This is a genomic window from Huijunlia imazamoxiresistens, assembly GCF_037132455.1.
Lineage (GTDB): Bacteria > Bacteroidota > Bacteroidia > Chitinophagales > Chitinophagaceae > Flavisolibacter > Flavisolibacter imazamoxiresistens.
Genome location: NZ_JBBBEI010000037.1, coordinates 1 through 45,673, shown reverse-complemented (window position 1 = coordinate 45,673; position 45,673 = coordinate 1). Strand labels below are relative to the sequence as shown.

37 protein-coding genes are annotated in these 45,673 nt (G+C 58.4%); 23 read left to right on the top strand and 14 right to left on the bottom strand.

Translation table 11 applies throughout. The features are described 5' to 3' along the window. From V9K67_RS24760 to V9K67_RS24715, 10 genes are all read left to right on the top strand, one after another. The coding region (locus V9K67_RS24760; protein WP_336727412.1) for a transaldolase family protein at positions 1–297 on the top strand (297 nt) is incomplete at its 5' end. A 107-nt stretch (positions 298–404) separates the two neighbouring features. Further along, on the top strand, positions 405–1,244 hold the full coding sequence (locus tag V9K67_RS24755) for a transketolase (protein ID WP_336727409.1): 840 nt from the start codon (positions 405–407) through the stop codon (positions 1,242–1,244). Between the two features lie 41 nt (positions 1,245–1,285). Beyond that, positions 1,286–2,257, top strand: coding sequence for a transketolase family protein (locus V9K67_RS24750; protein ID WP_336727408.1), 972 nt, complete (start codon positions 1,286–1,288; stop codon positions 2,255–2,257). A 181-nt stretch (positions 2,258–2,438) separates the two neighbouring features. Continuing rightward, the gene (locus V9K67_RS24745; protein ID WP_336727406.1) at positions 2,439–3,209 is read left to right on the top strand and encodes a threonine/serine exporter family protein; all 771 of its coding nucleotides are present in this window, start codon (positions 2,439–2,441) and stop codon (positions 3,207–3,209) included. 13 nt (positions 3,210–3,222) lie between these two features. Beyond that, the gene (locus V9K67_RS24740; protein ID WP_336727404.1) at positions 3,223–3,732 is read left to right on the top strand and encodes a threonine/serine exporter family protein; all 510 of its coding nucleotides are present in this window, start codon (positions 3,223–3,225) and stop codon (positions 3,730–3,732) included. A 76-nt stretch (positions 3,733–3,808) separates the two neighbouring features. Next, a complete protein-coding gene (locus tag V9K67_RS24735; RefSeq protein ID WP_336727402.1) occupies positions 3,809–4,396 on the top strand; it encodes a Crp/Fnr family transcriptional regulator in 588 nt (195 codons plus the stop codon). A 138-nt stretch (positions 4,397–4,534) separates the two neighbouring features. Then, entirely contained in the window at positions 4,535–6,409 is a 1,875-nt protein-coding gene (locus V9K67_RS24730; protein ID WP_336727400.1) for a chloride channel protein, read from the top strand. A gap of 76 nt (positions 6,410–6,485) precedes the next feature. Then, positions 6,486–7,163, top strand: coding sequence for a response regulator transcription factor (locus tag V9K67_RS24725; RefSeq protein ID WP_336727398.1), 678 nt, complete (start codon positions 6,486–6,488; stop codon positions 7,161–7,163). Next, positions 7,160–8,437, top strand: a complete 1,278-nt coding sequence (locus tag V9K67_RS24720; protein ID WP_336727396.1) for a sensor histidine kinase — start codon at positions 7,160–7,162, stop codon at positions 8,435–8,437. The genes V9K67_RS24725 and V9K67_RS24720 overlap by 4 nt, the downstream gene beginning before the upstream one ends. Positions 8,438–8,544: 107 nt before the next feature. Next, positions 8,545–9,468, top strand: a complete 924-nt coding sequence (locus V9K67_RS24715; protein WP_336727394.1) for an SdiA-regulated domain-containing protein — start codon at positions 8,545–8,547, stop codon at positions 9,466–9,468. A gap of 33 nt (positions 9,469–9,501) precedes the next feature. On the opposite strand, the gene V9K67_RS24710 is transcribed toward V9K67_RS24715, so the two are convergent. Beyond that, complete coding sequence (locus V9K67_RS24710) at positions 9,502–9,723, bottom strand: CDGSH iron-sulfur domain-containing protein (RefSeq protein ID WP_336727391.1); 222 nt, start codon at positions 9,721–9,723, stop codon at positions 9,502–9,504. Between the two features lie 250 nt (positions 9,724–9,973). Between V9K67_RS24710 and V9K67_RS24705 the strand changes: the two genes are divergently transcribed. After that, the gene (locus V9K67_RS24705; protein ID WP_336727389.1) at positions 9,974–11,164 is read left to right on the top strand and encodes a T9SS type A sorting domain-containing protein; all 1,191 of its coding nucleotides are present in this window, start codon (positions 9,974–9,976) and stop codon (positions 11,162–11,164) included. A 239-nt stretch (positions 11,165–11,403) separates the two neighbouring features. After that, the gene (locus V9K67_RS24700; RefSeq protein WP_336727413.1) at positions 11,404–13,110 is read left to right on the top strand and encodes an HYR domain-containing protein; all 1,707 of its coding nucleotides are present in this window, start codon (positions 11,404–11,406) and stop codon (positions 13,108–13,110) included. A 100-nt stretch (positions 13,111–13,210) separates the two neighbouring features. Here V9K67_RS24700 and V9K67_RS24695 read toward each other — a convergent pair whose 3' ends face one another. The 4 genes from V9K67_RS24695 to V9K67_RS24680 all read right to left on the bottom strand — a co-directional run bounded on the left by V9K67_RS24695 (position 13,211) and on the right by V9K67_RS24680 (position 15,860). Then, on the bottom strand, positions 13,211–13,684 hold the full coding sequence (locus V9K67_RS24695) for a hypothetical protein (RefSeq protein ID WP_336727384.1): 474 nt from the start codon (positions 13,682–13,684) through the stop codon (positions 13,211–13,213). Positions 13,685–13,992: 308 nt separating this feature from the next. Beyond that, positions 13,993–14,241, bottom strand: coding sequence for a hypothetical protein (locus V9K67_RS24690; protein ID WP_336727382.1), 249 nt, complete (start codon positions 14,239–14,241; stop codon positions 13,993–13,995). A 183-nt stretch (positions 14,242–14,424) separates the two neighbouring features. Continuing rightward, the gene (locus V9K67_RS24685) at positions 14,425–14,895 is read right to left on the bottom strand and encodes an HNH endonuclease (protein WP_336727379.1); all 471 of its coding nucleotides are present in this window, start codon (positions 14,893–14,895) and stop codon (positions 14,425–14,427) included. 95 nt (positions 14,896–14,990) lie between these two features. Continuing rightward, positions 14,991–15,860, bottom strand: coding sequence for a cyanophycinase (locus V9K67_RS24680; RefSeq protein ID WP_336727377.1), 870 nt, complete (start codon positions 15,858–15,860; stop codon positions 14,991–14,993). A gap of 205 nt (positions 15,861–16,065) precedes the next feature. Here V9K67_RS24680 and cphA point away from each other — a divergent pair, with 205 nt between their 5' ends. From cphA to V9K67_RS24665, 3 genes are all read left to right on the top strand, one after another. Continuing rightward, positions 16,066–18,705, top strand: coding sequence for a cyanophycin synthetase (cphA, locus tag V9K67_RS24675; protein ID WP_336727375.1), 2,640 nt, complete (start codon positions 16,066–16,068; stop codon positions 18,703–18,705). 237 nt (positions 18,706–18,942) lie between these two features. Then, positions 18,943–19,926 (top strand): hypothetical protein, encoded by a 984-nt coding sequence (locus V9K67_RS24670; RefSeq protein WP_336727373.1) that lies wholly within the window; start codon positions 18,943–18,945, stop codon positions 19,924–19,926. Between the two features lie 62 nt (positions 19,927–19,988). Next, on the top strand, positions 19,989–20,861 hold the full coding sequence (locus V9K67_RS24665) for an aldose 1-epimerase family protein (RefSeq protein ID WP_336727368.1): 873 nt from the start codon (positions 19,989–19,991) through the stop codon (positions 20,859–20,861). A 76-nt stretch (positions 20,862–20,937) separates the two neighbouring features. On the opposite strand, the gene V9K67_RS24660 is transcribed toward V9K67_RS24665, so the two are convergent. Next, positions 20,938–21,867, bottom strand: a complete 930-nt coding sequence (locus V9K67_RS24660; protein WP_336727365.1) for an L-lactate dehydrogenase — start codon at positions 21,865–21,867, stop codon at positions 20,938–20,940. A gap of 176 nt (positions 21,868–22,043) precedes the next feature. On the opposite strand from V9K67_RS24660, the gene V9K67_RS24655 reads away from it, so the two are divergent. Both V9K67_RS24655 and V9K67_RS24650 read left to right on the top strand, forming a co-directional pair. Continuing rightward, the gene (locus V9K67_RS24655) at positions 22,044–22,730 is read left to right on the top strand and encodes a sensor histidine kinase (protein ID WP_336727362.1); all 687 of its coding nucleotides are present in this window, start codon (positions 22,044–22,046) and stop codon (positions 22,728–22,730) included. A gap of 7 nt (positions 22,731–22,737) precedes the next feature. Continuing rightward, positions 22,738–23,406, top strand: coding sequence for a response regulator (locus V9K67_RS24650; RefSeq protein ID WP_336727359.1), 669 nt, complete (start codon positions 22,738–22,740; stop codon positions 23,404–23,406). Positions 23,407–23,516: 110 nt separating this feature from the next. On the opposite strand, the gene V9K67_RS24645 is transcribed toward V9K67_RS24650, so the two are convergent. After that, complete coding sequence (locus V9K67_RS24645) at positions 23,517–24,110, bottom strand: RNA polymerase sigma factor (RefSeq protein WP_336727355.1); 594 nt, start codon at positions 24,108–24,110, stop codon at positions 23,517–23,519. 347 nt (positions 24,111–24,457) lie between these two features. Here V9K67_RS24645 and V9K67_RS24640 point away from each other — a divergent pair, with 347 nt between their 5' ends. Then, the gene (locus V9K67_RS24640; protein WP_336727353.1) at positions 24,458–25,057 is read left to right on the top strand and encodes an FcoT family thioesterase; all 600 of its coding nucleotides are present in this window, start codon (positions 24,458–24,460) and stop codon (positions 25,055–25,057) included. Positions 25,058–25,191: 134 nt separating this feature from the next. Here the strand turns inward: V9K67_RS24640 and V9K67_RS24635 are convergent, their stop codons facing one another. The 7 genes from V9K67_RS24635 to V9K67_RS24605 form a co-directional block, all read right to left on the bottom strand. Further along, positions 25,192–26,535, bottom strand: a complete 1,344-nt coding sequence (locus V9K67_RS24635; protein WP_336727351.1) for an APC family permease — start codon at positions 26,533–26,535, stop codon at positions 25,192–25,194. A gap of 36 nt (positions 26,536–26,571) precedes the next feature. Beyond that, positions 26,572–26,916 carry a hypothetical protein gene (locus V9K67_RS24630; protein WP_336727348.1) on the bottom strand — a complete coding sequence of 115 codons (345 nt, stop codon included), beginning with the start codon at positions 26,914–26,916 and terminating at the stop codon, positions 26,572–26,574. A 15-nt stretch (positions 26,917–26,931) separates the two neighbouring features. After that, a complete protein-coding gene (locus V9K67_RS24625; RefSeq protein WP_336727345.1) occupies positions 26,932–28,182 on the bottom strand; it encodes an acyl-CoA dehydrogenase family protein in 1,251 nt (416 codons plus the stop codon). Positions 28,183–28,202: 20 nt separating this feature from the next. Further along, the gene (locus V9K67_RS24620) at positions 28,203–31,028 is read right to left on the bottom strand and encodes an aminotransferase class III-fold pyridoxal phosphate-dependent enzyme (protein WP_336727343.1); all 2,826 of its coding nucleotides are present in this window, start codon (positions 31,026–31,028) and stop codon (positions 28,203–28,205) included. Positions 31,029–31,263: 235 nt separating this feature from the next. After that, positions 31,264–34,323 carry an efflux RND transporter permease subunit gene (locus V9K67_RS24615; protein ID WP_336727340.1) on the bottom strand — a complete coding sequence of 1,020 codons (3,060 nt, stop codon included), beginning with the start codon at positions 34,321–34,323 and terminating at the stop codon, positions 31,264–31,266. Positions 34,324–34,346: 23 nt separating this feature from the next. Next, on the bottom strand, positions 34,347–35,399 hold the full coding sequence (locus tag V9K67_RS24610) for an efflux RND transporter periplasmic adaptor subunit (protein WP_336727337.1): 1,053 nt from the start codon (positions 35,397–35,399) through the stop codon (positions 34,347–34,349). Between the two features lie 8 nt (positions 35,400–35,407). Further along, positions 35,408–36,757 (bottom strand): TolC family protein, encoded by a 1,350-nt coding sequence (locus V9K67_RS24605; RefSeq protein ID WP_336727335.1) that lies wholly within the window; start codon positions 36,755–36,757, stop codon positions 35,408–35,410. A 369-nt stretch (positions 36,758–37,126) separates the two neighbouring features. Between V9K67_RS24605 and V9K67_RS24600 the strand changes: the two genes are divergently transcribed. The 5 genes from V9K67_RS24600 (at position 37,127) to V9K67_RS24580 (ending at position 45,551) form a co-directional block, all read left to right on the top strand. Next, on the top strand, positions 37,127–40,345 hold the full coding sequence (locus V9K67_RS24600) for a non-ribosomal peptide synthetase (protein WP_336727332.1): 3,219 nt from the start codon (positions 37,127–37,129) through the stop codon (positions 40,343–40,345). A gap of 28 nt (positions 40,346–40,373) precedes the next feature. Next, positions 40,374–43,244, top strand: coding sequence for a type I polyketide synthase (locus tag V9K67_RS24595; RefSeq protein WP_336727330.1), 2,871 nt, complete (start codon positions 40,374–40,376; stop codon positions 43,242–43,244). A 32-nt stretch (positions 43,245–43,276) separates the two neighbouring features. After that, entirely contained in the window at positions 43,277–44,068 is a 792-nt protein-coding gene (locus tag V9K67_RS24590) for an SDR family NAD(P)-dependent oxidoreductase (RefSeq protein WP_336727328.1), read from the top strand. A gap of 116 nt (positions 44,069–44,184) precedes the next feature. Beyond that, a complete protein-coding gene (locus tag V9K67_RS24585; protein WP_336727326.1) occupies positions 44,185–44,907 on the top strand; it encodes an MBL fold metallo-hydrolase in 723 nt (240 codons plus the stop codon). 41 nt (positions 44,908–44,948) lie between these two features. Next, on the top strand, positions 44,949–45,551 hold the full coding sequence (locus V9K67_RS24580) for a 4'-phosphopantetheinyl transferase family protein (RefSeq protein ID WP_336727324.1): 603 nt from the start codon (positions 44,949–44,951) through the stop codon (positions 45,549–45,551). Positions 45,552–45,673: the final 122 nt, after the last annotated feature.

The following is a 45,673-nucleotide window of genomic DNA, read 5'->3' as shown; positions in this document are numbered from 1 at the left end:
GCTTATGTTTCTCCCTTCATCGGCCGTATCGATGATTCGGGCTGGGACGGCATGATCCTGATCCAGCAGATCGCCGAAATCTTCAACATCCAGGGCTTCAAAACCGAGATCCTGGCCGCCTCCATCCGCAACCCCAACCACATTGTACGGGCTGCCGAACTGGGCGCGCACGTGTGCACCTGTCCCCTGGATTCTATCCTGGGCCTGCTGAAGCACCCCCTGACCGACATCGGCCTGGCCAAATTCCTCGAAGACGCCAAGAAAATGGAAAGCGTTGTCGAAGATGTGGTAGCTTAAGATAACAAGTTCGCGAGTTTACAAGTTTACGGGTATACGGGAACGGTGAAGCATCGACGCTTCATCGTTCCCCGTTCCCGATTCACGTTTAAAATTTTCAGGTACATATGGATATTCAATATTTAGAGAATATTGCCAAGCAGGTGCGCCGCGACATCGTTCGCATGGTACACCAGTGTCAGAGCGGCCACCCGGGCGGTTCGCTGGGTTGCACCGATTTTTTGGTTTCCCTGTATTTCCGGATCATGAAGCACGATACCAAGTTCAACATGGACGGTACCGGTGAGGACCTGTTCTTCCTGTCGAACGGCCACATTTCCCCCGTATTTTACAGCGTGCTGGCCCGCTCGGGTTATTTCCCCGTAGAAGAGCTGGCTACCTTCCGCAAGCTCAATTCGCGCCTGCAGGGCCACCCCACCACCCACGAAGGACTGCCGGGCGTTCGCATCGCTTCCGGTTCGCTGGGCCAGGGCCTGTCGGTAGCCATCGGCGCCGCCAATGCCAAGAAACTCAACAACGACAAAACCCTGGTGTTCACCCTGCATGGCGACGGCGAACTGCAGGAAGGACAGATCTGGGAAGCGGTTATGTACGCTGCCCACAACAAGGTGGACAACCTGATCGCTACCGTGGACTACAACGGCCAGCAGATCGACGGTCCCACCGAGAAAGTGCTGTCGCTGGGCAACCTGAAAGCCAAGTGGGAAGCCTTTGGCTGGGAAGTGCTGGAAACGAACGGCAACGATATGGAGGACATCGTGCGCACCCTGGAGCTGGCCAAGGCCAAGACCTTCAAGGGCAAACCCATCGTGATCCTGATGCAAACCAACATGGGCCATGGCGTGGACTTCATGATGGGCTCGCACAAGTGGCACGGCATCGCTCCCAACGACGAGCAGCTCCAGACCGCGCTCTACCAGCTGGAAAGCACCCTGCTGGACTATTAAGCGAAACCGTACTCATCGTTAAATCCTTTAATTAAGAGTTCATGAAGAAATACACATTCACCGAAAAGAAAGATACCCGTTCCGGCTTTGGTGCCGGTCTTCTGGAAGCGGGCAGAAGAAATCCCAACGTAGTAGCCCTCTGCGCCGACCTGGTGGGCTCGCTGAAAATGGAAGCCTTCATTAAGGAATTCCCCGAGCGCTTTTTCCAGATCGGTATTGCCGAAGCCAACATGATGGGCATTGCCGCCGGTATGACCATCGGCGGTAAGGTTCCCTTCACCGGAACCTTCGCCAACTTCTCCACCGGCCGCGTATACGACCAGATCCGCCAGTCCATCGCCTACAGCGACAAGAACGTGAAGATCTGCGCTTCCCACGCCGGCCTGACCCTGGGTGAAGACGGTGCGACCCACCAGATCCTGGAAGACATCGGCATGATGAAAATGCTGCCGGGCATGACCGTGATCAACCCCTGCGACTACAACCAGACCAAAGCCGCCACCATCGCCATTGCCGAACACCACGGCCCGGTGTACCTGCGCTTTGGCCGCCCCGTAGTGCCCATCTTCACCGACGCCGACCAGAAGTTCGAGATCGGCAAGGCCTGGATGGTGAACGAAGGCGCCGACGTGAGCATCTTCGCCACCGGCCACCTGGTATGGGAAGCCATCCAGGCGGGTGAGCAGCTGGCGGAGCTGGGCATTGATGCCGAGATCATCAACATCCACACCATCAAGCCCCTGGATACCGAAGCCATCCAGAAGTCGGTAGCCAAGACCCGTTGCGTGGTAAGCGCTGAAGAGCACAACCGCCTCGGCGGCCTGGGCGACAGCATTGCCCAGGTGCTGGCACAGCACGACCCGGTTCCGATGGAATACGTGGCCGTGAACGACTCCTTTGGCGAAAGCGGAAAACCCGCCGAGCTGATGAAGAAGTACGGCCTGGATGCCGAGCACATCGTGAAAGCCGTGCAAAAGGTAATGCAGCGCAAGGGCGTCCTGCAAAACGCATAGGCAATCAGCAATTGTTGCCGGAAAAATATAAAAAGGTTCCTGCCCTTTACGGCGGGAACCTTTTTATATTTAGCGCTCATGTTGCCCGGAACGGATGGAAATCAGGGTGTGGGGATGATCCAGGTCGGGAAAAAGCGGGAAACCCCGGTTTAGTTTTGCGGCGGCAAAAAAATCAACGCACGTGAAGGAATTGCAACGCGATACCGACATCAATGAATTAGGGGCTACCCTGCTGGAGATCGGGGCCTTGCTGATGAGCGCCGGCGCCAATACCGGCCGCATCCGCACCACCATCCACCGCATCTCCGGGGCCTTTGGCTACCAGAGCGAGCTGCTGATCCAGCACCGGGCCCTGGTGCTGAGCATCAGCGACGATAAGACCGAATCCATATTCAACCGCCTGAAACGCACCTCGCCGCACGGCGTGAATTTCCGCCTGGTGTCGGGCATCAGCCGCATGAGCTGGCAGGTGGTCGAAGAGGGCTGGAGCCTGGAGCAGATCAATGGCGAACTCCAACGCCTGCGCGCCCTGCCGCACTACCCCCGCCTGCTGGTGCTGGCGCTGGTGGGCCTGGCCGGCGCCTCCTTCTGCCGGCTGGCCGGCGGGTCGTTCGTCGATATGCCGGTGGTCTTTTTGGCTTCGGCCACCGGCCTGTTCGTACGGCAGGAAGCCGCCAAAAAAGAGTTCAATCCCTACCTGTGCATCTACTTCGCCGCCCTGACCGCCTCCCTCATTGCGGGGCTGCCGGTGAAGTTCGGGGGCTCGACCCACGAGCAGGCCTTCGCCACCTCGGTGCTGTTCCTGATCCCCGGCGTACCGCTGATCAACTCGTTTTCCGACCTCATCGACGGCAACCTGCAAAACGGGGTCATCCGGGGGTTCCAGGGATTCATTATTTCCTTCACCATTGCCCTGGGCCTGATGACCACGGTCTCCATCTACCACTTTTAAATCGCCGCTTCCTATGGATTATTTTTTCTTGGAAAAAGGTATCTGGTTTGGTGGGGCCGCCGTTGGCTTTGCCGTATTGTTCAATGTGCCGGTCCGGGCGCTGGCCCCTGTGTTCCTCATCGGCGCGGCCGCCGGCCTGACGAAAGCCTGGAGCATGCACCTGGGCGCCAGTGTGGTGTCGGCCACGCTGCTCGGCGCCATCCTGGCGGGCCTGCTCAGCATTCCTTCGGCCCACAACCGCCATGCGCCGCCGCTGGTATTCGCCATTCCCGCCGTGATCCCCATGGTGCCGGGTACCTTTGCCTACCGCATGATGCTGGGGCTGATCAAACTTTCGGGCAACCTGCAGGGCGAGGAGTTTACCCGGGTGCTGAGCGATACCGTCAGCTATGGACTAAAAGTGATGTTCATCCTCATGAGCCTGGCCGGGGGCGTGGCCATCCCCATGTTGCTCACCCGGCAGGAATCGGCCAAGCATATCCGCTTCCGCAAAGTACGCCAGCCGGCAAAGACGGAAGACTAAGCATCGGAAGGGCAAGGCGGTAATGGCTTTCTCCCTAATTTTACCGCCCCCGGTAGAAAAGGGGCCCTTTACCATAATGCCAGCCGACAGAACGTCCTTCCTCCAGTTTATCCAAACCATCCTTCCCATTTCCGCCCGGGAGGCGGAAGAAGTGGCCCGCCACTTTACCGGAACGATCCTCCAGAAAAACGACATCCTGCTGGAGGAAGGAACGGTTTGCAACGATTACTATTTCCTGACCAGCGGCTTTGTTCGGGCCTATACCTACGATAAGAACGGCAACGACATCACCACCAACTTTTATTCGGGCAACCAGGTGGTCTGCGAGCTGTCGTCCTTTTTCAAGCGCCAGCCCACGGGCGAAACCTTCCAGGCGCTGACGGACTGCCATGCCTGGTGCATTTCCTACGACCAGCTGCAAGTGGCCTTCCACTCGCTGCCCGAGTTCCGCGAATTCAACCGCCTGGTGCTCGTCGGCGCCTACGCCGAACTGAAACAACGCATGCTGAATATGCTCCACCTCACCGCCGAAGAACGCTACAACCTCCTGGTCGCCTCCCAACCCGAGATCTTCCGCCATGCCCCCCTCAAGCACGTGGCCACGTACCTGGGAATTACTTCTACTTCGCTGAGTCGCATACGGAAGGAAGTTTCGAGGAGGTAGGACAGTTTTGAGTAGTTTACGGGTTTACAAGTTTACGAGTTGCTGGCGCCCGTCAGGAACTCGTAAACCCGTAAACCTGTAAACTCGTAAACTTTTTCTTGCCAAATGGCAAGGCCCTTCGGTGGGAACTTTGCGGCCATGAACGCACCGAATAAGATACAGGGGGCCATCCCGGTTTCGCCGACGCTGGCCGCACAAGAGCCGGAAAATTTTCCAACTACCAATGCCAACCATAAGAAGCGGCTGGTAACCATATCGTTGCTGGCCATCGGTATTGCCGCCGTCATCAGCTTTATCGCCCGCTTCCTGGTGGGCCTGATCAATGGCGTGACCAACCTGTCCTTCCACGGCACCCTTTCCTTTAGCGAAGCCTCGCCCCTGGGCCATCACCTCGGCCTGTGGGTAATTGGGCTGCCGGTGGTGGGCGGCCTTATCGTGGGACTGATGGCGTATTACGGTTCCAAGGCCATCCGGGGCCATGGCATCCCCGAAGCCATGGAGCAGGTGCTGACCAACCACAGCCGCATTAAGCCCGCCATCACCTGGCTCAAGCCCGTTTCGTCGGCCATTGCCATTGGTACCGGCGGCCCGTTCGGGGCCGAAGGTCCCATCATCGCTACCGGCGGCGCCTTTGGCTCCACTATGGGACAAATGCTGCATATCACCCACAACGAGCGCAAGATCCTGCTGGCTGCCGGCGCCACGGCGGGCATGTCGGCCATTTTCGGCACCCCGCTGGCCGCCATTTTTCTGGCCATCGAGCTGTTGCTGTTCGAGTTTTCGCCCCGGGCTATCCTGCCCGTGGCGCTGGCCTGCATTACCGGTGCTGCCGGTCACCACTTCCTGTTCGAGGAAGGGCCGGTTTTCCCGCTTTCGGGCCGGATCGAGGCGCCTTCCAATACCGCCCTGTTTGCCTACAGCCTGATGGGACTGGTCATTGGCCTGCTGTCGGTAGGGGTGACCAAGATCGTTTACCTGATCGAAGACGCTTTTGAGAAGCTGCCCCTGCACTGGATGTGGTGGCCGGCTATCGGTGGCCTGGCCGTGGGCGTGGTGGGATATTTCTACCCCCGTACGCTGAGTGTGGGCTACAACAATATTACGGACCTGCTGAACGGCAGCCTGACCCTGCAGGTAGTGATCGCGCTTTGCGTGTTCAAGTTCGTGTCGTGGGCCATTTCGCTGGGCAGCGGCACTTCGGGCGGTACCCTGGCCCCGCTGCTGACCATTGGCGGGGCAACCGGCTCCCTGCTGGGATCGCTGGTGCTGCTGTGGTTTCCCCATTCAGGCGTCAGCCTGCCGCTGGCCGCATTAGTGGGCATGTCGTGCATGTTTGCGGGTGCTTCCCGTGCGCTGCTGACCTCTATCGTTTTTGCGCTGGAAACCACTGGCCAGGGACAGGCGCTGCTGCCCCTGCTGGCGGCCTGCACGGGCGCCTATATCGTGTCCTTCCTGCTGATGGAAAACACCATCATGACCGAGAAGATCGGCCGCCGCGGCGTAAAGACCCCCGTAGCGTACCAGCCCGACCTGCTGGAAAAGCTGACCGTGATGGAAGTGATGAAGACCGAGGTGCTGGTGCTGAGCGAAAACAATACGGTAGGAGAGGTGGTGGACTGGATGGGCCAGGAAGAGGGCCGCTATGCCGGACAATACGTAGTGGCCGGAGCGGAGAACCAGTTCCGCGGCATCATTCCCCTGGCCGACCTGCTCGGCAACCGTCACCAGCCCGGCCTGCCCATTGCCCGCCTGACAAAATGGGAGGTGCCCTCCCTGTCGCCGCACCGGCCGCTGCGGGCTGCCGTGGAGCTGATGGCCCGGCAGGAATGGGACGTGTTGCCCGTGGTCACGGGCGACAATACCCTGGTAGGCGTGCTGTCCTACAAGGATACGCTGGCGGCCCTGAACCGCAGTGCCGAGGAAAGCGAAAAAAAGACCACCGTCATTTCCCTGAAACATCGCGGCCTGAAGCTGCTGGTCCGCGGCCAGCGCATCATGCGCAAAGCCCAATAGATATCCGACCTCCGAAATTCCCGGATTTGGCCCGGATTTATCCCGATCTTCACGGTTCACCCAACCGACGTCGGATATGAAAATCCTGGTTATTGAAGACGAGCCGGCACTGCTGGAAACCATCATGCAATCCCTGGAAAAGGAATCCTTTTTGGTGGAGTCGGCCTCCGATTACGACACGGCCCTGGAAAAAACGGGCATTTACGAATACGACTGCATCCTGCTGGACATTTCCTTGCCCGGCGGCAGCGGGCTCGACATCCTGCGCAACCTCAAAAGGCAACGGAAGGCCGACGGGGTAGTGATCATCTCGGCCCGCAACTCCCTGGACGACCGGGTGGCCGGCCTCGACCTGGGCGCCGACGACTACCTGCCCAAACCCTTCCACCTGGCCGAAATGCATGCCCGCATCCGCTCGGTCCTGCGCCGCAAGAATTTTGGCGGCAGCTCGGCCTTTACCCTCAACAACCTGCTGGTGGATGCCGACCTCCGGGCCATCAAAGTGGACGGGGAAGACCTGGGCCTCACCCGCAAGGAATTCGACATCCTGCTGTACCTGATCACCAACAAAAACCGGCTCGTCACCAAAACCGCCCTGGCCGAACACGTCTGGGGTGACCACATCGACGAGGCCGACAGCTTTGAGTTCGTGTACTCGCAGATCCGCAACGTCCGCAAAAAATTAAAGGACAGCGGCGCCGAAGTGGAGATCCAGGCCGTTTACGGCATCGGTTATAAACTGGTGACGGAATGAAGCTGCTCAATATCACCACCACCTGGTTCGCCGGGCTGCTGGTACTGATCATCTCGCTCTGGGCCACGGCCTTTTACTTTTCCATGCTCGAAGAAATTTACGACAGCATGGACGACGGCCTTGACAACCAGAAGCAGCTGATCATCCAGAAGGCGGCCCACGATTCCTCCGTCCTCCGCCGCACCAGCTTCGAGGAGGGCTCCTACCGGGTGCGGGAGCTGCCGCCCGGTGCGGCCTTCCCGGTTAAGGACGTGTTTGTCGACACCTTCATGTACATGCAGAACGAGGACGAGTTCGAGCCGGTGCGCCTGCTGCGCACCAGCTTCCGGCAAAACAACCGGCAGTACGAGCTGCGGGTGATCACCTCCATGGTGGAGGCCGACGACCTGGTGCAGCAGCTGCTGGTGTCGCTGTTGTGGCTGTACCTGGGGCTGGTCTCCTCCATCCTGCTGCTAAACAACCTGCTGCTGAAAAAGATCTGGGGACCCTTTTACCGGCTGCTGCACCGCCTGGCCAACTTCCGGCTCGACAAGCCTGTGCCGCTGGAAGCCGAAAAGACGGAGGTCACCGAGTTCCAGCTGCTGCATGCCGTGGTGCAGAACCTGCTGCAAAGCAATATCGACACCTATGACAGCCAGAAGCAGTTTATCGAGAACGCGGCCCACGAACTGCAGACGCCCCTGGCCATCAGCCTCAACAAGCTGGAAATGCTGGCCGAGACCAACACCCTTTCCGAAGAACAGGGGCGGCTGGTGGCCGATGTGCTGGAAAACCTCGAACGCCTGGGCCGCCTGAATAAATCCCTGCTGCTGCTCTCCCGGATCGAGAACCGGCAGTTCGAATCCGGTGAAGTGGTAAACTTTAATGAGCTGATCAAAAGGACCGTACAGGACTTCGACGCCCTGATCGAGTACAAAAAAATTTCCGTTTCCATCAGCGAGGAGGGCGCCTGCCGCCATACCCTCAACCCCGGCCTGGCTTCGGTATTGATGAGTAACCTGGTCAAGAACGCCCTGGTCCATAACCTTCCTTCCGGCTACGTGCACATCCGCATCCGGGAAAACCTGCTCCAGTTTGAAAATTCGGGCAAGGCGGCTCCCCTGGACAAGGTCCACCTGTTCGACCGGTTTTACAAGGAGGAGCAATCCATGAGCTCCACCGGCCTGGGCCTGGCGATTGTGAAAGCGATCGGGGAGCTGTACGGCTACCACATCGATTATCACTTCGAGGGCAAACATATCCTCAGCCTGCAATTTCCTTCCGCTACACTATAAGTTTTTCCCATATGTTTCCAGATTTGATTGGGAGTTTTGTAAAAGGGGCGCGCTAATTGGGCTGTTGTCCCTGCCCGTTTTTTTCGTAAACCCTTAAATACATCCACATGAGCAAGATTGATAAAATGGCGCTGCTGGTGGTGGTCGTGGTGGTACTGCCGCTGGTTTTCTGGGGCCGGATCCAACCCTGGATCGGGCCGGAAGCCACCGTTGCCACGGCAGCAGGAGCGGAAAATAAGGTGAACCGGGAAAAGGAAGGATTCAGCGAACCTGGGGCCGGCGGATCCCAGCTTAATGTAGCCGCCCGGTGGGAACTGCCGCCCGAGTTGATGGAGGTATCCGGGATCGCTTACCTGGACCGGGACCGCTTTGTCTGCATCCAGGACGAAAAAGGTGCCCTGTTTGTCTACAACGTGCAAACCGGTAAGATCGAGCAGGAGATCCCTTTTGCCGGTCCCGGCGATTACGAAGGGGTGACCCTGGCGGGAACCGATGCCTTCGTAGTGCGCAGTGACGGGCGCCTGTACGAGATCGCGGACTTCCGGGGAAAGAACCCCCGGGTAAAAGAACACCGCACGCCCCTGACGGCGAAGCAGGACGTGGAAGGCCTTTGCTATGATGCCCGGGAAAAGCGGCTGCTGCTGGCGCCCAAAGGCGAGGACCCTACCAGCAAGGAGTACAAAGGAATTTATGCCGTTGACCCCGGCACGGGCCATATGCAGACCGCCCCCGTGCTAAAGATTCCTGTAGGGGAAGGGGCCGCCAACGGCAAAAAAGAAAAGAAAAAGAACAAGGGGGTGCAGCCTTCGGAGATCAACGTGCACCCGAAGACCGGGCAGATCTATGTGCTCGACGGTCCGAACCGCCGGCTACTGATATTGGAGCGCAGCGGTCAGTTGCTCCGCCAGGTCCAGCTGAAGGGCGGTGATTTTCCCCAGGCCGAAGGCCTCACGTTCAGCCCGGAAGGTGTCCTTTATATTTCCAATGAAGGAAAGGGAGGGAAGGGAACAATAGTGAAGGTAGAAGAATAAAAAAGGAGCAGGTACGAAGTACCTGCTTTTATTTTACTTTTTCGGGGGCAGGGCAAAGGCCACTGCCTCGTGCTCGAAGTGTCCCTTGTGTGAAGCATCGCAGAAGGGTTTGTTCTTCGACAGCCCGCACCGGCAAATGGAAACGGCCGTTCTTCCGCCAAGGTCATACACATTGCCGTTTTTATCCACGATCTCGAAATCGCCTTCCACTTTCAGGGAGCCGTTGTTGTTTACCGTAATTTTCGTTGCTGCCATAAACTGTTTTTTAAGGCGCTAAAAGTAAGGAAAAGAGAAAGGCGCCCGTCAGGACGCACCGGAACCGGCCCCTATTTCCGGACAATCAATGCTTCCCGCTACCGGTGGCGCTACTTAGTCCTATATGGATAAGCCCGTTAAGCGAATTTAAGTAGCTGATATCCAATAAAATGACTAGTGCTGCAAAATTAGCCCTGCCGGAAATGGTCCTTGGCACGGGGGCCGCTACTTTTGCTGTGATCCCGATCCCATGAAAGGAAAATTTAATCCGTTTTTGCCTGCCCGGGGCAAAAATATCCTATTGCTCGGCCTGTTTCTGGCTGTCTGCTTCAGCAACCTCCAGGCACAGGTTTTTACCAACAGTTACCACAACACGGACCTGAATGGTCTTTACCCGGTGGATGGCGACCCCATGCCGGCCGTGATTTACCCTTCTTCCCTGACCGTTTCCCTGCCCGTGGGGCATGTGGTTACGGGGGTGAGCGTCACCTTGCAGGGCTTTACGCATAACTTTCCTTCCGGCCTGGACCTGTTGCTGGTGGCCCCCGACGGCACCAATGCCATTATCATGTCCGACGCCGGGGCGGCCATCGACGTCAAGACGCCCATCGACCTGACGCTGGACGACGCGGCAACGGCCCTCCTGCCCGACGATACCCTGAAGGCAGGGACGTATAAGCCCACCAACCTGGCGATCGGCGATGTGGATACCTGGGCGGACCCTGCCCCGGTGGCTTCCGGCCTGTCGGTGCTTTCCACCTTCAAAGGCATTCAGCCAAACGGTACCTGGCGCCTGTATATCATCAACGAGGATGATGGTTATGGCTCGCTTGCCGGCTGGACCCTGACCCTGAAAACCCGGGATCCCGCCCTGGAGACGGGGCTCCCGGTCACCTTTCTTCATTTTTCCGCCGCCTACAGCGAGGTGCAACGTTCCGTTCTGCTCCGGTGGGCCACCGCCGAGGAAACCAACAGCCGGCTGTTCCAGGTGGAAACCTCCGTGGACGGCCATCATTGGCAGCCGCTGGGAACGGTCACTGCCGCGGGAACCACCCGGGTGGCGCAGGCTTACCAGTTTCCCGACCGCCGTCCCTTTCCCGGGCGAAACTATTACCGGCTGAAACAGGTGGACCTGGACGGCACCTACCAGTATTCCCACATCGCTACCGCCAATGCGGCCGCTGCCCGGGATATGATCTTCAGGGCGTACTCCGTACCGGGAAGTTCCTTCACGACGGTTTCCCTCAATACCGTGCCCCGGGAAAAGTTTTCCTTTTTCCTGCTGGATATGAACGGAAGGGTCCTGTTGCGAAAACCCGACATTGTTCCGGAGTCCACCACCTGCCGGCTGGACCTTCAGCATTTGACCCCGGGGATCTATATCCTGAAAGTAGTAGCCGGAGGCCGGCAAAACACGCAAAAGCTGTTCATCGGCGGTTAAGGTGCCGGCCGAGGGCCGCCGCTTTTCATTTTGTTGAAGGCCGTTCGAATGCGGCTAAGCCTTGTCAAAATAGTGATTATCAAAAACTAAGCAGAACCATTTAATTGTTGCATTTGCAGAAAGCGGATCCCCCTACTATGGAGGTTCCCCCAATACTTTTGAAAAATAAATCTACCCTTATGATGCTATCTGTACCCAGGTTTACTCCCAGGAGTAAATTCAGGCAGCTTGTGTGCCTGATGCTCCTGCTTTCCGCCGCCCCGGCGGACGCCCAGCTTTCCTTCACCAACCCGGCGCCGATTCCCCTTCCCGACGGCACCCTGACGCCCATACCGGCCAGCCTGTATCCTTCCCGCCTGGAAGTCTCGGGCCTGCAGGGAGTAGTGACGGGGCTGACCCTTACCTTGCACGGTTTTGAGCACAATAATCCCGATGCGCTGGACCTGTTGCTGGTGGCCCCGGACGGCACCAATGCCATTGTGCTGTCCGACATCGGCGGTGCCGATGATGTGCTGGGCATCGACCTTTCGCTCGACGACGCGGCGCCGGCCGCCCTCCCGGACTTCCTTCCTTTCGGTTCCGGAACCTACAAGCCTTCCAATTACGGAACGCCTGCGGACGTATGGCCTGCACCCGCTGCAGGCCCTTTCCGGAAAGGATCCCTGGCTTCCTTTTACGGCATTCTGCCCAATGGTACCTGGAGCCTGTATGCCGTAAACGATACCAAGGGCAATTTCGGCACCATCGCCAGGGGCTGGAGCCTCAAGGTTCACACCACCCTGGGGGCGGAGACCGTGAAGATCAGCAACTTCAAAGGCGCCTACCAAAAGGAAACGGGGCGCGCCACCCTCAGCTGGACAACCGAGCTGGAAAACTACATCAAGGCCATTTCCGTGCAGAAATCGCTCAACGACGCGGCCTGGACCACGATGACCACGTTACCTTCCGACAGTTCCACTGCCCGGGGGCGCACCATCGAGGTGGTGGACACGGCCGTATCGTTCGGCACGGCGCAATACCGTTTATTCATCGAAGGAAAAGACCAGTCGACAAGGTACTCCGATACCATAACGGTTACCCTTGCCGACCAGGAGCCGCCGGTACTGACCGTACCCGCCGCCATCACTACCTCCACCGATGCCGGCGCCGCTACGGCCTCGGTGGACCCCGGGACGCCCAGCGCCACCGACAACTCCAATGGAGCTGTAACGGTTATGGCTACCCGCAGTGATGCAGTAGCCCTGGACGCGCCTTATCCTATGGGCCGGACCACCATCACCTGGACCGCCACCGATGCCTCCGGGAATTCGGTTTCGGGCCTGCAGACCATTGATGTGGTGGATTCCGAGGCCCCGGTGATCAGCAACCTCGTTCCTTCCTCCGCCACCCTGTGGCCTCCCAACCATAAAATGCACGACATCCGCCTGAACTACACCGCTTCCGATAACGTGGCGGTTACCGCCACGAAGGTGACGGTTACCAGCAACGAAGCGTTGAATGGCTGGGGCGACGGCAATACCAGCGCCGACTGGCAGGTGATCAGCCCCACGCTGGTGCGTTTGCGGGCGGAACGGTCCGGGCTGGAAAGCGGAAGGGTGTATACCATCACCGTTACCTCGGTGGATGCCAGCGGGAACACCACCAGCAGGTCCGCCGCAGTTTCCGTAGATCATGACCAGTCCTCCGGCGCCGGCAACCCGGGGTCCCTGTACGCAAATGTCGTTACCCGTCCCCAGTCCAACAGCTTTACGCTGACGGTAAAGGGCAACGGCAGTACGGAACAGGTGCAACTGCAGGTGGTGGATGCATTGAGTGGAAGGGTTATAGAATCAAGGTCCTGCCCGGCAGCGGGCGAGCTCCAGTTCGGCAGCAGCTACGGCCGCGGCGTTTATTATGTGCAGGTGAGCCAGGGCAACGACAAGGTGGTATTGAAATGTGCCAAATAAGCGGCTGGCTTTCACGGGCAAGCGAAAAAAGGGCGGTACGCAGGTGCCGCCCTTTTTCATGGTGGGCCGGAACAGGGGTCGCCTGCCGGCTTCAAGCAGCTTAAAAAGCGCTGTCTTCCTTGCCGGGTTGTACCAGGCGGATGCTGGCCGATCCGTTGCCGTCCCATTGCTCGCGGCCTTCGAAATAGATTTTTATGTACTCGTATTTGACCCGGATGCCCCAGTCTTCTTTCTCCAGGGCTTTCAGGCAGTCGCGGGCCAGGAGGCGCACTTTGTCCCAGCCCGGGTGGCGGGGGGCTTTGTCCCAAAAGGATTTATGTGCCTTGCCCATGCGTTTCTGCACGTACTCTTCCAGTTTATCCATCTGTCCCACCTGCTCTTCGTTCAGCAGGGAATGACGGAGGTAATGCCTTTTTTGCAGCGTATAGTAAGTATCCAATTCCACGCCAAGGGCGTAGCCGGAAGGGCCATGACGGAAAAGCTCTGTTTGGTCATCTTTATCCAGGGAAAGTACAATAAGGTGTTTTACCAGTTCATCAAACAAATATTGAACGTGATTAATCGTATACTCCATATCGCTGTGTTCAATTAAAATGTAAAAGTAAGGACACTAACTTACTTCCGGAGAAACTGGTGCCTTCCGGACGCCTTGCAGTATAGCAAAAAGGAAGCCGCAAGTGGGGGGCGCCCCTGCGGGGAACGGTGGTGCCCATCGAAGGGCCGCGAAAACGAATGAGGAACAACGTGATGAATAAGGAGTAATGTGTGATGAGTAAGGGTTATGTGAGCCGGGCCTTGTTGCGGGTGCCGGGAACGCCCGTTTGCAGGCGGCCCGAAAAAAAAGAAGCGCGCCGGCCTGCTAAGAGGAGCGAAGGCCCCTTCCTATAATTTCGCCAGGAAATCATCCACATCGAAGTCGTCGTCGTAATGTGTTTTGATCTGGGCGAGGATCGCGTTTTTGGTATCGGCATACATCTCGTTGTATTCTTCGCGGATTTCCTCTTCACCTCTGCCTGATTTTTCAATGTACTCGGTGATCACAAAGTTCCGCAATACCTGTACTTCCGTCTGGATATGGATCAGCATTTCCAGCAATAGGCTGTAATATTTGGCTTGAGGGATGGAGATCATAAATGCTCTTTGTTTCAAAATAGAAAAATTTATGGGGTAAACATAGGGGCCTACCTTTTCTGCAAGAGCCGAAGGTTTCAAAAGAACTGCAGCCGGCGGCCGCCCGGGCTGCCCGGGAAAATAAAATGCAAAGAGCCTGCCTGAATTCATCCATTGGCTGCCGGGCGGGGCGGCAGCAGGGGTTTAAGAGGCCTCGGCAGGCGTTACCAGCGTCAGGAGGGGCTCTTTTTCCCGGGCGGCAGCGGCCGTCGTTGCTGCCTGCTGCCGGTGTTTCCATTTTTCAAAATAAAACAGGCCGTCAAACGGCTGGATGGTAGCCATGCCGAAATCGACCGCCACCTTTAAAATGTAAATGTCCTGCAGCCGTTCGTGCAGGGTTTTCATCAGTTTGCGGAACTGGCCGGGGCTGGCCGCCCGTTTGTAGTGGTTGCACCGGCGGCAGGTGGGCATCAGGTTCTCCTCGGCATGCACGTCGATTTTAAAGCGGCGGGCATAAAACTTTTCCTTGCATTGGGGATAATAATGGTCCACCTGCATTTCCTTGTACGCGATCTCGCGGCCACAATAAGCACAGCGGCCGTCAAATTTCTGATGCACCCGTTCTCGTACCCGTTTACTCAGCGCCATGCGCGCAAAGTAAAGAATAGTTTCCAAGTTCCTGAGTTTCTAAGTTTTTGAGTGGTCGTATCGCTTGAAGGTCAAGACCAGGCGGATCGTAACTGGGACCAACGAACTCAGGAACTTAGAAACTATTTCGTTGTTTTCGTCTTTGGGCCTAAAAACTGAAAGTTGGTCAGGTCGAACTCGTCGCCGCAGGCCATGACATGAACCTTCATGTTGGCCACCGATATGGGTTTGCCGGCGGCAATGTCGGCGATGTTGTTGTATTCGATATAGCTGCCGTCCACGATCACTACGCTGCTGGAGCCGATCACCTTCATCTTGTTGCCCTTTTCAATGACCACGCCGGTATCCTCGTCCAGGCCGATGCCGAGTTCGCCGGGCTGGGCGGCGATGGCCTGCGACAGCCGTCCGAACCGGCCGCGGGCCTCGAAATGGGTGTCGATGATGACGTTTTGCAAAAAGCCGAAGCCGCTGCCGATCTGGACTTCACCCTTCATGTAGGCCCGGTCGGCATTGCCCCCGCAGATCATGGTGCTGCTCATGGCGGCCGCACCGGCGCTGGTGCCCGCAATCACCAGGTATTCGTTGTTATAGCGTTCCTTCAGCAGGTCGAGGGCCGTGGTGCCGCCCAGGATGGAGCAGAGCCGCAGCTGGTCGCCGCCCGAGAAAAACACGCAGGTGCATTTTTGCAGGCGCTCCAGCGTTTTGGGGCTGTCGGCCTCGTCGCGGCTGGTGATCTTCAGGTGGCTTACTTCGGTACATCCCAGCTTTTTGAACGCTTTTTTGTAGACCGCCCATTGCTCGTCGGGAAAGGAGGAAGCCGTGGTCACCAGCTCGATCCGGATCTCCCCCTTACGAACGGCCATGTCCGCCACCTTTTTCAGGATGCTGGCCTCGAATAGATTGATCGTGGAGGGTGAGGTCTTCCGCTCTTCCTCCATCAGCTTGTCTTCCGCCCCGCCGATAGCGACCAGGTAGCCTTTGGGTTGATTCATATTGGCGTAACCCTTTTAAAAAGCATGCCAACGAAAACTTCACGGTTTTACGCGTGCACCAGTTCACGAGTTGGGGGGAGAGCGTTGCCGGGAATTAAGTTATTACTAATTCAGCCGTTTCGGGGAGAGGGCAGAATTTCTGGTACAAGATTTCTTCTATTTTCCCGGAACCTTAAACCATTTATTTAGACTTAAAACAAACGGAATGAAAGTGCTTGCCCTAAAAGTGTTGCGTGGACCGAATTATTGGTCCATCAAACGACACAACCTTATCCAGATGACCCTGGATCTGGAAGAACTGGAGCAGTATCCTACCCACCGGATACCGGGCTTTTACGAAGGTTTGAAAGAACTGATCCCGACCCTGTACGGACACGAATGCAGCGAAGGGGTGCCCGGCGGCTTTTTCAGCCGGGTAAAGGAGGGCACCTGGATGGGCCATGTGATCGAGCACATCGCCCTGGAAATTCAAACCCTGGCCGGCATAGAGGTAGGTTTTGGCCGTACCCGTGGTGCGGGGAAAGAAGGCGTTTACCAGGTAGTGATCGCATATGAAGAAGAAGAATCCGGAAAATTTGCAGCCCTTGCCGCCGTACGCATCGCTGAATCGCTGATAAAAGGCGAACGTCCTCCTATTGAAGAAGAAATTAATGCGATCCGCCGGCTCTGGCTGCAGCACAAGATGGGCCCCAGCACGGCCTCCATTGTACAGGCGGCGGCCCGCAAAGGCATCCCTGCCGTGCCCCTCGAAGGGGATTCGCTGGTGCAGTTGGGATACGGCAAAAAGCAGCAGCGCATCCAGGCTACCCTGGCCGGCACCACCAGTTCCATCGGCGTGGACCTGGCCGGCAACAAGGGCGAAACGAAAAAGTTGCTGACATCCGCCCATATCCCCGTGGCCCGGGGTGAAGTAACGGAAGAAGTGGAAAAGCTCGAAGGGATCATCGAAGCCCTTGGATTTCCGCTGGTGGTCAAACCCCTGGATGGAAATCATGGAAAAGGCGCAACAATAAATATCACAACTGTTGAGGATGCCCGTGCCGCTTTTGACCGGGCCAAACAGATCAGCGAAAAAATTCTTATCGAAAAATTCATTCCCGGAAGCGACTTCCGGGTACTGCTGGTCAACTACCAGCTGGTGGCGGCCGCCCGCCGCACGCCGGCTTCGGTTACCGGCGACGGTCGCCATACCGTGCGGCAGCTGGTGGAAGCGGTGAACAGCGATCCCCGCCGGGGCGACGACCACGAAAACGTGCTGACCCGCATCAAGCTCGACGAGGTGGCGCTCGGCCTACTGCGCAAAAAGAACTATACCCCCGACACGGTACTGCCCCAGGGCGAATGGCTGTGCCTGCAGCCCACCGCTAACCTGAGCACCGGGGGCACCGCCACCGACGTCACCGACGGGGTGCACCCCCGCAACCGCCTGCTGTTCGAGCGGGCGGCCCGCACCATCGGCCTCGACATCTGCGGCATCGACATCATCGCCCCGGACCTGGAAACGCCCCTGGATGAAAACGGCGGCGTGGTGCTGGAAGTGAACGCCGCTCCCGGTTTCCGCATGCACCTGTATCCTTCGGAAGGAAAGCCCCGCGACGTGGCCGGACCGGTAGTGGACATGCTGTTTCCCCATAAGGATAACGGCCGTATTCCGCTCATCGCCATCACCGGCACTAACGGCAAGACCACCACAACCCGGCTGACCGCCTGGATGGCCCGCAAGGCAGGCTTCTCTACCGGCTACTGTACCACCGACGGCATTTACATTAACGACGACCTGCTGCTGGCGGGTGACTGCGCCGGTCCCCAGTCGGCCCGCTCCATCCTGACCGACCGGTCGGTAGAGTTCGCGGTGCTGGAAACGGCCCGCGGCGGCATCCTGCGCTCGGGCCTTGCCTTCGACCAGTGCGACGGCGCCATCGTCACCAACGTGGCCGAAGACCACCTGGGGCTGGAAGGCATCGATTCGCTGGAACAGCTGGCCCGCGTGAAAGCGGTGGTGGCCGAAACGGTCAGGGAAACCGGTTATGCCGTGCTCAATGCCGACGACGACCTCGTCTACGCCATGAAGGACAACCTGCGCTGCCAGGTGGCCCTGTTCTCGCTTTATGCCCACAACATCCGCATCGAACGCCACTGCAGCGCCGGCGGCCTGGCCGCCATGGTCGAAGGCGGGCTGATCCTGCTGCGCCAGGGCAACCAGCTGATCCCGATCGAGGAGGTAGCCAACATTCCCCTGACCTTTAACGGCCAGGCGCCCTTCAACATCCTGAACGTGCTGGCCGCCTGCCTGGCGGCTTATACCAACGGCATCCACCTGGGCGCCATCCGTTCGGCCCTGCGCACCTTCGTGCCTTCGACCGAAATGACTCCCGGCCGCATGAACATCTTCGAGTTTTCCTCCTTCAAGGTGATCCTCGATTACGCCCACAACCCCCATGGCGTACGGGCGCTGGGACAGTTCGTACGATCCTTTGCCGCTTCGCTGAAAGTAGGCGTCATCACGGGGGTAGGCGACCGCCGCGACGAGGACCTGATCGCCCTGGGCGAGGAGGCGGCAAGGGTCTTCGACAAGATCATCATCCGCCACGACGATGACCTGAGGGGCCGGCAGCCCGAAGAGCTGGACCGCCTGTTGCGTTCCGGCATCTACCGGGCCGATCCGCACAAGCCCATCACCTATGTGTACAGCGAGCAGGAAGCCGTTGAGCACGCGCTGGCACAGGCACAGCCCGATTCCATCATCGTGGTGCTGATCGACCATATTGCCCAAATTGCCGCCTGCCTCCGCAGACACCAGGAAATGGACCGGCTGCGGGCCGCCAGCCTTCAAAACGCCGTGTAGCCTAGCAGTCCCCAAAATAAAAAAGCACCCGGTCCCGGCCGGGTGCTTTTTTATTATATGCCGCATTCTAGGTAAATGCAATTAACACCCATAAGGGTAGGGGCCTGTAAAATTTATACAGGCATACCCGTATTCTTTTGAAAATCAAATTTTTGTACGCATGCGGGCTTAGCAATATCAATACTTTCGCGGCGCGATCCAAACCTTTTTGTAAAACCGTATTCCGTACCATCCTCTATGAGAAAAACTTTACTCCGCCTGGCAGGTGTTGTCCTGCTGGTACTCTCCCTTTTGTCCGTTCCGCAGGTTTCCTGCTCCCAGTCCCTGATGACCGGCAATGGCAAGTTTGAATTTGGCGTGGGCATTGGCCCCCTGATCTTTTTGGGCGACCTCGCCGGTCAGAAAGGAAAGGGAAAACCCTTTATCAAGGACGTCAACCTTCCCCTTACCCGCCTCGTTAAAGGGGCCTATGCAAACATCTATCCTGCTGAATGGCTGGGCATCCGGTTAGCCGTCAACATCGGCACCCTGGAAAGTTATGACAGCCTCATTGCCGACCAGGGCAGCAGCGAGGTTTTTCGAAAAAACCGCAACCTGCAGTTTATATCCCCGCTAACGGAGGCCTTTTTGGCCCTGGAATTTTACCCCACCGTGTTCCTGGAAAAGCGGGAAGGGCTGCGGGGTAAACTGCGTCCCTACGGGCTGATAGGAGTGGGCCTGTTTCATTTCAATCCCAAAGGGCAGTATATCGAGACCGATGGCAGCCGGCGCTGGGTGGCGCTGCAACCGCTGCGCCTCGAAGGGCAGGGTATGGCCGAATACCCCGACCGCCAGCCTTACAAGCTCACCTCCATGGAAATGCCCCTGGGTATGGGCATCAAGTATTACTTCCGCGAAAACAAATACATCGGCCTGGAAGTGCTGCACCGGTTCACCGCTACCGACTACATGGACGATGTCAGCCGAACGTATATCAACGCCCAGCTGTTTCAAAAATACCTTCCGCCGCAACAGGCAGCCATGGCCCGCCAGCTGTATTACCGCGGCAACCTGGTGGACCACCCCACCCGCACCGCCCCGCGGCTCAACGAGCAACGCGGCAACCCGGAAAACAACGATTCTTATTTCTCGGCCCTGCTCCGGCTGGGCTGGCGTTTGAATAATCCCCTGTCGGCCCACCACCGGGCCCTGATGCAGTTGCGCTGCCCCCGGTTCTTCTAACGGGGAAGCATAAGCTGTATCGCCGCTGCCCCTGCTGGTATATTTCGCTTTACCTTAGCGTTATGTATACCATAGAAACCGAACAGCTTAAAGCAACCATAAACCCCAAGGGAGCCGAGCTGGTAAGCCTCGTGCACAAAGGGACCGGCCTGGATTATATGTGGCCAGCCAACCCGCAATTCTGGGCAAAGCATTCACCGGTTTTGTTTCCCATCGTCGGCAGCCTGAAGGCGGATACCTATTATTTCAAAAATACCGCTTACCGGCTGCCGCGGCACGGCTTTGCCCGCGACCGCGAGTTTACGGTCAGCGATTCCACTGCCGATAGCATTACCTTTTCCTTGCAAAGCGATGAGGAGACGGCGAAGGTGTATCCTTTCCGTTTTGTGTTTAGCCTCGTGTACCGGCTGAAGGGAGGGGAGCTATCGGTGACCTACAGGGTAGAAAATAAAGAAGAAGAGGAAGCCCTGCTTTTCTCGGTCGGGGGCCATCCCGCTTTCCGGCTGCCCCTGGCGGAAGGTACCGCCTACGAGGATTACCGCCTCGTGTTTAACAAGCAGGAGCAGGCCGGCCGCTGGCCGATCAGCAAGGAAGGCCTGATTGAAAAAGAACCCCAGCCGCTGCTGGACCATACCCGCTCCCTGCCCCTGAGCAAGGACCTGTTCCGCAAGGACGCCCTGGTGCTCAAGCACCTGCATTCGGACTGCGTTACCCTGGAGTCGTCCAAAACGCCCCGTGGCCTTCAGTTTCATTTCGAAGGCTTTCCCTTCCTGGGTCTATGGGCGGCCCCCGGCGCCGACTTCCTCTGCATCGAGCCCTGGTGCGGCATCGCCGACAGCGTCGACTCCGACCAGCAACTCCGCAACAAGGAAGGCATCATCGCCCTGCCCGAAGGAAGGACGTTTGAAAGGGTTTGGAGGGTGCGGCCGTTTTAAAAAGTTTACGAGTTTACAAGTTTACGGGTTCCTGACGGGCGCCAGCAACCCGTAAACTTGTAAACCCGTAAACTTCTTACTGAAGCGCAATCGACTCAATCACCGACTTCAGCTTATGCGCGGACTTGTGGAGGAGTTCGTTTTCCTTGTCGGTGAGGTCCAGCGGCAGCACCTCGCGGACGCCGTTGCGGTCGATGATGCAGGGCACACCCAGGTAAACGTCGGAGATGCCGTGGTAGTTGCGCAGCAGGGTGGACACGTTCAGCACCGCCGATTCGTTGCGCAGGATGGCCGTGCAGATGCGGTCCAGCGCCAGGGCGATGGCATAAAAGGTTGCGCCCTTGGCGTCGATGATCTGGTAGGCCGCATCACGGGTGTTGGTAAAAATTTCTTCCTGTTCCGCTTCCGACAGCGACAGCCGCGTGCCGGCGATATTGGCCAGGCTCCAGAGCGGCAGTTCCGAGTCGCCGTGCTCGCCGACGATGTGGGCGTGTACGCTGCGGGCATCCACTTTCAGCTTTTCGCCGATCAGGTAACGGAAACGGGCACTGTCCAGCAGGGTACCCGAACCGATCACGCGGTGGGCGGGCCAGCCCGATTTGCGGTAGGTAAAATAGCTCATGACGTCCACGGGGTTGGAGGCGATCAGCAGGATGCCGTGGTTGTTGTAGGCCAGCACTTCCTTGGTAATGCTTTCAAAGATGCCCACGTTGCGCCGCAGCAGGTCGATGCGCGACTCGCCCTGCTTCTGGGCGGCGCCGGCGGTGATGATGATGATGTCGGCCTCGCGGCAGTCCTCGTAGGTGCCGGCCCATACCTTTACCTTTCCCAGGAAGGGCAGGCCGTGGCTCATATCGAGGGCGTCGCCCATGGCTTTTTCCTTATTGGCATCGATCAGCACCAGTTCATCCATGCGGCCCCGGAGCAATAAGGTGTAGGCCGTCGTGCTTCCTACCGCACCCACCCCGATAATAACAATCCTTGTTTTCTTTGTTGATGATGACATATTGATAGGGATAATTTTGTTCAGCTCTTTAGAAACGGTTTTCCGGCCGGATGAAAATACGGCAGTTGGACCAATCTTTCACTACGAAAGCACCGGCAGTTTGGTGCCGGGAAAACGTGCCGCGGGCAAATAGGGTGTTTTCACGGTTACCCGTTTTTACAGAGTTTGTACATTGCGTGATGGTAAATGCTGACCAGTATAAGAAACTGTTATACGAACACGAGGTGTTGTGGGCCCGGTTGGAGATTCGCGACCATTATTTGAACAAGGTGGTCCAGGAGGTGTATGAAAACATCGGCCAGGTGCTGAGCCTGGTGAAAGTGCAGCTGGCGCTGTTGTCCCAAACGGGCGGGGCCGGTGTGACTGCGACCGAGCCGTGCGTGCTGGTGAGCCAGGTCATCAAGGATTTCCGGGCGATGTGCCGGAACTTTTACCCCGAAAAAGAACTGATAAGCCGGCAGGGCCTGCTCCAGGCCCTGGAAAACGAGCTGAACCTGGCGGATCCCGGGCCGGGGCAGGCGCCCAACGTTTTCGGCGTTACCGGCAACGGGCGCCCGCTTCCGGCAGGAACCGAGCTGATCGTTTTCAGGATGCTCCAGGAAATTTTGTTCCGGGTGCGGAAGGAGCACCGGTTATTGCCGCTGGACCTCCAGGTTCGTTACGAAGCGGAAGCGGTTACCTTCGTGCTGGCGTACGCTGGCAGCCCTGTGGAATGGACGGGCGGCGGCCAGCCGGCCGGTACCGGCTGTTCGAGCCCGCGGCTGAACCTGTGGGAGCGGGCCGCGGTAGTGGGGGCGCAGCTGGAAGCCGGCGAATGCGCCGGAGGAACCATGAGCATTAAATTGACAGTGCCTTATAATTAACCGAATTATGAATACCATTAAAGTAGCCCTGGTGGACGACCACGTTCTTTTGCGCAAAGGACTGGCCAGCCTGATCATGAGCCAGGGATTCCAGATCGAGTTTGAATGCGACAACGGCCGCCACCTGATGGAAACGATTGGCAAGCTGGGAAAGGCCGCCCTGCCCGATGTGGTGTTGATGGACGTGAACATGCCGGAAGTGGACGGCTATGAAGCCACTGCCTGGATGAAGGCCAACTATCCCCTGGTGCGGGTGCTGGCGCTGAGCATGTACGACGATGAAGCCGCCATTATCCGGATGCTGAAAAGCGGGGCCAAAGGCTATATCCTGAAAGACGCCGAGCCGTCGGAACTGCGTACGGCCATCAATGCGGTGGTGGCGAAGGGGTTTTATTATTCCGAGACCGTAACCGGCAAGCTGGTGCATACCATCCAGGGAGAGGACGAGGAGAGCTCGAATGACCGCCGGCAGCTGCTGAAGCTGAACGAGAAGGAAGTGGAGTTTTTAAAGTTGGCCTGTTCGGAACTGACCTATAAGGAGATCGCCGAGCGCATGTTTTTAAGCCCCCGCACCATTGACGGCTACCGCGACCAGCTGTTCGAAAAGTTCGGTATCAAGAGCAGGGTAGGACTGGTGTTGTTCGCCATCAAAAACGGGCTGGTACGCTTTCAGTAGCGGGCCCCTTAACTTTTTTACATCATTGGCTTTTGGCAATTTACCGGGGCGGCGCAGCCGTGCGGGGCCTTTAGCCAATGATTTTTTATTTTATAGGGGTACCGGGGCCTTTAGCAGGCCCGGTTCAGCTGGCGGAGCGTCTGGATGCAGCGCAGGCGGCTGGCTTTCACCACATCGCGGGTTTTAAAATTCATGACTACGGCAATTTCGCGGTCGGTATACCCTTCGGCCGACAGTTGCAGCAGGCGCTGGCTTTTGCCGGGCAGCTTTTTGATTTTTTGCTTAAACGTTTCTTCGTCGGCTTTTTTGATCATGCGGTCCAGGGCGCATTGGCCGTTGTCGGGAATGCAGTAGGGCAGGCAGGAAATGTCAATGGTATGGTGGACGCTGTTCTTGTGGGTTTTCACTTTGCGCAGCAGGTCGATGCACTTGTTGTGAAAGATGCGGAAGAGGTAGGTTTTCAGGGAGGCTCTTTCCTCGAAGGTGCCGCTGGCGATGGCGGCCAGGGCCACTAAAATGGTATCCGAATAAGCATCGAACAATTGGTCTTCGGTCAGGGGATATTTGGTCATTCCTACCCGGAGGAAATACAGGTGCTCCTGGTACAGCAGGGATTCTCCTTTTCTCCGCTCATTGCCGGTTGCTCTGAGTTTGTTCAGAATCTCTTGTCCGCTGATAGGCTCCTGGTTGAATACACATTTCATTGCAGTAATTTTTAAAGGGTTACTGTTTTCGGGGGTAGGGAGTGAAGCGGGAGCATTGGTGGCGGGGGTAGTAGCGCCTGCATCATTAACTTCACGATCCAAAGATTTGAAAATCAGGGGGGCTGTTCAACGGGCATATCACCGTATTTCTACACCGTGAAAACACGGTACCAAATCCGTTGAGATTCAAGGGCTATTTTCGGAGCGGAAACAGGAGGGGAAAATCACCGGGGAAAAAAAGGGAAACAAGTGTTTTCCCCGTAGCAATAAGTTCGACTATATAGGTGTACGCTTACCCTGCCTGCCTCCGTCCACTTCACCCAAACCCATCCAAAAATTTCCAGTACATGAAACCCGTAGCAACCCTTATCTCCCGGCGGCGCCCCGTAGGGGCCCTGGTAGTAGAAGTCCCCAATGTTCCCGACTATTTCTTGGAAAAAGTGCTCCAGTTGTACAAACCGCAGGTACGCTACCTGCAGTCGGCCCAGGTAAAGGAAGGCGCCGGCCCCGAGGGCGGTGAGCCGGGCCGCCTGGTGGCGATCACCGGGCGCTTTTCGATACACGAAAACGGATTTTCCGAGGAAGTGCGGCATTTTAATGCGGTAGAGTTTCATCTCTGCTACCACCAGCTGGCCTATGTATTGATGGGGCAGTGCATTTTCCGGGGGATCTTCAACCGCCTGCATCCCGGCTGGTACGGCTGGGCCAATCTTTCCTTTGCCAAATATTTCCGGAAACAGTTATTTACCCTCGATATCGTGCACATCGAAGGTTCGTTCCTGCAGCCGCTGAACTGCTATAATTTCTTCGCCGACCTGGCGATTGAAAAGATTACGGTGCAGGAAGAAACGGCCCTGCTGGATACCTCCATTTCCTTCTCCGACGCTTTTGGCATCAAGTCGCACGGCCATATCAAGCTGGCCTTCCGGTTGCGAAATGGGTTGTAATTGGAGAAAGGAACGATCAGGGGTAACCGAAAATGCGTCGTTCTGAAAGCCTTGCGTAAAACAAACATCCACAGCGCTTACCGCACTGTGGATGTTTGTTTTAGAAAGGAAAATTAGTAAAGCGGCAAGCCGCATCAGTTCAACAGGTTGCCGCTGGCTTGTGGCATCGGGCGGCGCGGCGCCTTCTCCCCGTTGAACAAGGCGGCCAGCGCCAGGGCCAGGAGCACCGACAGGCCGAACAGCAGCGTGGTCGGTACAATGCCCTGTGGCAGGGAAAACAGGGTCAGGAAGCCAATGACGCATAAGAATACAATCAGGCCTACTTTGAACTTCCAGGGAAATTTCGGCTGGTAACTGGCCGGCTTCTGCCCGGGCCTTTGTCCGATTACACGGCCCGAATACACCAGTGCCGCATAAATAAAGCAGATGATGGCGGAGCCTGCGGCAGCGGATTCCAGCACCAGTTCATAAGCGCTGACATACAAGGCGGCCGCATAGACCGATACACCCAGCAGCAGAATAGCCACGTAGGGAATGCCGGAGCCGGATATCCTCGTCAGTATTTTGGGTAGGCTGCCTTCACGGCCCAGGGCATACACCAGCCGGGAGCCACCCATAATGCCGGAATTGAAGGTGGAAATAATGGCGAAGGCCGAGATGATCATGGCCAGCCACCGGCCCGCCTGGCCGAACAGGGCCACCACGTAGGGTACATGGGGAGAGACGCCGGCGGCAATGGTTTTTTGCGGCAGTATCAGGCTCAGGCCCAGGATAAAAAGGACGTATACCACCAGGTTCAGGGTAATGCCCAGCGGCATCGACAGGGGGATCAGCTTTTTATAGGCCTCCCTGGACCATCCCAGGGGCGTTACCCACTCGAAGCCCACGAACAGGAACAGCGCCATGCCCAGCGTTACCGGGGCGCCCTTCCACTGGCCGGCCCCGGACAGGCCCGCCAGCAGTTGCGGCAACCGCTGCCACCCCAGGTACACGCCTGCCAGGCCCACCGCCAGCATCACCGCCAGTACGGCCGAAGTGGAAACGATCTGCAGGTTCCGCGGCAGCTCCATCCCCGCCAGGTTGAACAGGAGCACGGAGAACAGCAGCAGCGTGATGACCGCGAAGGCATGGGCGCCGGGAAACAGTTCGCGGAACACCAGGGAGAACATGTTGCATTCCACGGCGCCGATGATGACGATGAACAGGAAATAAAAATAGGTGAAGAAGAGCGAGGTTTTTCCGGTGAAGGCATTTTTGAAAAACGTGCGGATGCCCGGGGCAGAGGGATAGCGCGACGCCAGTTCCGATACCGAGTCGGAAATGGCGATGCAGAAGAGGCCCGCCAGCAGGGTGCAGAGGAGCACCCAGGCGCCGCCGATGACCTCGAACATCCCGGCCATGACGGCAAAGGAGGAGGTCGACAGGGCCGTGCCGGCGCAGACCGTCACGTAAAAAAACAATTCTTTTCCTTTCTTCATGGTAGCGATGGTTTGGTTGGTGGTAATAAATCAAGCTTACATGCCCCAGATCACCAGGCAGAGGGCGTCAAGCTTTAATTGGTCCTTGTCGTTGCCGTAGACGGCGATCTGGCCGTCCAGCACGGCTTCCGCCGGGTTGAGGGAGCCGGAGAACACCTGGTCCAGGATGTCTTCGTCGCCTTCCACCACGATCTGGTGCTTTTGTTCCTGCTTGCCTTCGAGCACGCCGGCTACCGCCTTGTCGCGGATGAGCAGGCTGTAGGATTCCGCCGTATCGGAGGTTTCGATGATGATGTTGGGTTCCCAGCCGGCGAGCAGTTTTTTTACCTGGTGGTTGCCGTTCACAGTTTCGCGGAAGGAGCTTAAACGTTCGATTAACATGGTTGGTTGGTTTTATTATTTCCAGGGAAGCTTCAGTCCCAAAAGATTTTTTCCGATCAGTACTTTCAAAATATCATCGCTGGGGCCCATCAGCGATCCGGCCCGGGCGTCGCGGTAGGCGCGCTCCACCACGTGGCCGCGTTTGTAGCCCATGCCGCCGCAGACCTGCACGGCTTTGTTGCTCACCTCGATGGCCATCTCGCAGGCCGCTACCTTCAGTTGGGCCAACTCCATAAAGAAGCTGTCGTCCTGGGCTTTTTCCAGCAGCTCGTCCAGCATGTCGGCGGCATGCAGCTCGTCGAACACCTTGGTGAGGTGGGCCGTCAGGCCGGCGGTGCGGTCGAGGCTGTGTTTCACTTTTTCGATGGCGATCTTCATTTCGGCCATGTAGCGCTGGATGGTTTCCACCTGCACCAGCGAATTCTGGGTGTCGGTAAAGTTGCGGCCGCACACATGGCGGCGGGCACCTTCGAACGCGGCACGGGCAATGCCCAGGTACACCGCGGCCAGTCCCAGGATATAGGGCGGGAAGGTGTAGGCCATGAGGAAGTTGAAGCCGATATTGGCGGGACCCAGGCGGTTTTCCTTCGGCACCTTCACGTGGTTGAAATGTACCGGCGTGCTGCAGTTGCCCCGCAGGCCCATGCCGTTCCATTTGCCGATGATGTTGATGTCGGGATCCTTGCCGTTCACGAAAAAGAGACTGAGCTCATTCGGCGCGGAGGTTTCGGAGGAGCGTACCGGCAGCAGGTAGAAGTCGGAATGGCCGGAGGAGGTGGCGAAGGACTTGAACGAGTCGATGTCGAAATGGTCGCCTTTGTCCACGGCGCAGCTGTCCATATGCCACAGGCGGGTGCCCGAGCCGCGTTCGCTCATCGAGTAGCTCCCCAGCCCGTTGCCTTCGATGATCGGCAGCAGGATGTTTTCGTACTGGTCCTCGCTCACCAGCCGCCCGATCAGCGGCATGGTGCTGGAGTGCATCAGGAACACCATGGCCGAGGAGGCGCAGCCCTGGGCCAGTTCTTCCACGATGGCGCACATGGTTTTCACATCGCCGCCCTGGCCGCCTTTTTCTTTGGGGATGCCGATGCTCAGGAGGCGGGCTTCCGCCAGGGCCTGCAGGCTTTCTATGGGGAAGCGGCCCTGCTCGTCCACTTCCTCTGCATAACGGGCAAGGACATTTGTAGAAATTTCTTTGGCTTTTTTCTTCCAGAAGCCGTCCTCGAAGGAAACGGAAATCTGCTTCAGTTGGTTGGTGGAGGTCATTTGGAGTAAATCGGTATGGGTTAGAGAATGGATTTGGTTTTTTCGCGGAAGAAGTGAAACTTATGTTTCTGGGCGATGGCGCCGATCACCTCCACCTGTTCGGGGGTGATGGCGGAGAAGGAAAAGGCCCCTTTATACTGCTCCAGTCCCAGCAAGAGTGTCTCGGCGATGCAGGCGTAGACCGAGCCGGCCGGCAGGGGAAAACCCCTCAGGGGCAGCCCTTCGCCGTGCGGCAGCGTCACCACGCCGCCTACGAGCACCTTGATGTTTTTATCGTTGTGAAACAGCTCGGGCGTCACGTTCAGCGGAACGGAGATGTCGTACACGATGGTGCCGGCGCTGAAATGGTCTTCGGTCAGGAAGGGCGAGGGCGCATTGGTGGCTACGATCACCAGGTTGCACTGCCGCAGCACTTCCAGGTCGGAGAAGATGGCGATGGGGTTTTCGTCTCCCAGTTCTTCCTGGAGTAAGGCATACAGGTTGGGGGCGTCGGCCTTGAGGGTACCTCCCACGATATCGCTATACAGCCGGGTGGCCCGGATCTTTTCTTCCAGCAGGCCGGAGGCTTCGTGCTGTTGCTGCTGCAGTCGGGTCACCACGTATTTCAGGAGCTCGCGGGCCGTGCGGGCAATGCGCTCCGTGCCCTGCGACCGGTCGCTGCCTTTGAGGAACATTTTGGATACATAGGGGGTGATGCACTTGGCATAGACCGAGCTGATATTGCCCGCCGCACCAATAATGCCGGCCACGATCTCTTCGCCCCGGGGGATCACCAGTCCCTTGCGCACCTCGTGCAGCACGCTTTGCAGCCCGATATAGGTGGTAAAGCTGTTGCCGGTGGTCACCACCACGTCGCTATGGGGAATGGTGGTGCCGTTGCTGGTGATGATGGAGGTGTACTGGCCCAGGCCGACGATATCGGTAAAATACTCTTTGGAAAGGGTGGCGATGGCCTTGTGGCAGATCTTGCGGTAGGGCGCCAGCTCGTTCTTCACCAGGGCTTCGCGCACCATGCCCGAGGTAAAGGGCAGGCCTGCAAACACAATCTCCACTTCCTTGCCGTTGCCGTCGCGGATGACTTTGGTACCGGTGATGATGCAGTTGCCGAACTCCAGGATATCGTGCAGCAGCCCTTCGATCACGTCCACCGGCACTACCGCCAGGGAGGGATCGCTTTCCACCACGTGCGCTTCGTTGATGAAGTGCGTCAGGAAGCCCACCCGCTTCAGGGCGCCGTAGGTGCTTACCTGCACTTCGCCGTTGGAGAATTGTTGCAGCGGCCGCAGGCCCTGGTACTCGGCGGGAAGCATCGATTCAATGAACTTGTAAAAGTCTTCGGCCCGCAGCACTTCGCAAACGCTTTTCAGGCCTTCGATCAGCCGGTCCATATCCGGTTCGCTCACATTGGCCGGCGGCTGGATGCGGATGGTGAAGGAAGAAGACAAGGTAGGGGCTACCCGCACCTGGAAGTGGTGCAGCAGGTAGGAGGTAATAAAGTAGTTGAAGTAATTGGAGCGGGAGGCGAACTGGAAGGGGTAGCAGGCGCTGTTGTGAAAGGATTTGAACAGCACGCCCAGCATCAGTCCGTCGCCGAGCACCCCCTTGATGATGTCGGGGTATGCTTCTTTGAGGGCCTGCAGCTTTTCGTGCAGGGCCTTGCCGGTGGCTTCGGCCTGCGGGGCGCCGGCCTTCAGCAGTTCCAGGGCTTTCAGCGAAAGGGCCGAGGAGTACTCGTCGCCGCTGAAGGTGGAGGTATGCAGCATGCCGAACTCGGGTTCGTAGGCGTCCTTGTCGATCACCAGGGCCCCGATCTTCACCAGGCCACCGCCCAGCGATTTGCCCAGCAGGTAGTAGTCCGCGCTGATGCCTTTCTGCTGCGCATACAGCAGGGTGCCGGTGCGGTACGAGCCGGTCTGGATCTCGTCGAGGATGAGGGGGATTTTATAGGAAAGGGTGAGGCTTCTGAGCTTTTTCAGAAAATTGGCCGGTACCGTCAGCACGCCGCCTTCGCCCAGGATGGGTTCGATGATGATGGCGCAGCAGGTGTAAAATTCCACTTCGCGGGTCCATACGGTGCCGCCGGCGCCGGCTTCGGGCACGTAGAGGGTGACTCGGCTGGCGGCCAGGGATTTTTCCAAAAATTCTTCGTCCCAGGGAAAGAAGACGGTTTCCTTTTTCTCCGACGGCAGCAGGAAGTGTTCCTTGAATTTTTCGGAGGCGGTAGCCTTCAGGGCGGACAGGGTTTTGCCGTGGTAGGATTTTTCAGAGGCCAGCAGCTTAAACGAAAGGGCGTTGATGGTTTCCTGGTTGGCGGCCAGCACCTCCTCGCGGAATTCCGAAAAGCTGCCGTAGGTATTGCCCTGGAACAGCAGGGAAGAGACCATTCCTTTTACCACCTGGTTGCTGATGGCGTTCAGGTTCTTGTGCACCCCGTCTACCAGGGCATTCAGTTCCTTCATCTTTTTGAAGCGGGCGTGCTTGATGGCGGCTTCCACGGTTTCGGCTCCCGAGTTGGTAAAGGTGGTGACATAGCTTTTGCCGGTGGTGCTGCCGATCTCGTCGCTGAGAAATTTCGCCAGCCGGCCGCTGTGGTGCTTGATGGACATCTGGTCGTGCACCGGCACGCCCTGCTCCAGGAGGCTTTTGGCATACGCCACCAACTCGGGGTGGTGGTGGCCCAGGGCCAGGCTGCCGTAGCCGCCCAGGAAATCTTTTATTTCCACTTCCTGCCCCTGCGCATCGCGGTAATACAGGCGGTTGCCCTGGGCACGGTGATAGGTCTTATCCAGCTTTAATTTATTCAGGTAATCACCCAGTTGGGGGTTGACGAATTCCTTGTAGTACATGGTTGTGGTTTTGGGGGTTTGGGGAGTTAAGGGTGAAGCGATGCAGCGGGATCGGAAAGCAGCAGTTGAATAAGGGGTTTGATAGATTGGACGGAAAGCAGGGCCGTAAGGGAACACAACAGTGGAAGTTTTTTTAAAAAATCTTTTAGGTTGTCGGTAGTAGTTATACTTAATAAAAACGCCCTGCCGGGGAGGCAGGGCGCATATGCAGTGGTTTTGATTGCGACGTTTTTGGTTAGGCTTCTTCGGAAAGCCGTTCTACCCTGGGCGGCAGCAGCTTGTACACAACGGGCGTCACGATCCGCGAAAGGAGGGTGGAGGAGATCAGGCCGCCGATGATCACCAGCGCCAGGGGCGACACCAGGGGACTGCTGCTGACGGCAATGGGAATAAAGCCGCCGATGGCCGTCAGGCTCGTAAGCACGATGGGCAGGAAGCGCAGCTCGCCGGCCTCCCGGATGGCCTCTTCGAGGCTTTTGCCCTCGGCCCGGAGCTGGTTGGTGAAATCCACCAGCAGGATGGAGTTCTTCACCTCCACGCCCGCCAGCCCGATAAAGCCGATGATGGCCACGAAGGAAAGGGGGTAACCCGCCAGGGCCAGCGCCGCCACCCCGCCGATCACGCCCAGCGGGATCACCGACAGCACGATCAGGGTGCTTTTAAAGGTCTTGAACTCCAGGATCAGCACCATCACGAACAGGAAGACCGTCGCCAGTACCACGGTGATGAAGCCGCTGCCAAAGGCGTTCTGCTCGCCCTCGGCTTCCCCGGCAATCTGGTACTCGTAGCCGGTCGGGAAATGCAGTTCACCCACCCTCTTTTCAAAGGCCTTGTTGATGTCGGCGGCAAACACGCCTTTTTGCGTAAAGGCGGTCACCACCACGAAGCGCTTTTTATCGAGGTGCTTGATGATCGAAGGCGAGGATTCGAATTCCAGGTCGGCCACCTGCTTCAGCGGCACGGGTTGCCCCAGGCCGTTGTTGACAAAAACGCGGTCGAGGGTGCCCACGGTGGCAAACTGTTCCTTGGGGGCGCTCATGATGATGTTGAGGTCGTCGCCCTGTTCGGGGGCATATTTACCTACCGGCACACCGGCTACGGACAACCGCACGGTTTTTTTGATGTCCGCGGGCTGCACCGCCAGGGTGCGGGCTTTTTCGGTATGGATATTCAGCTTCAGATCCGACTTTTGCAGGTCGCTTTCGTTCTTCACGTAGAGGGTGCCGGGGATGGTGAGCAGCATGTGCTCCACCTGGCGGGCCAGGATGCGCAGGCTGTCGAAATGGTCGCCGGCCAGGCGGATGACCACGGGGGCTTCCACCACCGGTCCCTGCTCAAAATCCTTTACTTCGATGCGGGTGCCGGCATAGCCGCGAAAGGTTTCCCGCAGGCTGTCAATGAGGGCTTTCTTCTCCTTCATGCCTACGGAAGGTTGCAGCTGCACGTACAGCTGGGCGTATTCGTTCTTCTGGTTTTCCGGGAATTCATTGTAATAGATGCGGGGGTTGCCCTTGCCCACGTTGGTGGTAAAGAACCGCACCTGGTCGTGGCGGCCCAGTTCCTGTTCTACTTCGCGGGCCATGCGGTTGGTAGCTTCCAGGGTGCTTTGCAGGGGCATGTGGATGTTGACCAAAAACTGCGGCTTTTCCGAAGAAGGGAACAGGCGGAAGCCGATCTGGCCAAACAGGGCCAGGGAGGCCACGAACAGCACCACGGTCAGCACCAGCGTCCGGCGGGGGTGCTTCAGGGCCACGTCCAGCACTTTGGAATAGGTGCCGCTGATGGCCCGCTTCAGCACGCGGTGGAACACGTTGTCTTCGGGATGGTCTTCGGCTTTGAGGAAGCGGCTGGCCATGAAGGGAACAATCGTAAGGCAGACGATCATGGAAGCGAACACGGAGGTGATCACCGCCAGGGGCAGGCCCCGGATAAATTCGCCCGATACGTCGGGCAGGAACACCAGCGGCAGGAAGGCGATGGTCAGCGCCGCCGTGCAGCCCAGCACCGCCGTGGTGATCTGTTTGGTGGCCTCCACGGCCGCCAGCCCGCGGGGACGGCCCTCCCGCATCCAGCGTACGATATTTTCCACCACCACGATGCTGTCATCCACCGACAGGCCCAGCGCCACCACCAGTCCCACGATGCTCAGCTGGTTGAGCGAGTAGCCCAGGAAGCTGAGGGCCACGATGCCCAGGCCGAGGGAGAGGGGGATGGCCACCATCACGATCAGGGAGGCCCGGCGTCCCAGGGGCAGCAGGGTGATCAGCACCAGGGCGATGGCCACCAAAAAGTCGATGCCCAGGCCGCGCAGGCGTTTTTCCACGTTCAGGGCCTGGTCGAAATTCTTCACCAGGCTGATGCCGGCCGGCAGCCCTTTTTCAAAGGAGGCCACCACGGGCCGGTAGGCTTCACGGGTTTTGGCGATGTTCTCGCCCTCTTTCTGGGCGGCGGTCACCAGCACGCAGCGGTGGCCGTTGATGCGGGTGATGTGCTTTTCCTCGTCGTAGCCAAAGGCCACGTCGGCCACGTCTTTCAGGTAGACTACCTTGCCCTGGGCGCTGTATACGATGGTGTTGCGCACCTGGTCGAGGCTGCGGTATTTGCCGGTGGTTTTGATGTTGTACATGCGGGTGCCGGCCTGCACGCTGCCGCCCGGCAGCTCGGCCGCTTCGCTCTGGATGCTCTGGATCACGTAGGGCAGGGGGATGCCGGCCCGGGCGATCTTATCGAGCTTCAGCTGCACGCGGATCACCTGGTCGGGCAGGCCCCACCAGGCCACCTTTTTGAGGCTTTTTACTTTTTCCAGCTCGGTCTTCAGTCCTTCCGCCTGGTGGCGCAGGGCTTCGTTGGAAGCGCTGCCCGATACCAGCGCCATCTGCAGCACGTTCACGTCGGTCGGCGTTACCTTGCGCACCTCCAGCTTGTAAATGTCGGGGGGAAGGTCGGGGCGCAGGCTGTTGATCTCGCGCATCAGCTCCTGGTGCTTCGTGTCCACGTCGCATTCGTAGCGGAAGTCCACGGTGATCACCGCCACGCCGTCGTGGATCTCGGTGGCGATCTTTTTGAGGTCCTGCAGCTCGCTGACCTTTTTCTCAATGGGCTTGACCACCAGCTCCTCCATGTCCTTGGGGCTGGTGCCGGGATAAATGACGACGATGGGAAATTGCGGCGGATGGATGTCGGGGTCCTCCGCCCGGGGCATGTTCAGCAGCGTGCTGACGCTGACCACGATGATCATAAGGAACACCACCAGCGTGAACTGGTAGTTCCTTACGAAGAAATTAGTTATCTGCATAAAAACGGTTTAGGGAGAAAAGGTTAGGGGAGGGCATTCACCAGGCCATTGTCTTTGAGGTAGGAGGCGCCGGACACCACCAGGTAGCGATAGTTTTCCAGGCCGTCGGATACATACACCCGGTCGTCGCCGATGCGGCGGATATGCACCTGCACCTTTTTCACCTGTTTGCGGTTGTTGCTCACGAACACGTAGCCTTCCTTACCGTTGGCTTCCAGCAGGGCGTTGTAGGGGATGGAGTAGTCGGCCAGCTTTTCGCCGGCGCGGATGCGGACGTTGCCGAACATGCCGGCGGCCGGCTGCACGCCGGTGAGGTTTGCTTTCACTTCCACGGTGAACGAGCCCGTGATGGGGTCGGCCACCAGCGATTTTTTATGGACCACACCGGTGAAGGGGCGGTCAGGGAAGGCATCCAGCTGGATGGTGGCGGGGTTGCCCAGCTGGAGGGCGGCCCATTGGCGGTCCGATACGCTCAGGCGCATCACCCATTTGCCCGAGGGCGCATAAGCACCCACCTGCAGCACGGGCAGGCCGGCGCCGGTGATCTCGCCTTCGTTCAGCAGCTTGCGGATGACGAAGCCGTCGGCGGGGGCGTAGATGCGGGCATGGCGGCGGTTGTACTGGGCCTGCTGCACCTGCTGGTAGGCCAGGTCGGCGCCGGTGCGGGAGTTTTCCAGCTGTTCGCGGGTGGCCACGCTGTCCTTGAACAGGTTATCCGCCCGTTTGTAATCGCGGGTGGCTTTTTCATAGGCCAGCTGCACCTGCTGTACCTGGGCGTCGATCTCGGTGTTCTGCAGCGTGGCCAGCAGCTGGCCTTTTCGGATATACTGGCCGTCCTGCACGAGGATGCGGTCGATGACGCCGCCGACCTTAAAGGACAGGCGGGCCTCTTCGGCGGGGAACAGGCTGCCGGAAGCTTCGATCGCGTTGCTGCTGTCGTCTGTTGCGGACAGCAGCATGAAGTTCACCGGGATGAGGTCGGTGGCGGGCGGCAGCGGCTTTTCGTTTTCGGAAGTGCCGCAGGAAGCGAGGAACACGGCCAGCACAGCCGCCGTGCCGAAAATAGAAAGGTTCATATCGGGGTTCAGTTTAAGGGATAAGTTGCGGATTGCCGTTCGTATTCGGCTTTCGCGGAAAGGAGTTTATACTTGGTCAGGTTGATCTGCAGTCGGGTGTCGGTGAGCTTTACCTGGGCGTCCATCAGTTCCAAAAAAGAGTGGGTGCCTTCGCCAAAACCGCGGCTGACCAGGTGGTAATAGCTTTCCGCCGGGGCCAGCTTGTCCTCCGACAGGCGGTAATTGCTTTCGGCCGCCTGCAGGTTGTTGCGGGCCACCAGGGCGGCCAGCGACAGCTGCTGCTGCACGTGCTCTTTTTGCAGGGTGATGGTTTCCAGCTCCAGCAGCGACTGGCGCACCTGGAGTTGGTTGCGGCCGCCGGTAAACAGGGGCACTTTCAGCTGCAGGCCGCCGAAGTACAGCAGCGACTGGCTCTGCACCTTGAAGTCAAAATCCTGGGCGCCGAGGTCGAGAAAGGCGTTGAGGCGGGGCGTGCGGTAGGCTTTGGAGGCTTTGAGCTTGTGGCGGTAAATGTCCTGGGCGGCAGCCAGGGCCTTCAGCTCTTCGCGGCCGGGGGTGCCGGCGGGTGCCAGGGCTGCCGTTTGGGACAACAGGTCCGCCAGGGAATCTTCCACCGCCAGCACCGAATCGCCCAGGGGCTTGTTGACCAGGAAATTGAGGTAGGCACGGGCGTTCTGCTGTTGCAGGGCGGCCACCTGTTGCTGTTCCTGCACCGCCTTCAGCTCGAAGGTGGCGCGGGCCACGAAGGCGGGCAGTCCTTTGCCGTTGGCCACCAGGGCCTGGCTGCTTTTGAGGTTTTGCGCCGCCAGCTGCAGCAGGTTTTGGTAGATGCCGATGCCGTGTGTGGCCATGAGGTAGTTGTAATACGCCACTTTGATCTCTTTGACCAGCTCGCGCTTGTAGGTGGCCAGCTCCAGTTCCTTCATCCCGGTTTCGCTGGTGCGGATGGCACGGTTGGCCTTCAGCTCGGGGTTGATCAGGGGCATGGTGGTTTTGACGCGGACGTCGTAGAAGTTATTGGGCAGAAAGGCTTCCGACATGTTTTTCAGCGGCACTTCGTGGGTGGTCCCCGTCATCTGGCTGAGGGTTTTGTATACGGGGGTCATCAGGTCGGCCACCGGGATGGTGATGGTGCGGCCGCCCCGGGCCAGGGTGTACTGGGTTTCGAAATGCGAGGAGGGGAGGAAGAGGCTTTTGGCTTCTTTCAGGGCCAGCATGGCTGCATCTACCGACAGGGTCTTTTCGCGGACCACGGGGTTGCTTTTCAGGCCTTCGTCGATGAAGGTCTGCAGCGACTGGGCCCGGAGGGCGGTGCTGCCCCCTGCCGTCAGCAGGAAAAATAGAAGGTACCGTTTCATGAATCAGGTGGTTTACGGGTTTTTGGGAAACAAGCTGTCCGTTACCGGTGCCGAACGTCCCGCCAGTATGGTCGGTATTTGGAGGAGGGTGTAAACAGGAAGAGGGAATTATTTTTAAAAATCTGTAAGGTGTTTTTATAGAAGGACCTTTCCTGCCGTGAGCCTGTTTTGGTCGCCACCAGCATTATTATAGAAATGCTTCACTAATAAACTGCGTGTATTGAAGGCCGTTTTTCCACCGTTGTGCCACCGTTAAAACACCCTTTATCGTGAAAATCAGCAGAAAAGGTTTTTCTCCCTGTTTCCCAGCGGATATTTTGCCCGACTATCCTCCTGAACGCAAAACGATCACGCAAAACCCTTAGCATCATGATATTGAAACCCAGCTCCCGCTGCAACAATTACCAGGAATCCCTCTATTTCCACTGGAAGCAACATCCCACCTCCGATGCTTATCACCTTCCTTTCCTTTTTGAGATCAGCGGCAACTTTCTCGTCGGTCCCTTCCTCCAGAGCTGCCAGGCTCTTTTTGAAAGCCTCTATGCCTTCGGCCTGAACTTTAGGGAAAATGCCGCCGGCCAGGTGTTCTCGGCCTACGAGGGGTCCACGGTGCCCCAGGTGCAGTTTCAATCCCTTGCTTCGGAGGAAGACTTTGCCGCCTGCAAGGAAGAATTCTTCTCCCGCCCCTTCGACCTCAATAAGGGCCTTACCTTTTACATGGATATCATCCGCATCGAAGCCACCCACACCTACTACCTGCTGGCCAACTGCCACCACATCATTTCCGATGCCTACAGCTTTTACGAGATCGTCCGCCGCCTGTCGGAAAGCTATAATGCGGACAACCAGGTAACCCAGGAACTTTTTTCCATCAGCCAGGGCAAGTACACCACCCTGAACCAGCACATCCTCGACGGCGAAGCCGAAGACGATGCCTTCATCCGGGGACAGTTCGACCAGGTGGCCTCCTTCGAGCAGTTCCGGCCCGACCTCAGCCGGCAGGAAGGAATTTACCGGGAAACCCTGGTGATCAGCGGCGAGGAAAAGCGGCGCATCAGTGAATTTTGCCGCAGCCAGGGCATCACGCCTTTTGTATTTTACCTGGGCTGCTACCACCTGTTCCTGCACAAGGTGCTCCAAAAGGCCCAGTTGCTGACGGGCATACCGGTGGCCAACCGGCCCGCCAAAGAATTCCGGAACGTGGCCGGCTATTTCGTCAACACCCTGCCGCTGCTCTCCACCATATCGGAAGACACCACCGCCGGCCAGCTGTTCCGCGACCTGAACCGGGGCACCCTGCAGCTGCTGAAGCACCGCAACGCCAACGTCAAGGAAGTGCTGAAGGGCCGGGCGGAAGCCACCGTTTCTTCTTCCAGCTTGTACGACAACATTTTTACTTATTACAAACAAGAACTGACCCTTTCGCTTTCGGGCTGTACCGTCACCTCCCTGCCGGTACACCGCCGGTCGCTGCACTGCCCCTTTTCCCTGGTGGTGGAAGAAGGAGCGGAGGCCGTATACCTGCACTTCGAAAAAGACAGCCGCCTCCTGCCCGAGCTGGACATGACCGCCCTTTTCCAAAAAATCACCGGCACCCTGCCCCAGGCAGCAGATGTCCCGCTGGCCGGCCTGCGGCTGGTGTCCGCCGAGGCCCTGGCGGCCAGCTTCCAAAAGACCCGCATGGGTTCGGGCCGCCCCCTGCCGGTGCAATGGCAGGATACGATCTTCGCCCGCTTTGAAAAGGCCGCCCTCCGGGCCCCGGCGCATACGGCCTGCGTGTTCGAAGGCCGGGAGCTGACCTATGGGGAGCTGCTCGAAACGGCCCGCCGTACCGGTAGGCTGATCGCCCACCGCTCCGCCCAGCCTGCCAACAAGAACGTGGCCCTGCTGCTGCCCGTGGGACTGGAACAGATCACCGGCATCTTCTCGGTGCTGGCGGCCGGCCGCACCTATATCCCCATCGACCCCGCCCTGCCCCTCCAGCGCATTCACTATATTTTGAACGATACCGCCGTCTCCCTGGTGCTGACCACCCGCGCCGTAGCCACCCGCCTGCTACTGCCGGCAGAAAGCTGCCTCTTCCTGGAAGAGCAAGCTTCGCTGCCTACTATGGCGCCCGCCCTGCCGGCCGGCTGCGCCGAGGATACGGCCTACATCATCTACACCTCCGGCACCACCGGCCAACCCAAGGGCGTGATGGTCCCGCACCGCAACGTGCTGGCGCTGCTCGACAGCACCCGCCCGCTTTACCGCTTCCACCACCAGGACCGCTGGTCGCTGCTGCATTCCTATGCTTTCGACTTTTCGGTCTGGGAAATTTTCGGCGCCCTGCTCCAGGGCGGCACCCTGGTGATCGCCCCCGACACGGTGCGCAAGTCGCATGCGGCCTTCTGGAGCTTTTTGAAAGAACAGCGGGTAACGGTGCTGAACCAAACCCCCAGCTATTTCCAGCAATTGATCAAAGAAGCCGTCGCCCACCCTTATCCTTCCCAGTTGCGGACGGTGATCTTCGGGGGCGAAAAGCTGATCTTCAACAGCCTTAAAAACTGGACGAAGATCTTCCCGCTGGACGAGGTGGAGCTGGTGAACATGTACGGCATTACCGAAACCACCGTGCACGTCACCTACCACAAGATCACCCAGGAAGATATCGACAACGGCCGGAGCCTGATCGGGAAGGCCATCCCCGGCTGGGGCGTCTGCATCCTGGGCAAGGACAACCAGCCCCTGCCCGAGGGCGCCACCGGCGAGATCGCCGTCACCGGCCAGGGCGTGGCCCAGGGTTATCTGAACAAGCAGGAGCTGACCGCCCAGCGCTTTACCACGCTCGACCTGCCGGGAATGGGAAAAACCCTGCTGTACAAATCGGGTGACTTCGGCCGCATCAACCGCGACGGCAACCTGGAATATTTCGGCAGGGGCGATGGCCAGGTAAAGATCCGCGGCTACCGCATCGAGCTGAAAGAAATCGAAAAAGCCCTCCAGCAGCACCCCCTCTGCGATATAGCGGCGGTAAAAGTGATCGACGAGGGCGACAACGACCAGCGGCTGGCCGGCTATTACCTCTCAGCCGACGGCCGGGTATCGGCCGGCGCCATGCGCGATTTTATCCGGGAAAAACTGCCGCACTATATGGTGCCGTTTTACCTGGTGCCGCTGGCCGCCTTCCCGCTGACGGTGAACGGCAAGATCGACTACAACGCCCTGCCGGCCCCGGCCCCCTCTCTGGAAGCCGCTGCCCAACCGGTGCTGGCCGGCGACGACCTGCAAACCGCCCTGGTAAAGATCACCTGCTCGGTGATGAAGACCGCCGACGTGCGCGTCGACGACAACTTTTTTGACCTGGGCGGCAATTCGTTGCTGATGGTTTCCTTCCTGCAACAGGTGAACCTGCTGCTGGCCGACCGCCGCCTCGACGCCCGCCTGCAGGTGATGGACGTGTACGAATACCCTACCATCAAGGGGCTGCTCGCCTTTATCGAAGCCGGCGCCAGGGTGCCGGAAGCAGCGCCCCCCGTCCCGGAAGAAGCCGAAGAAGACGACGACTTTCTCGCCCACCTGAACCTGCTCTCCAAAATCGCTATCTAAGAAACACTCCATAAATAAACTCATTTACATGAACTACCCGGTATCCATAACCGATATTGCCGTGATCGGGATCGCCCTGCGCTTTCCCGGGGCGAAGAATCCTGAGGAATTTTTTCAAAACATTAAAGAAGGAAAAAGCTGTATCGAGTTCTTTCCGGAAGAAAGCTACGACCGCCTGGGCGTATACGAAAAGGGCCCGAAAGCGCAATACGTGCCGGCCTCGGGCGTGATCAGGGACGTCGACCGGTTCGACGCCGAATTCTTCAACGTACCCGCCACGGAAGCCAGCCTGATGGACCCGCAGCACCGCGTGTTGCTGGAGTGCGCCTGGGAGGCCCTGGAAGGCTCGGGCTATGCCGCCCAACGCGATGCCCTTTCCATCGGCGTATACGCCAGCTGCAGCCGCAACACCTACCTGCTGTCCAATATTTTGCAAAACGAAAAAGTGGTGGCCGCCACGGGCATGTACCCGCTGATGATCGGCAACCAGGGCGACTTTATCAGCACCCGCATCTCCTACAAGCTGGGACTGACCGGCCCTTCCGTCAACCTGCAAACTGCCTGCTCGTCTTCTTTGGTGGCGGTGCACTATGCCTGCCAGGACCTGATTATGCGCAATTGCGACCTGTCGCTGGTGGGCGGCAGCACCATCCATACGCCCCAGGAAGCCGGCTACAACTTCGAGGAGTCGGGCATCCTGTCGCCCACCGGCCAGTGCCACCCCTTCGACCAGAATTCTTCGGGCACGGTGCCCGGCAACGGCGCCTGCGTGCTGATTCTCAAACGCCTGCAAAATGCCATCGACGACAAGGACCGGATCTATGCCGTCATCAAGGGCACCCGCATCAACAACGACGGCAACCAGAAGGTGGGCTTTACGGCCCCCAGCATCAGCGGCCAGGAAAAGGTGATTCGCGACTGCCTCAAATTCGCCCGGGTAAAGCCCGAGCAGATCGGGCTGGTGGAAGCCCACGGTACCGGCACCCGGGTGGGCGACCCCATCGAGATCGCCTCTTTGAAAAAAGCGTTTAATACCAGGAAGGAAGGCTATTGCGCCGTGAGCTCGGTAAAATCCCAGATCGGCCACCTCGACGCCACCGCCGGCCTGGCGGGGCTGGTCAAGGCCATCCTCTGCCTGGAAGGAAAGCTGATCCCGCCTGCACCTTACCTGACGGCCCTGAACCCCAACATCGACAACGCCCAATCGCCTTTTTACTTTCCCCAACAGCCGCGGGAATGGACGGTGGAGCCGGGCAACTGGCGCTATGCCGGCGTCAGCTCCTTCGGGGTGGGCGGCACCAATGCCCATGCCGTGTTGATGGAAGCGCCGGTAGCAGCGCCGGGGGCCCAAAAGGAGGGGCCTGTATTGCTGCCTTTCTCCGCCAAAAATCCCCAGGCGCTCCACGACCTGCTCCTTTCCTTTGCCGCATGGTTTCAACAGGCCCCGGAAGCCGATCTCCAAAAAGTTTCCTATACGCTCTGGAAGGGAAGGACCCATTTCCGCGAGTGCCGCACCTTTGTGATTGCCTCCGATAGCGCCGAAGCGCAGGAGCAGTTGCTCCTACAAGCCAAGGGGGCGCCCATCACCAGCCTTTCCCCGGAAAAGCTCCGCGCTCTTGGTTCGGACTGGGTGGCCGGCGCCGACGTACAGGCTTCCCTGCTGTTCGATGAGGCGGATAAAAGCTTTATTCCCCTGCCCACCTATGCCTTCCAGCGGAAACGCTACTGGATCGAGCCGCTGGCACCCCTGGTTCCGGTGGCTTCGGAAACACTGCCGGCGCCGGTTTCCAGCCAATCCTCCCTCGAGGTGATCCTGGAATTATGGAAGGAGCTAATCGGGCTGGATATGGTGCGGCCGGAGGACGACTTCTTCGAGCTCGGAGGCGATTCACTGATGGCCATCCAGTTCGCTTCTCGCCTCAAGGAGCGTTTCAAGGTAGTCCTGAGCCTCGACGAACTGCTGGAGACCGGCTCGGCTGCCGAAGTGGACGAGCTGCTGCGGGGTAAGCTGGCCGCCGCCGAAGGAAAAACCTCGTTCCAATTGTTCTCGGGCCAGCCCTTCCAGCAGTTGCGTCGGGGCGACAAAAGTCTCCCGCCCCTGGTGCTGTTCCATCCCGCCGGCGGCACGGTCTACTGCTACCACGAGCTGTTGCGGCAGGCGGCGCTTCCCTGCGAAGTGTATGCCGTCCAGTTCCCCCTGGAAATGCTGCAGCAGGACGTGCGCCTAGTGCCCGGGCTGGCCAAAGAATACCTGCGGCTGGTGCGCGAACACCTACCCGCTGACGCTTATTACCTGGGCGGCTACTCCCTGGGCGGCAATATCGCCTTCGAGATCGCCACCCTGCTGCAGCAGGAAGATCCCGACCAGGTGAAAGGCCTGTGGCTGATCGACTCCCACGCCCCCGGCGCCTATAAAGGCGAGATCTCCGGCGGCCAGGACCTGGTGGCCTCTTTCCCCTACGTCCTGGGCTCGTTCCTGAACCTGCCCCTTGAAGCAGGGGAGCAAGCGACCAACCTGCAAAGCCTGTACAACCGGCTGCAGGAGGCGGGCATCCTTACCGGTCCGATCGATTACAAAGAATTCGAGCTGCTGTTCCGGGTATGGCGCTACAACCACCTCTCGCTGCGCAACTACGACCATGAGCGCAGGTACACCGGCGATGTGGTGGTGTTTCGGGCACGGGAAGACGAGTCGGAGGCATTTTTGCAAAAACTCAATATTACCCGGGTAGAAAAAACCGACTGGCAACAGTACATCGAAGGCTCGCTGGAGATCATCGACGTTCCCGGCAACCACATGTCCATGCTGGCGCAGCCGCATGTGCAGGAGCTGGCCGCCGCCTTTCACCGCAGCTTCCACTACCTGCAACAGCCGGCAGGCACCTTCAGCCATCCATAAACCATTTTCCTCACCACTTCAGGTCCAGCATTATGAGTAACATTAAAGGCAGTAACATTTTAATTACCGGCGGTACCGCCGGCATTGGAAAAGCATTGGCCGACCGCGTCCTGGAACTGGGCGCCGCTTCGGTCACCATCTGGGGCACGAACCGCCCTCGGCTGGAACAGGCCCTGGGCGAATGGCGCCGCAAGGGCTACAAGGTTTTTGGCTATACCGTGGACATCTCCGATGCCCAGGCCGTGCTGCAGACCGCGGCGCTGGTGCTGGAAGAAGCGGGCCTGCCCGATATCCTGGTGAACAATGCGGGCATCGCCGTCCGGAAGCCCTTCTGGGAGCATGCCCAGCCGGAAATGGACCGCATCATCGCCACCAATATCGGCGGCAGCCTGTCCGTTACCCGGGCCTTTCTACCGGCCATGATCAACCGTGGTTCGGGGCATATCGTCAATAATTCGTCGGCCGTGGGGCTGATGCCGAATCCCTGCATGAGCGTGTATGCCGCCTCCAAGTGGGCGATGGTGGGCTGGTCGGAAAGCCTGCGGCTGGAGTTGGAGGCCCTGAAAGGCGACTTCCATGTGACCACCGTCACCACCAGCTACGTGGATACCGGCCTGCTGGACAACGTGAAGGCGCCGCTGTTCACCCCGGTGCTGAAAGCCGAAAAGGTGGCGGCCGCCATTACGCGGGCCATCCGCAGAAACAGCACTTCGCTGCGTCTCCCCTTTACGGCCAACTTCCTGCCCCTGCTGCGGGGCCTGCTGCCCACCCGCGCCTTCGACAGCCTGATCGGCCGCGGCCTGCGCATTTACAACAAAGTCTGACAATGTCGGATTTCGGATTTCGGATCCCCTTGATAGCAGAAAGAGTCTTTCTTCTGTGAAGGGTTCCGACATCCGAAATTAATATTACAGAAACAAACCTTTCGGAACTTAGCTCTATGAAATCCTGGCAATTACATAACGGGTATACCATTTACCAGTTGCTGCACCAACGCAGCAACGCCTTCCTGATTCATACCGGCCGGGATTACCTTATGGTGGATACCGGCATCTCCTGGGCCCGCCGGGCGCTGGCCGCCCGCCTGCAGGAATTACGGGTACCCGAAGACGGGATCAAATACCTTATCCTGACGCATACCCATTTCGACCATTGCGGCAGTGCCCGCTATATTGTGAACCATTTCAAGGCATCCGCTATTGTCCATGCCTGCGAGTCCTTTTACCTGGAGGGGGGCTTTTCGCCCCTGCCGCAAGGGGCCACGCCCCTGACCAAAATAGTGTCCCGCATCGGCATGCTGCTGCAGCCGTTGTTTACCGTACCGAAACTGCGGCCGGCCATTCTCGTGGACCGGCTGTTCCCGATGCAGGCCCTGGGCTACGACATTGACATTATCCAAACCCCCGGACATTCGCCGGGCTCGGTGAGCGTGCTGGTCAACCACGAGATCGCCCTGGTCGGCGACGCCCTCTTTGGGGTTTACGCTCATTCCGTGATCCCGCCTTTTTACAACGACTTTGACCTGCTGGCCGGCAGCATGAAAAAGCTGGCCGATTCCGGCTGCCGCCTGTACCTGCCCGGGCATGGGCGGGAGATCACCGGCCAGCGCCTGAAAGCCCAGTGTGACCGGCTGGCCCTTCCTTCTTATTTCCCGGCCCGCTAGCCTCCCGGGCGCCCCAACATTTCATCCTATTCCTTTCCTCCATGATCGACATTTACACCGCCCGCATCGGGGAGCAGCTTCCTCCTTCGGTTTACGGACGTTATCTCCACCGCCTTCCCCTTTCCCTGCAACAGCGCAACGGCAGGTACAAGCGGTGGCAGGACCGGCACACCCATTTGTTGGGCAAGCTCCTGCTGCTGGACGGACTGAAACGCTACGGCTACCCCGACGACTGCCTGGAGCAGCTGCAATACAATCCCTTCGGCCGTCCTTTTTTGCCGGGCGCCCCTGATTTCAATATTTCCCATTCCGGCGGCCTGGTGGTTTGTGCCCTGACGCCCGGTGGAAGGCTGGGCATTGATTGCGAAAAGGTCCGGCCCCTGGATTTCACTACCGTCCGCGACGTCATGAGTGCCGCCCAATGGGAGGAGATTTACCGGGCCGCCGATCCGCTGCGGGCCTTTTTTCGTTTGTGGGTGATCAAGGAAAGCGTGGCCAAGGCCGAAGAGAAGGGCCTGAACCTTTGCCTGCCCGCCATCCGCGTCAGCGGCGATAGGGCATTTTACGAGGACAGCGTGTGGGAATTAAAGGAGGTAGAAGTGGGGGATGGGTATTTGTGTTATTTGGCCTATGGCCCGGCGTAAAACCTCACCCCGTCGCCGCCTAGGCGGCGCCACCCCTCTCCAAATGGCTACCGTTAGGACACATTAAAGGCTGAGCCTGGTTTGAAGAATGCAAGCAATGAAGATGGTTGCAAGAATAGAAT

Coding starts and splice junctions, on each gene's coding strand:
- V9K67_RS24645 (WP_336727355.1), bottom strand. CDS start 24,110: ATGAAATGTGTATTCAACCAGGAGCCTATCAGCGGACAAGAGATTCTG.
- V9K67_RS24725 (WP_336727398.1), top strand. CDS start 6,486: ATGAAAATCCTGGTTATTGAAGACGAGCCGGCACTGCTGGAAACCATC.
- V9K67_RS24740 (WP_336727404.1), top strand. CDS start 3,223: ATGGATTATTTTTTCTTGGAAAAAGGTATCTGGTTTGGTGGGGCCGCC.
- V9K67_RS24700 (WP_336727413.1), top strand. CDS start 11,404: ATGCTCCTGCTTTCCGCCGCCCCGGCGGACGCCCAGCTTTCCTTCACC.
- V9K67_RS24735 (WP_336727402.1), top strand. CDS start 3,809: ATGCCAGCCGACAGAACGTCCTTCCTCCAGTTTATCCAAACCATCCTT.
- V9K67_RS24720 (WP_336727396.1), top strand. CDS start 7,160: ATGAAGCTGCTCAATATCACCACCACCTGGTTCGCCGGGCTGCTGGTA.
- V9K67_RS24580 (WP_336727324.1), top strand. CDS start 44,949: ATGATCGACATTTACACCGCCCGCATCGGGGAGCAGCTTCCTCCTTCG.
- V9K67_RS24710 (WP_336727391.1), bottom strand. CDS start 9,723: ATGGCAGCAACGAAAATTACGGTAAACAACAACGGCTCCCTGAAAGTG.
- V9K67_RS24715 (WP_336727394.1), top strand. CDS start 8,545: ATGAGCAAGATTGATAAAATGGCGCTGCTGGTGGTGGTCGTGGTGGTA.
- V9K67_RS24730 (WP_336727400.1), top strand. CDS start 4,535: ATGAACGCACCGAATAAGATACAGGGGGCCATCCCGGTTTCGCCGACG.
- V9K67_RS24610 (WP_336727337.1), bottom strand. CDS start 35,399: ATGAACCTTTCTATTTTCGGCACGGCGGCTGTGCTGGCCGTGTTCCTC.
- V9K67_RS24755 (WP_336727409.1), top strand. CDS start 405: ATGGATATTCAATATTTAGAGAATATTGCCAAGCAGGTGCGCCGCGAC.
- V9K67_RS24640 (WP_336727353.1), top strand. CDS start 24,458: ATGAAACCCGTAGCAACCCTTATCTCCCGGCGGCGCCCCGTAGGGGCC.
- V9K67_RS24670 (WP_336727373.1), top strand. CDS start 18,943: ATGAGAAAAACTTTACTCCGCCTGGCAGGTGTTGTCCTGCTGGTACTC.
- V9K67_RS24615 (WP_336727340.1), bottom strand. CDS start 34,323: ATGCAGATAACTAATTTCTTCGTAAGGAACTACCAGTTCACGCTGGTG.
- V9K67_RS24585 (WP_336727326.1), top strand. CDS start 44,185: ATGAAATCCTGGCAATTACATAACGGGTATACCATTTACCAGTTGCTG.
- V9K67_RS24690 (WP_336727382.1), bottom strand. CDS start 14,241: ATGATCTCCATCCCTCAAGCCAAATATTACAGCCTATTGCTGGAAATG.
- cphA (WP_336727375.1), top strand. CDS start 16,066: ATGAAAGTGCTTGCCCTAAAAGTGTTGCGTGGACCGAATTATTGGTCC.
- V9K67_RS24590 (WP_336727328.1), top strand. CDS start 43,277: ATGAGTAACATTAAAGGCAGTAACATTTTAATTACCGGCGGTACCGCC.
- V9K67_RS24630 (WP_336727348.1), bottom strand. CDS start 26,916: ATGTTAATCGAACGTTTAAGCTCCTTCCGCGAAACTGTGAACGGCAAC.
- V9K67_RS24695 (WP_336727384.1), bottom strand. CDS start 13,684: ATGGAGTATACGATTAATCACGTTCAATATTTGTTTGATGAACTGGTA.
- V9K67_RS24600 (WP_336727332.1), top strand. CDS start 37,127: ATGATATTGAAACCCAGCTCCCGCTGCAACAATTACCAGGAATCCCTC.
- V9K67_RS24705 (WP_336727389.1), top strand. CDS start 9,974: ATGAAAGGAAAATTTAATCCGTTTTTGCCTGCCCGGGGCAAAAATATC.
- V9K67_RS24680 (WP_336727377.1), bottom strand. CDS start 15,860: ATGAATCAACCCAAAGGCTACCTGGTCGCTATCGGCGGGGCGGAAGAC.
- V9K67_RS24620 (WP_336727343.1), bottom strand. CDS start 31,028: ATGTACTACAAGGAATTCGTCAACCCCCAACTGGGTGATTACCTGAAT.
- V9K67_RS24595 (WP_336727330.1), top strand. CDS start 40,374: ATGAACTACCCGGTATCCATAACCGATATTGCCGTGATCGGGATCGCC.
- V9K67_RS24625 (WP_336727345.1), bottom strand. CDS start 28,182: ATGACCTCCACCAACCAACTGAAGCAGATTTCCGTTTCCTTCGAGGAC.
- V9K67_RS24605 (WP_336727335.1), bottom strand. CDS start 36,757: ATGAAACGGTACCTTCTATTTTTCCTGCTGACGGCAGGGGGCAGCACC.
- V9K67_RS24750 (WP_336727408.1), top strand. CDS start 1,286: ATGAAGAAATACACATTCACCGAAAAGAAAGATACCCGTTCCGGCTTT.
- V9K67_RS24660 (WP_336727365.1), bottom strand. CDS start 21,867: ATGTCATCATCAACAAAGAAAACAAGGATTGTTATTATCGGGGTGGGT.
- V9K67_RS24635 (WP_336727351.1), bottom strand. CDS start 26,535: ATGAAGAAAGGAAAAGAATTGTTTTTTTACGTGACGGTCTGCGCCGGC.
- V9K67_RS24665 (WP_336727368.1), top strand. CDS start 19,989: ATGTATACCATAGAAACCGAACAGCTTAAAGCAACCATAAACCCCAAG.
- V9K67_RS24650 (WP_336727359.1), top strand. CDS start 22,738: ATGAATACCATTAAAGTAGCCCTGGTGGACGACCACGTTCTTTTGCGC.